Here is a 57,671-nt window from a genome sequence, read left to right on the forward strand (position 1 = left end):
ATGGAACTATTCGATGTGACAAAATACCAGTTACCAGCGGAATCCGCTGTCGAGTGGGAGACAACGAAAGAACGATTAGGAATATTTCTCTCACAGTATAAAAGTGTTCGAGAAAAATTAGGGATCTCTGCAGCTCCTAAAATTTATGAAACCTATTCTTTCTTGCACCACGAAGACATACCAAAACAACTTATGGGAGATCCTATCTATCAAGAGTTTGAATATCTTCATAGAATATTTATCTCGGGATATTTGGCTATCAATCACCCGTACAAACCTGAAATTACTGATAGAAGAAGGAAGATTTTTTTATTGAGATACCTATACGGACTTTCAATTTCTACTGTAAGTGATAGGATCCATTATCAGAAAAACATTATCCTGACAGATTCTAAGAAGGCACTTGTACAGTTTACCTCAGCTCTGAAACTTTTAGAAAGAAAAGAAACAATGTGATGGAGACTCTACTCAAAAAAGAACATTTATGAGGAAATCTCGTGTCCTTTACCAATCCGACCGCTGATTATAGTTGTCTTACAAGCTTGAATAACTGAAACACAGCTGTGGGAAAGAACTATGGATGAAGGGGAAAAAGTCATTAATTTTTATTGATTTGTTTGCTGGAGTAGGCGGATTTCGTATGGGAATGGAGAGAGCCGGCCATAAATGTGTTGGATTTTGTGAGATTGATAAACATGCTCGACAAAGCTATAAAGCTATTTTCGATACAAGAGAAGAGGTGGAAATGCATGACATTACAAAACTATCAGACGACTTTATTCAACGAATCGGACGTGTGGACGTTATCACAGGAGGATTTCCTTGCCAGGCTTTTAGCCTTGCAGGAAAAAGAAGAGGTTTCAGTGATACTAGAGGAACTCTCTTTTTTGAAATTGCACGCTTCGCAAAGATTTTGCAACCTAGCTATCTATTCCTTGAAAACGTCAAAGGACTCCTCAATCACGAAGGAGGGGCTACGTTTGAGACGATCCTCAGAACGCTGGATGAATTGGGGTATGACGTTTCGTGGCAAGTGTTTAACAGCAAAGATTTTGTCCCACAAAACCGAGAACGTATCTTTATTATCGGACATTTTAGAGGATCAGGTGCCAGACAGTTTCTACCTCTCACAGGAGAAAAAGAATCAGCTGATCAAGAACCAGCAAAAATCAACATAGCTGGAACGACAAATAAACGAAATAACTTAAACACGAATTTGAGAGAGCGGACCTATTATACGGATGGACTAATGGGGACCTTGACGGCTACTGATTATAAAACGCCGAAACAAATTGTCATTGGCAACGTGAATCCTAGCGGAAATGGTATGAATGGTCAGACTTTCAGTTCTAATGGTATAGCTCCTACACTCACTACGAATAAAGGAGAGGGTACTAAAGTAGCAATTCCGATCCTATCACCTGATAAAGACGTAGTTAGACAAAATGGACGCCGAATTAAAAGTAATGGAGAAGAAATGTTCACTCTGACTGTACAGGATCGACATGGGATTATTGTGGAAGGACAAATCGATGGCCGGTATCGATCAGCAGTTAGTGTGTATTCGCCTGAAGGTATCTGTCCTACTCTAAACACAATGCAAGGAGGCGGACAAGAACCGAAGATTGTTGTGAGAGAAGCTACGAAAAAAGGGGACAAGTCCGCTGCAGCTGGTGACAGTATCAATTTTGCTTATCCTAAATCGAACACTAAGCGTGGAAGAGTTGGGAAAAAAGAAGCTCATACGATTGTTACAAGCGATCAACAAGCAGTAGTGACCGATGATTTTCAAATTAGGAAACTGACCCCTTTGGAATGTTGGAGGCTTCAAGCTTTTCCTGATTGGGCCTTTTTGGCTGCTAAGTTTGGCAACCGAGAAATAGCTATGAAAATTATAGAAGAAAAACTAGATCACTACAGCTGTGATTATGAGGTGAAAGTATCCAATTCTCAGTTGTACAAACAAGCTGGAAATTCGGTTACAGTATCGGTGATCTATTTTATAGCGAAACACCTTTGTATCAACATGTGACAAGCTTTTTGTGACTGATCTTCAATCTCTAAGTGAACTACTTAGCCTGTAAAGTAATCTTATCAAGACTTGATAAAATTGATTCAGGCCTGAATCGTAGAGGAGTAGTCTATGATTCAAAATAATAGGATTTACTTAGAAGATTGTTCATCTGGAATGAAAAAAATTCCTGATGAATCGGTAGATGCAATCATTTGTGATCTGCCGTATGGGACAACTTCTTGTTCCTGGGACAATATAATTCCTTGGGAGCAGTTGTGGTCACAGTATTTACGGATAGCAAAGGAAAATAGTGCGATCGTTCTTTTCGGGGCTGAGCCATTTTCTACGCAATTACGAATGAGTAACTTAAAGCATTACAAATATGATTGGTACTGGGTAAAGAACACGGCTACAGGATTTACATTTGCTAAAAGACAGCCTATGCGATCGGTAGAGACGATTTCGGTTTTCTCTAAAGGAACAACTGCCTATTATCCTCAAGGCTTGCAGAACCTTTCTCAGCCGCAATTAAGAAGTAGAAAGGCAACCGAAGATTCAATTTATAAAACAGATTCTTTGAGCAAAAATGAGTATATACAAGAATTTACAGGGTTTCCTAACAATGTATTGAGATATAACAAAGAAACGACTAATATCTTTCACCCGACACAAAAACCGATCGCTCTTTTGGAATATCTCGTTAAGACATATTCTCAAAAAGGTGACTTGATCCTAGACAACTGCATGGGAAGTGGAACGACAGCGATTGCTTGCTTAAATACTGAACGACAGTTTATTGGTTTTGAAACAAATGAAATATATTATGATAAGGCTATTGAGCGTATAAAGACTAATGTAACACAACTTGATCTATTCGAATTTTAAAAAAAAATTGAAAAAAAGACTTGATAAAGTCGGTATACCGATATATAATAGATGTATAAAGTCGGTATACCGACTTATGTGTTAAATCAAATCTTATAAGAATAGGAGTGGTTTTATAGGCTTGATAATCTTTAGTAATAAAAAATGCACTTATTCTGCTGGCACAGAATAAGCGCACAGTAACAAAACCAAGCAGGCATGCTACTACTCAAAATATATCATAAAAGAGAGTAGTAGCAAATTTTTTCGCTACACTCCTTAACTGGAGGACACAAGCATGTACGCTGATAAAAAGAAAATCGAATGGTTATTATTCGAAAGTGGAATATCAAGAAAACAAATCAACGAAAAATCGGGAGTTAAATTAACTACAATTACAGATTTGAGGAAGAAACGCTCTTCGATTGACCTTATGAGATTTGATAATGCCGCAAGTTTGACGGCTTTTGTTGATGAAATAATGAAAGAAGAAAAGTGATCCTACTGTAGTTGTGACTCCTTAAAATTTAGGAGGAATTATGAAATACACTGCATACAGAAAATCTGATCCTTATACTTTATACGAAATCGAAGGAACCACTGAAAATTTGGCTGCCTTCATAGCTACTCGTAGTCCTTTTGACAATGACTTTATGATCTTTAAAGAGGGCCAACTTATTTTAACACTTGTTGGATTTTTCATTGATCAAGCGATAGATCGTGAATTTATGGCTTATGAGTTGTCACCTGTATTAATTCCGATGCAAAGAGGAGAGGTAAGCATTCCAAAAGTAATAATGACAAAGAAATCTGTTCACAAGCAACGTGAGGACGTATTGTCATGAGTATTGCGGAAGGGAAGAAATATCGACTAAGAAGCGATATTGTTTTTGCAGAACATGAACTAGCTGAAGGAACGTGGATAAGGATAGTAGAGATTTCTTATCCGGTCGCTTATTGCATTGCTTATACTAAGAATAGCGATGTAACTTTAGAAGTTAACATTCAACGCTTAAGTCCGCTATTGGATTTATCTAGTGAGGAAGACGATTTTGGGTTTTGTGATTTTTGTAATCGGAGCCTGACTTACCAACCCTATCGAGCATTGAATATTGGATACCTTTGCGATGAATGTGCAGAGAAATTAGGAACCAGAAAATGGAAATAGATTTTTAAATAATAGGAAGCTGTGGCTGCAGTACGGCCACAGCTTCTCGTCTAATAGAAGGAGAAATTTGATATGAAATATAGCCAGATGGATCATAAAAGAATGTGGGTAGAAAAGTTAGAAAGAGATTTGTCACAACTCGAATCACTAGGATATAGCAGAGATTCTGAAGTGTATAAGTCAGCTGTAAAACGAACTGACAAGGCCCGAAAAGAACTAAAAAATCTAGTTGCTGACAGACAGAGATAGCAGAAAGGCGAATTATGGAAACTTTGAAGGAAGCTTTGAAAATAAGAAAAGTTGAATACAGAGTTGAAACTCCCGATATGGTTTATTGCGGATCACCAAAAGATTTATTACTGGCCATACCAGAAAGCGAATTGAAGCTGGCAGTGATCAACAAGAAGCTTGAATCTTTGTTTGGTGATAAACGTTGGGACATTGAAGTCGGCTAATGGAAGAAATAACGGAATAGGAGCTAAAAATTGTGAAGAAGTATCTAGTGATCCCATGCAGTCAAGTTTCAAATAATGTTGAGATTTTAGCGATAGATGAGAAGGACGCAGTAGCTAAATTCTACTACAAATATTATCTAGATGATAAAGGTTACATTGTTGAAGAAGTAAAACAGGGTGCAGTCAATTAGTGATAGAGATAGCGGAATGGAGGGGAAGAAATGACAGTTGTTGAACTAATTGAGGAACTAAAAAACTATCCATCTGATGCAAAAGTTACCACGACAGTTGGTGGGGAAGTATGCGAAGAGCCTTGGTTGGAGTACAACGATAACAATAACATTGTTGATTTAGGCACTACATGATTAAGTCAACTATCCACCAAAATAGCAGAAAAACACGCTATCAACACATGCAATGTTAACACTTTGCCTTTTTCATAGAAAAATGTCAACAGATGGTCTAGAAGGGAAGTGAATGAATACATGAAAACTTTTGCAGTCGATTTCGCCTTCTATGATTTTGGCGATCTCGTGTTTGCTATGAAATGGATCCACGCAAAGACGGAGGGAAATGCTATTGATCAACTACTAAAAGAACATAGAAATATTCATGTTCAAGATATTAGAGAAATCCGTGATTATATCAAATAAGAGGAGATTGTTATGAAACATAAGTCAAAATTTATCCTTGCAGCGTTGATCAGTTTGCTTGGATTCACCGCTTCATTGGTGGATTTATCAGAAGTCGATGTTCAGTTGCCTGCTTTTTTCGATGAATGGACGTCCCAGGAACAAATCTCAGCTGAAGAGATTGAAAATCTGCCTGATTTTGACGGTCAGAACGTTGTCATACAAGTAAATAGAAACCGACCAAGTTTTACAGCTGAAGAGGCATCGATCGATGCAGGGTCTTGGCAAACCTTTTCGGATCTCGATTCCCTAAATCGTGTCGGTGTCGCAAATGCAATGCTACACCGATCGATGATGCCTACAGAAGAACGAGGAGACATATCAAATGTCTATCCCACCGGTTGGAATCAAAAAAAGCTTGAAAATAATGTTTGGCTCTATAATAGAAGTCATTTAGTCGGCTTTCAAATGACCGGTGAAAATGACAACTGGAAAAATTTGTTTACCGGCACTCAACAGCTGAACCAGATCCACATGGTCCAATATGAAAATGAAGTGGCCAACTATCTGAGAAAAACCAATAATCACGTGCGCTATCGGGTCACACCGATATTCAGAGAGCAAGAATTGTTGCCCAGAGCGATTCAAATGGAAGCTCAGAGTGTTGAGAATGACGAGTTAGGCTTTAACATTATAATTCATAACGTACAAGATGGCGTCTCGATTGATTATCGAACAGGGGTTGCAAGGGAACAATAAAATTGAACGTCCACATATAAACATGGGATAAAAAGGAATTGATAGTAAAAACTACTATAAATTATTATATATCTTTGTAACACGATGAAGTGTATAATTATTATATACACTTCATCGTGTCAAAGGAGGATATTAATTTGAGTGTTCATAAATATGATTTAATGAGTGATGAACTAATGACAGCTCCAGAGGCTTCAAGAAAATGGGGTTATGAGGAAAGCTATGTTCGCCAAATGATTAAGAAGTATCCGGAAAGAATTCCTGCAGGCGAGATACGTATGTTTGGAAAAACCCTGGTGATAACGTCAGAAGGTATGGAGAAATTGACTGGCCGATCTCTAAAGGAATATTGGTACTTTTACATTGAAAAGCAACAAATGATCTTCAAAGAAGTGAAATATGAATATTATGAAGACGCCTTAGAAAGACTCGTGAATGAAATGAAGGGGCAAGGAAGCTTAACGGATGTCCCTGAAGCAATTGATGATCATAGTGAGCGTATAGGAATTAAATTGGAAAATGGATCCATACTATTTATTACAAAGAAACGGCAGGAGATGAAATGATGAATGGCTGAAGAGAGAAAATGTTACGGTGGTCAATGGAAAATACCAATAACGCCATACAATCGGCGCTTATACTGGCCGCCTAAGTGGGTTGAATGTGATTGCGGTGAACTCGCACAACAAGTTTATGAAAGAAAGTTTGAGTTTATGTATCCTACTGAATACTATCAATGTAAAACTTGCCAACGCAGCTATAAACTGATCACTGGCACCAATCGATTTGTTTTAGTAGATGCTGATGAAAAGAAATTGTGAGGTGAATTTTCTTGGCTTCAAAGAGTGAGTTAAAAAGAATTTACTTCTACAATGACTGTGCACTTATTGTTGATAAATCAGCAAAAGAATATTGTTGTGTATCGGATCGATTGGGAATTTTGAAAGTAAAAGACATGATTGGTTTCTTCATATGCCACGAGGATCTTACTGAAAAAGAATCTCAATTGAAGAGTCAAGATTATAAAAAAGTCGATTCGATGATCGATCGGTATCCTAAATTATGAATGATAGGAGTATGATCTATGACAGATTATGAAACATAAGGAAGGCTTCTGAATGATAAATTTAGTGAGATTAATTTATCAAAGACCAGACTATTGTAAGATAATGTCTGCATTGGTTGATATAACTGAAGAATGGATTGAAAATGACTATTTATCCTGTAATTTAGAAATAATTGCAAGGATTACAAATAGAGTAGGCTGAATGCGGAGATCATTGTGGAAGATTTTTTAAAGACTTAGAGTTACAATAATGTAAGAAGATTATTTGCACAACCATGATACAATAACAGTGTATTAAAACACTATTATTATATCAGGAGTGATGAATCAATGGAAATAAATCTAAGTAAATACTTATTAACAATTGTTGCTGCAGGAACTTTTTTATTAGTTTCTACTTCTGTGGCAGTAGCTGCAGAAAGTCAAAATATTGTTGAAGAAGAAAGTTTATTCGCTACTGATGCTGGTATTCCAGATGATTTTGAGAATATGGAAAACATTGATCAAGTAATCTCGGAAATTGATTCCTTTTATATGCGAAACGAGAATCCATTTTTACGGGCAGCTGCGGGAACGAAGTGGGCTGAAGGACAAAAAGTATGGGATGGCGAAGTAGGTTATTGGGTTACTAGTTATTTTTGGGTTAAAGGAAGCGATATGTCTCCTTATTTTGTTGTTGGTCAAGCTCAAAGAAAAGCTGTGATTGCAAAATATGGAAGTGTTAACAACAAGACTTCCTACAAAATGAAAACGAAGCAGCATATTACACTAAAAGGTAAATGGAGCTACAAGACTGTTTCAGCTAGTGCCGTTTGTTACGGGCGATAAAGAAAGTAGGGAAAATCATGAAAGATATCATAGTAATTTTAGTTGCGCTTATTTCGATTGGTTTTGCAGCATGGGGAACAGTTGTTGAAGGCAATTGGATGAAAGATCAAATAAAAAAGAATAAAGATAATAAGCATTAAAGGCTGTCTTTCTTAAAAAAAGACACATTAATCTATGTCTTTTATTTTCTCTATTTCTTTTGACACTTCTAGAAATAGAATTAGTTTCTACCGGAAGTATTGTTTTAATCTTGAACAATTTTCTTAAAGAAGGTAGACTGAGTCTATCCTAACATTTAGAACCTTTCGTTCTAACTCTCTGAGCCCGATCGTTCATGATCGGGTATTTTTTTATGCTATAATCAACTTTAATAAATCTAGGAAAAACTTCTAGGAGAGACAATGATATGATTGAAGTTTATTATCTTTCTAATACTAGTTCGGGTCGTACGGCAATGAAATGGTTAGAGAACCATAGTCTACACTTTGTCGAGCGAAAGATTACTAAGAAGAAACCGATTGAATTACACGAACTTAAAAAAATTTTAGCACGTGCTGAAAATGGATTTGATGATTTGATCAATAAGCGGACAAAAAAATATCAGGGGCTAGAAATTGATGAAAATGAGTGTTCTACAAAATGTTTAATCGAAATACTTATCAAGAATCCTTCGATGATTAAGTTGCCTATTATAATCGATGAAAAAAAGATAGTCATTGGATTTAACGAAAGAGAAATAAGATGTTTTCTATCGAAGGAATATAGACGTACGCAATTATTGGATAGTGGTGAGTACTATTGGGAAGATTAATAACTTTTATTGTTTCCTATAGAATTCGTCTTAACACTAAGTAAGTATGGGCTTTTTTTCGATGTCCCTATAAATACGGCCTAAATTTCTTCTGCTAAAAATAGTCAGGGTAAAGAATGGAACTTTTTAACTTGTAATTTTCCGTTGAGAGTCATATTTGTTCGTCTTTAATAAAAAATATGATTTATCCGATTGAACAAAACTGTGTAGACTATATTTATCCTATACTCTAAAATATTTTTTTCTATCTTTCTAAGCCCGTTCACACTTGAACGGGTCTTTTTTAGTTTTATTAATAGACTTTGAAAGAATCATATAACTTTTGTTCTAAAAATATAAAACAAAAATATAAGTATATTAATTAATATTTTGAGAACCTTGTTTAAAAAAGATTGTGTAACATGTAATTTGTGATTGAAAAAAATTTTTTAAAAAGAGGTGGAAGAGTATGAGGTTGAAAAGATTAATTATTTTTGGAGTTTTTTTAGCTCCGGCTTTCTTGGGGAGTGATGCAGTGATTGCAGCAACCTATCCAAATGCAACAAATGCAACTACTGATGCCAATATTGAGTTTGAAAAGGATGACGATCCAGTAGGACCAGTAGATCCTACAGATCCGGAAAAACCGGTAGATCCTGAGGGACCGATTAATCCAAACGGTTCAGAATTAATGATCACTTACGTTTCTAAGTTAAATTTCGGCATGCAAGAAAAAGCTAGTACTACTTTTTCAGCATTAGGAGATAAAATGTCAGATGGATCTTATATTGTTCCAATTGTTTCTGTTAAGGACTCTCGTGGTAGTGATCGAGCGGGTTGGACACTGACTGCAAAAGTTGACGGCGATTTTACTGATTCAACTGGGCATGTTTTGCAAGGAGCTGAGGTAACTTATAGCAATTTGCATTCAGGGAACGGACAGTCCAATGCACCATACGTAATAGGAACAGCAATCACATTAAACAAGTCAGAACAGGCCATTGCCGGTGCTGACTCAACGAATGGTGTAAACATAAATTCGATTGGTTTAGGTGAACTTCAAAATGATAACACAACAAATGGTGTAACTTTAACTGTTCCAAAGTCTTCTGTAAAAAACACAGCGCAATATACGACAACTATTACGTATAATTTAACAGCTGATCCATTTAGCAGTGGTTCTACTAATTAAATTATTTTCGATTAGTAAGAAAGAAAGCAAGCTGTGACTGGTTTGTTTTCTTTTTTAGTATCAAGTGCCTATAGTGATACGATGCAGAGTTAAAAGAAAGGTTAGTAATTTATGATGAAAAGATTCAAACAACTCTTTTTCCTCTCCTTCTTTTTCTTATTAATGATACCTAAAGTATATGCGTCTGAAGACGGAAATTTTTCTGTTTCTCCGTTGAATCCTGAAACCGGAGAACCACAAAGCTCATATTACGATCTTAAAGTTGAGCCAGGGGACGAAATAGCATTAGAGGTAACTATAATGAATAGCTCAAGTAAAGAAATGAAGATAAAGGTGGAAGCAAATAATGCAACAACAAATAGTAATGGAATAACTTCGTATCTAAAATCAGAAGAAAGAGATTCAAGCTTAAAAGTTTCGTTTGAAGATATGGTAACAATTGAAAATGATGAGATAACAGTAGTTGCAAATAGCAATTCTAAGGCGGTCATTGTTGTTACAGTTCCAGATGAAAGTTTTCAAGGAGAAATACTCGGGGGATTAAGGTTTTCTGAAATCAAAGAAAAACAAGGTTCAGATAACGAAAGAGTAATAACAAATAATATCACTTATACCGTAGGGGTGTTGCTACGAGAATCAGAGAATCAAGTAGATCCAGAAATGGTTATGCATGATGTGATTACTGAGCAAAGAAATTATCGTAATTATATTAGTGTAAACATGCAGAACAGAGCGCCAAGAATGATTCAAAGTCTGAAGATAAAAGCGCAAGTTTTTGATAAGAAAACAAATGAATTACGCTATGAAGCATCAAATGATTCAATGAGAATGGCCCCAAACTCCAATTTTTATTTTGGAATTAGCTTAGAGGACAAAAAATTTGTTCCTGGAGAATATATGATGGCTGTAGAAGGGGAAGCAGATGGGAGTAACTTCTCATTTAATAAAACATTCACTATCAGTTCTGGTGATGTGAGAGAGTACAATAGGAACTCTGTTTTTTCGGAAGATAATAATAGCAATTTTTGGCTATATATCATACTCATAGGAATAGGAATACTGATTATTTTTCTTTTATCTTTTCTTTTCAAGAGAAGGAGACCACAAAATGAAAAATAATAAGTTTTTTAAAATCATATTATCTAGCATGTTGTTATTTTCAAACTCTTCACAAGTAATTGCACAAGTAATACAACAGGAAAGAAGTGGGTTTGAGCAAAACTATCAAGAGACAAACGATAGTGTACAAAAAACTGAAATTTCGCTTCCTTACGCTGAAAGTACTAGTTTGGAAGAAGATTCATATGAGAATACTAATGAGGATAATCAAGATGAACTAGAGGTTTCAAGTCAAGATAGAGAAGATCAGATTGAGAAAGACGATCCAACTCAAGAAGATATTCAACAACAGAACGATAAATATTTGACAATACCGAAAGAATCAAGTGTTTCTACAGATTCTCTGATTGAAGATGAAAATCTCATTGAATATGACAGTTCGTTTGCCTCAGGAACTTGGGGCTCGGCTACTTGGACTCTTACACAATCGGCAACAGGAAAGCCAGGGCTGTATATATATGGAGAGGTTGGATCGTGGGACAGTGCTCCGTGGCAAACAGGAGAAATATTTTCAAGTTCTGTTACTTGGATATCGGGACAGATGGTGCTACCAAGCGTATCAACGCGGTTATTTATGTCATTATCTAACTTAGAAAGTATAGAAGGTAGTATAGATACGAGCAATGTTACGCGAATGGATCATATGTTTTCAGGTGCACGCTCATTAAGAACCTTAGATGTAAGCAAATGGGACACGAGCAATGTTACGAATATGGCAGATCTGTTTTATGCGGCAAGCTCATTAGTAACCGTAGATGTAGGTGGCTGGGATACTAGTAACGTTACGAATATGGACTCTATGTTCGCCAATGCGAGCTCATTAACGACTCTAGATGTAAGTGGCTGGGATACAAGCAATGTTACGAATATGCAGTGGATGTTTGCTGCTACAAGATTAGTAACTTTAGATGTGAGTAAATGGGACACAAGCAATGTAACGAATCTTACTAGTATGTTTTCTAATGCAAGTTCGCTAACAACAGTAGACGTAAGTAGTTGGAATACGAGCAATGTAACGAACATTTCTCGTATGTTTATAAATGCAAGTTCATTATCATCATTAGATTTAAGCAAATGGGATACGAGCAACTTGCTGACTGTATCGAGAGCGTTCGCCAATGCAAGCTCATTAACAACCTTAAATCTAAGTAACTGGAAAACGAGTAAGTTCAGTGATATAGACTCTATGTTTGCCGACACAAATTCATTAGTATCTTTAGACGTGGGTAACTGGGACACGAGCAACGTTGCAAACATGTCGGGAGTATTTTCCAACGCGAGCTCATTAACAACCTTAGATCTAAGTAACTGGGACACCAGTAAAACTACTAGTATGAGTCAAATGTTTTCTGGAACCGTTAGCCTAAGCGCTATAACATTAGGCCCTAATTTTAGATTTGGGATAAGCCCTGGATTAGGGCTACCAGTCAGGGAAGATGGATCTACAGGAGAAGGATGGCAGCTAAAAGACAGAAGCTCGGAAGTTTATTCACCAACTGATTTCATGTCTAGGTATGGAACAGGTGATTTAGTACCTGGGACATATATTGCTAATTTAAAAACATGGGGAACTTCTCCATACGAATTTGATGATAGAACAGGTAAGTTAACAGTATACTCAGGTGTTCTTTCTGTAGTATCTGGATCCCCATGGACGTTAGGAGATGTTTCAGCTGATTCAGTGACTGAAATAGAGTTTGTAGGAGAAATAAGTGCACCGAGTAATTCAACAAATTTATTTAGGAACTTGACTCAACTAAAAAACATTGTGGGAAAACTAGACACGAGTAGCGTAACGAATATGAGTAATATGTTTGCTAATGTAAGCTCATTAACAACCTTAGATCTAAGTAACTGGGACACCAGTAAAACTATTATTATGAGTCAGATGTTTTCCGGAACTGTTAGCCTAAGCGCTATAACATTAGGCCCTAACTTTAGGTTTGGGCTAACCTCAGGATTAGGGCTACCAGTCAGGGAAGATGGATCTATAGGAGAAGGATGGCAGCTAAAAGACAGAAGCTCGGAAGTTTATTCACCAACTGATTTCATGTCTAGGTATGGAACAGGTGATTTAGTACCCGGGACATATGTTGCTAATTTAAAAAACACTTGGGGGACTTCTCCGTACGAATTTGATGATAGAATAGGTAAGTTAACAGTATACTCAGGTGTTCTTTCTGTAGTATCTGGATCCCCATGGGAGTTAGGGAATGTTACAGCTGATTCAGTGACTGAAATAGAGTTTGTAGGAGAAGTAAGTGCACCAGGCGATTCAACAAATTTATTTAGGAACTTGACTCGACTAAAAAGCATTGTGGGAAAGCTAGACACGAGCAGTGTAACGAACATGAGTTATATGTTTTCTGATGCAAGTTCGCTAACAACAGTAGACGTAAGTAGTTGGAACACGAGCAGTGTAACGAACATGAGTTATATGTTTTCTGATGCAAGTTCGCTAACAACAGTAGACGTAAGTAGTTGGAACACGAGCAGTGTAACGAGCATGCTTGGGATGTTTTCCAATGCAAGTTCATTAACAAGTTTAGATGCAGGGAACTGGAACACTGATAAAGCAAATAGTATGCGTGCGATGTTTTCAAACGCGAGCTCATTAATAACCTTAGATCTAAGTAATTGGAACACGAACTTTTCGGGTAACAGAGGTCAGATGTTTGCCGGCACAAGTAGTCTAAGATCAATAACATTGGGCCCTAACTTTAGGTTTGGTACAAACTTTGGATTAGGATTACCAGTCAGGTCAGATGGATCTATAGGAGAAGGATGGCAGCTAAATGATAGAAGTTCGGGAATTTATTCACCAGCTAATTTCATGGCTAGGTATGGAACAGGTGATTTAGTACCTGGAACATATGTTGCTAATTTAAAAACTTGGGGAACTTCTCCGTACGAATTTGATGATAGAACAGGTAAGTTAACAGTATACTCAGGAGTTCTTTCTGTAGTATCTGGATCCCCATGGGAGTTAGGGGATGTTACAGCTGATTCAGTGACTGAAATAGAGTTTGTAGGAGAAGTAAGTGCACCAAGCGATTCAACAAATTTATTTAGGAACTTGACTCGACTAAAAAGTATTGTGGGAAAACTAGACACGAGTAGTGTAACGAACATGAGTTATATGTTTTCTAATGCAAGTTCGCTAACAACCGTAGATGTAAGTAGTTGGGACACTAGCAAGGTAACACAAATGGCAGGACTATTCGAAAGCTGTGAAAGTCTAATTTCTGTTGATTTGAGTGATTGGTCATGGTCCGGAGTATTAAACATGGACCGAATGTTTTATGGTTGTAAAAATCTAAAGAACGTTAAGCTAGGTTACTTTATAGCTGCCATAAATTCAACGAATGATTCATTTTTTGAGAATGCGATAAAACTTGAGTATATTGAGATTGATAGGTATTTAAGTCTATTATTACCAGAAAATGACTTTGGGTGGATTGATCTTAAGAACGGACAATCAGCTAATGGAACCGTTATATCTAATGGTCAGCCATCAATTTTTGTATGGAATCGAATGAACAATTTAAGTGTTGAATCTAAAAAAAATAATAATGTGACTATTGGTGAAAAGGCACATATTCATTGGGAACTAAATGTTGAAGATGTTTTCGAAACTGGAGAGCCTATTGAAAATTTAAATATTCAGATAAGCACCAAAGAAAGCATAGATTTCTCAAAGACAATTGATCTAATTAAAACAAATAGTAAGAGTGAGGTAATTTCATCTGAAAACATTGAACTGAATGAAGTAAATAGTAATACTTATATGTTTGAAATACCAAAGCTTGAGCATGATTACAATTATATCGTAACTTTTAGTGGGGAAGCATGGAACAATTCTTTGAGTGATGCAGAAAATAATCTTTCGATTAATGTTGATTATGATGCTCATATTTTGATTGATAGTGATACAAGGGAAACAGCAAAAATATCTAGGCAATCAAGTTCATCTGGCACTCTAATTATAGATAATGGGAGTCTATTCTTTGGAAACACACTTGAAGTATTAAGTTTTAGTACAGCGAAATTAAGTCATAAATTGAATGGAAAATTAATACCAAAAGAAGATAATAAATGGGGAGTAATTATCAAAGATTTTAGAGGGACCAATCCATTATCATCTATAGATTATTCAGTTAGCCGACAAATGTGGGAGTTGGTGGCAACCACTGATGGTTTCAAAGACAGCGGAAATAGAGAATTACCAGATGGAACCATGGGTATCGTCTTTGTGGATGAAAGTAATGTTCAACATGATATTGGAACCTCAGAAACTATTCTAATAAAGAATGATGTAGATAATGAATCTCCAAAAGATGATAATACACGGCAAGTGACTTGGGATAAAGGCAAAGGGTTGCATGTCATCGTAAATAATCGAAATAATTTAAGAGAAGAAGAAACCTACACAGCCAATATTACATTCGATTTAAGAAGTGCGCCGTAATTAGTAGGAGACTATGATTATGAAAAAAAAATTAAAAATTATCGTATTGCTACTTTTTATTCTTACTTCATTATGGAGCACAACAGTATGTAGTTTTGCTGCAATGGAAATAGGAATAACTTTCAGTGATACAGTGGAGTCAGAGAATACTCAAAATCATACAAGCCATTCATCTGGAATTGACACTTCAGAGGAGAATGTCAAAGTGGGAGGAGATATTAACGGTCACATTCAAGAAAGACTGCCTAAAACCGGAGCGGGTAAAAAGGCTTCTTTTGTAGTTATCGGTTATGTCATCGTATTGTGTACATTAATATTGTTTAGGAAAAAAGTAAAAAAAGAAAAACATTAAAAGAATCTCCTGCAATTTTTTTGCAGGAGATTCTAGTGATAGTTTGTGTGATTTATAAATAAATAGAGATCAATCATGAAAGTGATAGAAGTTATAAAGAATATGCTTCGAAAAATTTCTGTTTTGTATATATATTTATCCATGGAAACTAAAATTAGAATTAGAAACGACTTTTTAGTAATAATACTGAAAATAACTTGACTATATAGTCACTCTAAGGTTTATGCTGATTTCAAATGAATCTTATAAAAAAAGACTCAAAATATATTTAATTTGTTACGTGTGTTTTTTTTAGTAGCAAAGGTAAAATGTTGCAATTTGGAATTAGAAATAGGGGAAACAAATGATAGAAATTCATAAACAAGAAATCTTAGAAATTAAAGTGTTGCAATTCTTGCACAAAAATCAAAATAAATGGCTGAAGTTAAAAAGAATGGCAGACTATTTTGATGTTAGTCCACCTAAAATGAGTAAGATATTAAAAGGTCTAAGTATTTTAGGTAGTGAGAATCAACATATAGCTATCGAGATAATTGCTAGTAAAGGGATTTATGTAACTTTTAGTCGAAACAAAGATTTTTTAGAATTATGTGAATATATCTACAAAAACTCTTTGCCTTATAAATTGATATATGCGTTATTGAATGAGAGTATACGGGATCTAGGAGAGTTTGCGGATAGTAATTATATCAGTGTCGCTTCAGTAAGAAGAGTGATAAGTCGAATAAACAATGTTCTCAAAGGGAAAAATATTACCATTGTAAAAAATAAAATTATAGGATCCGAAATAAATATACGAGCTTTCTTTTTCTGCTATTTCTGGGAAATACATAAAGGCTATGAGTGGCCTTTTGATAGTCAAATAAAAAAGGATACTATCATTAGAATTCATGAAAAGGCGTATGTAAAAAGCGGCGTATTACTAAATTTATCTAGCTATGAGCAGGTTTACTATTTATTAGCTATTAGTTTTATTAGAAGCAAACAAAAAATGTATGTAGAATCTGATGCAGAGTTTGAGAACCTTAGTGCTAATAATCCATTGTTTAATATTATGAGAGAAGTATGGTCGGAAACGTTTTGGAACCATCCGCAATATGAAACAGAGTTTCAATACATTTTTTTTGTAGGCTGTTCTTTCTCGTTGGATTATAAAAGAACAGATAAGGAAATTATTAAAAACTTGGTTGATATGTATTCAAAAAAGAAAACTTTTTTTAGCTCAGTTGCGTATTCTACCATAAAAAAAATAAAATTGGGTGAGTCACTGAGCGTACCATTTGAGATAGATAACATGCTTTTCTTAGAAGCAATTATTGGCTATCATAAAGCTTACTTACTAGGAGATATGGTATCAATTGTGGGTCTTGAATATTCCTATTTTAAAAATTGTTTGGCTAAATCTTATCCAGATTATTATTTAAAGTCCATTGACCTTCTTAATAATACAATACAAGAATTTGAAAAACGCGAAGTGAATGAAGCATTCATACATGAATTGCAAGCTTCTTGGTGGTTGAAATTAAAAGAACAAAATAAAAAACAGTTAAACTTAATGATTTCTTTATCCAACGGACCAATAGTAGAAAAATATGTATTAAAAAAATAAAGCGAAAGTTTGAAGAAAAAATTTTGATTAATGAGGTAGCAAGGATTGAAGATAGCGAAATTATCATTACAGATAGTAATATTCTCGATTATGACGAAGAAAGAGTTGTTCATATTGTAAACAACGAATTAACAGAAAAAGAGTACTGCGCTATGGCGACTATTATGGATAACATATAGAAGGTATCCGGTGAAAGACGTAATTTATAATAAGGAGAGGAAGTTTTAAAATGTTGCTTTTTACATCAAAACAAGAATATATCAGTTTTTTCTATAGTAATTTAGAATTTTCAGGTCGAAACTGTGAAGAGTTTCAAGAGTACTATGGATTGCTAATTGACCAGCTGGAAACATTGATTAATTTAATATCAAAAGGAAATTTTTGGGACATAATTCCGGAGATTATAGGAATTGATGCGAAGTTGAATCTCATGAATGAAATGATTAGGCAAGAGGACTTATCCATTGATGAAACTATAAAAATTGTTGAGAAGGATTATCGTACGTATCTAAAAGAACTTTGCGGGTATAATTTAAATGCACCAAACAAGCACTCATTAGTATTTAATGTCATTTAATCAGGACTAGTTTTCAAAAAACGTATTTATTTTAAACGATCATGTTTTGATTAAAACATGATCGTTTAAAATTAGATCCTTGAAATATATTTTGTATGGAAGTGCTACCGCTTTCCTTATAAGGTAGGTTGCTTTTCATTACACATAAGGTGTAATTATAAAAATACTGGTATGGAAAAATAAAAAAACTATGATTGGCTTACTGACTGATTTTTACTTCTATCTTTGTCACATATTCATTTTGGTTATTTGTCTCATGAAAGTCTAACATGTAAAATTCGTGAAATAACCCTAACGTATTGATAGAATGATCTTGAATGTATTGTTTTAGAATAGTGAGCGCATGATCTCGATTTGTATAATCACCATTGTAATAAATAGAGGCATAATGTCCAGCAGGTAGTAAAATCGCATTTTTTGAATCTTGATCTGAGTCAATACAGTAAAATACTTGATGAGCAAATCCTTCTGCAGTTTGTGTTAGAATTGTGCCAAAAATATTTTGATTGCTAGAGTGCAGCTCTAATTCAAACTGTTTATGTAATTTTTTTAACTCTAAGTAAAGATTTTTTCCAGGTATACTTTTATTTTTGCTAACAATAATTTTCCGATTTGGATAAAATTTATTTTTAACACAAAAAAGTTCTTTATTCTCTACATCGTTCAAAAGATTGATTCTTTCTTCTAATAAAAAAACTCGGTTTTCAAGTTCTCTAATCTTCTTTTTTGCTTCATTTACTTGGAAAACTAAAATTTCTTTTGTGATATCTTTATTCTTTTGGTCGATATATTTTTTAATCTCTGACAGTGGAATATCAAACGTTCTTAGATCTCTTATTATATTTAATCTTTGGATATCTTCATAGGAATAATCTCTATAGCCATTCTCAAGATATGAAGGAAAAAGTAAGCCTATTTTTTCATAATATCTTAGCGTATGTGTTGTAATGCTGTAATTACTACTTATTTGTTTTATGTTCATTTAAGGCTCCTTTTTTAAACGTTTTCGAAACATTGAGTATTATATCACAAATAATTTTTGTTTTAATCATACTTAAAATTTCTTAACCTTTTCTATCCATAAGAGATATTTTACGCACTGCTAAAAATAATACATAGTAATTTTGTAAAAGAGTCAGTAGAAAATGTTGGTTCATACATTATAAAAAAATCTAAACTCATAAGTCTGAAACTTTTTTATAAAATAATAAGGTATAAAGAAGATGCATATTGTCCTACTATAGATTATTTATATTTTTTCGAGGATAATAATTTAGTTTAAAGAGTGTTCAGAAAATGACCCGTTTCTGAACACTCTCTTTTTGTCCCGAAATTCTACAGAAAATATCGAATTTAGTGTTCAGAAACCCGTAACAAAATCTATGTTCAGTTATTCCCCCTATATTAAGTTATGGTACAATGGTTTTAATCGAGGAGTGATTTTTTTGAAAATTGGATATGCACGAGTTTCAACTGGATTACAAAATTTGGATTTACAAGAAGATAGTTTAAAAAAATTTGGCTGTGAAAAAATTTTTACTGATTATATGAGTGGAGCGAAAAATAATCGACCAGGATTAGAAACTGCGATTGATTTTGTACGATCTGGAGATACACTTGTTGTTTGGCGGTTGGATCGATTGGGGCGTAATATGGAGGACCTGATTTCAATCGTCAATCGATTGAATGAACGGGGCGTGAGTTTCCATAGCCTTCAGGAAAATATTACGATGGATAAATCCAGTTCAACTGGCCAGCTGATGTTTCATTTGTTTGCGGCGTTTGCAGAGTTTGAACGTAATCTGATATTAGAGCGATCGGCAGCTGGTAGAGAAGCTGCTCGAGCAAGAGGCCGATATGGTGGCCGGCCGGAAAAATTTACGGATCAGGATCTACAGCTGATGAAAACGTTAGTTGATAGTGGAACTCCAATCAAAACGATTGCCGAACGTTGGCAGGTCTCTCGGACGACAATTTATCGCTATTTAGAAAAGATGGAGAAAACAGAGTCTGAAGAGGAAGAAATTATACAATAGGAATACTGCGAGGGGAAAGTGATGAAAGAAAAGGAGATTCATTTAGCGATTGTAAAATTGACTGAGGATCCAGAGTGGATACATTGTGCTGAGATTGTGGCTCACGTGCAAGAATTAAGCAAAAAGTTCTCTACTACTCGTCAGTCGCCGATTAATTACAATGCTATAAATGGGATCAAAGTTGTATACTCAAATGGTTCACATAGGATCTATCCTTCCCTGAAGCAATGTGCTTTAGAAGAGAAACTGTATAATGGCACCATTCAAAGAGTCATACGAATGAAATCAAAGACAAGTGATGGCCGACAATTTATTGTGATTTAACTTTTTTGTCTTTTATTCTTTGGTATAATTAATATAGATCTGCTTAACATAGACTTGCGCTGCCCGTTATTGAAGTTTCAGGCAGCGCTCTTTTTGGGGGACTATATATGAAAGAAAAAACGATATTTGAGAAGCGCTGGCAATTAGCGTCTAGTGATCAACGTGCAAGGTTTGACAATCTTTTATCCTCCTACCCTACAATTGAATGGACGTACAAGGAGAAGAAATATTTGTTATGGCTATGCCAACTAGATATAGATACTTTTGAAACTTTCGAAATTATTCTAAAAAAAATACAGATGAAATAATATACGTTTGAAGCTTTGATCAGACTTAGTAGAGCTGCCTCAAAGAGATAGCCGTAAGAAGACATAAGCAATAATAAGATATTCGTTTAAATAAACAGACGGATAGTAGATTTTAAAAATGACTAAAGAAAGAGACAGAATATCATGATACCTTTTTTCATTATAATAATTGTTATACTTATCTTAGTATTCGTTGGGTTTTTAAATAAATATGATGAATTCAGAAAAACGCGATTCCAAAAAAAAGACAAAGAATCTGAGCTGTTAAATCATATTGATGTAAGCGATAGAGCGGCTTATTTAGCTGGATTATTAGAAAATAATTTGACGTTCTTCTTAAATGGGGAGTGGGGGACAGGAAAATCTGACTATTTGGAAGAGGTGGAGAAACATACCAAGAAAAAAAAATTTGTCTATTTAAATTTGTGGAACATAAAAGATGAACGATCTGTTATCAGTATAAGCTTTTCTTTGCTACACCCAATAATAAATTCATTATATAGACTTTTCCTTATCGGTTGTGTTGTAGTATCGATTCTTATTACTCCAGCAATTAATATAGGAATAGGAAGTTTTTTGGTAAATATTTTTGGAGAAGGGATTGTTACACAAGTTATATTTTTTGTTGGAACTATCATTGCTTTGTTTGTTGCAGTGTGGCAATTTTTTAAATATAAATCCGATGAAATCTATTATCGCTTCTTTCAAAAGGAATTTTCTACATTTTTGATGAAGAATAAGGTTCTTGTTATTGATGATTTTGATCGAGTAAGTCCCACTAATCAAGAAGAGGCATACAAACTGTTCAATTGCTTAGACAGGAGACTACCTGTAATTTTTGTTGGAGATTATTCAAAGTTCAAAGATAAAGATAAATACCTACAAAAAATTATAGATCAAAAAATTGAACTGCCTTATGACTTACATCCCAATAATATATGGGAACCATATTTCAGTCACTTGGAGTCAATGTTTGCCATTCAAATAAGTAAGTCCTTACCAGATATCTTTATTGCAGAAAAGAGAAATCTTAGAGAGCGGAAGATGTTCAATTACTACGTAAATCATGAGTTAGTTGAAAGAGCAAAAAAAGATTTTGTTCAAATCAATCAGCAGTTAGCTATCATTTACTTGTATCTGTTTTATGCTGATATTTATCAAGAGTTGGTAGCAGGAAAAAGTTTAGACAGCTTGTCAAAGGATACTAAGAGTAGTATCGGAGATTTGGTTTCATTACTATCAGAAACCGATGGGTATCCAAGGTCGTTTACTGCTAATAGGCAAGGATATATTTTATATGAAAAAGTATTAAGCTTACCAGAAGAAGAAGTTTTAGCATTATTAGATAATTCAAATATAGAGGAAACAATTATTTCGGATGATCCCAAAATGGCAGATGTTCAAGAATATATTAGACGTAATTATTCAAAGTTAGATGAAGACCTAAAGGAACGTTTGTTAAGTGCAAGTTTGTTAGGGATCAGTAATAATAAAAAGTCAGATCTCATATATGATTTTATTGTACTATATAGGGGCGATGTGATAAATCGAATCGATTCAAATAACACACAATTACAAATAGAAAATTGGGATAAAATTTTGAATGATTATACTTTTGATCTCTCTCAACGATTGTACTTCTATGTATACTATTTAAGAATTAGTTATTTTAAACTTAGTGAGTTCTTTCCTGATTTGAATTTAAAATCAGATGAATATATTGAAGGAAAGATGAAAAGGTATTATTTTTTAACTTATTTGACGATAAAAGACAGGTGGTTCAAGTTCCAGTGGCCCCAATATTACTGGGAGGCTCTTGACTTAATCTACAAAGATAATCATAAAGAGTATCTAAATGTTTTGAAGGTCCTGAATTTGATTAAAGTAGACTTCGAGAGTAAACATATTATTGCTTATGAAAGTATATATAATGATGTCTATAGTAACTACCTTGAGGGTATAGGTGAAGTCCTAGATAATATCAAGCCAAAACTAGCCGAATTAAAAGAATTGGGATACACAATTGAGTACCAGAATCAGCTAAATATAAGCCTTTCTTGAAATAAATTAATATAAAATTGGTAACAGCTGATAAATATTTGATATAATTGAAAAGGCAACTTGCCCCGATTGGGGGTGCTTCTCTTGATAGATAAAATCTTCACATTGGTTATCGCACCAGTCTTTGTCGGATTGGTTCTGGAAATGATTTCTCGTTGGTTAGACGAGAAAGACGATAACTAAAGCAAGTTGTCACTAACCCACACGTTCGGAGTCGCAACGAACGAAAAAAAAGCCAACCCTACTCGCAATAGGGTTGGCTTTTGTGTTTCTCTTGAACAAAATCTTCACATTTCGCAAAACTAGTATAGCATATAATTAAGAGAAAATCTACTTTAGAAGATGTATCCCTTTTAGTGAAGAATACTAATTACAAAGAAATATCAATAGCAGCAAACCAGAAAGTACTCCTATTTAGCGTCACTCAGGGCTAACTCCGGCATATCAGTTGATAGGTAGTTTCTCGCAAACTCTATATCTGAAAGCCAGTTATTGATGTCATTTTTCTTTATAATTAAAGGCATGCGATCGTGAATAGGTTCAACAGATTTACTAGGCATGGTCGTCATGATTACTGATTCTGTCTCAAAGCCGGCACCATTTTTATGAATCCGATAAAAACCACCAACATACAAGAGATCATTGTCTTCAGCTGAGAATAAAATTTTCTTCTTCTCCTGGTTCCATTCGTAAAAACCAGACATAGGAAATACACAACGTGTCTCTTTGAAATGCTTAGAAAACGTCTTTTTTTCTTCCACTGTTTCAGATCGTGCATTGATCATTAATTGCCCTTTTTTGAATCCTTCAAATCCCCAACGAGTGATCCCAGGTACTATTTTAGATTCCTGATTAAGGGCCAAGGTTACCACATGATTTGATGGAAAAATTTCATTATAACCGATTCGGACGTGCTTGTTAGTTGCATTCGGAGCGACTTGATCATAATAACTTTTCAGCTCATTTGATGATAGATCGAAAAAATAGCGACCACACATAATATACCCTCCATTTTCTATATTCTAATAAAAAGCGTGTGTCAGACGGCCATTCTAAGCCGTTTTAAATCGTTATAGATGGATAATCCTCTTTAATCGTCTTCTATAAACGGTTGGTAATACTCATTTCTTATTATTTCAATTTCAGGATCTCTCTTTTTCTTCCTCTCTTCTATTTTACCTGGAGAACCCTTGTTTCGAAAGTAATCGATATCGAACCATTTTTTTTCTTGTTTAATTTCAACGTGACGAACGTCTGTCCAAAATATTTGTCGATCGCTTATTACAAAATAGTCCTCATATGCTTCACCGATAAATAATCCTTCTATCGGATCTAAGAATCGCCCGAACTCGTCTTTTGTATTAAGTTGAATGGAAAGAGGCTTATGATATAGAAAGGATTGAGATAGAATAGCGTCTATCTTTTCGCGCGTCATAAGGTCAAGACCTGCAACTTCTTTGGTTGCCCAAGCTTCATTCTCTTTTACGCCCTTCATTAATTCGTCCATTGCGTAAGCAGTCCCCCACTTGAGGCCGAAAGGACGATCGCGATACTCATTATAGTCTTGGAACTTCTTCTTAGTTCGCTTTACCATGACTTGCACCTTCAAGTCCGGACAGGCCGCCTGCGTGACCACCAACTAAAGAGCTTCGAGCAATCGCACGTCCACCCTCCATTAAGCTATTAGCATGTACAATCGATTTAAAGCCATACTTCTTCCGGATAGTATCAACTACATAATCCACCTTCAAGTCCTTTACTTGCTCGTCTGGATCCTCAAAGAGATCCAGCTGTAGAGCATTAGAATAAACGAGTTTCGAGCAGTTTACTCCTATATTCCTGATATCCTGATACTTATAATGCTTATCAAATATTTGAAGCAGGTATCCAGAGATTTGTTTGCTGCTGTTTGTGGCCGGTACTTTCATTTGCTGGTGGAAACCACGTTTCAGCGATCGATCGACGTAGCCCATGGAAAACCCGATCCAAAGTGACACAACTTCAGCTTTTGCGCCTGCGCGACGTAACCTAGTTGCTACTTGATCAGCCATTTCCTTTATGACGATTTCAATCTCTTTTCTCTTGGTATAATCGCGGTTTAAAACCTGACTGTTACCGATAGATTTCGATTTGGGAGTATATTTCTGGCCTAAGAATGATCGATCAATGCCCCAGGCATTTGCGTACAGCTGCGTACCTAAAACGCCAAAATTCTGCTTCAGCAAATAATAATTTGCGTGTGCTAGATCATGCATAGTAAATATGCCCATTCGGTTCAATCTGATTGCTGTACGGCGGCCAATCCCCCACACATCTGTTATTTCTTTGACAGACCAAAGCTTCTCCTGGACGTCCTCGTATCGCCACTCAGCTTTCATATCAGTGTTCTTTTTGCTTTCAAGGTCTAACGCAAACTTTGCCAATAATGGATTATCACCAATCCCGATCGTAGTATAGATTCCTGTTTGTTTATATACGTCGATTTGGATCTTTTTAGCTAAGTCTCGAGCATTCTTTGCTCCAAACAGTCTTAACGAGTCAGTGACGTCTAAAAAGCTCTCGTCGATGCTGTAAACTGCGTGATTCTGCTCGTCTGCATACTTTTTGTAGATGTTGTTGATCTCCATGTTTTTACGCATATAAAGTGCCATACGTGGCGGTGCAATCACCAAGTCCTCCGGATACGGGAATGGAAGATCACGAGACCGACTGACGTTTGATATTCCGTATGCTTTTTTAGCAGCAGGACTTGATGCCAGGATCAAACCGCTCCCTCGTTCAGCTGGATTATCGGATGGATAAGACATGACTACCAACTTTGTTTTCAGCGGATTTAACCCTCTCTCAACGCATTCTACAGACGAGTAAAAGGACTTGCAATCGATACAAAGAATATCTCGGGAAGGTTCCTTAGTATAATCAAACCGTGGATTAGCACCAAATTGCATAACCATAGTAACGCCTCTTTTCTATAAAAAAGATACATTTTATATACACGTATTAGAACATACGTTCGCAAATAAAGTCAAGCGAACGAGTTATAAAAAAATTTCTTGGAACTGCCATTGGTATTTTTCAATTACAATTTAATTAGCGATTGTTAGCTTAACAGTCAGCTGGTTTTAGTTAGAAAAATAGCGATTAGTCATAGAAATATTCAAACACACATATGTTTATAAACATATATATAAACATAAACATATCCAAGCACATGTATATAAACACAGGCATATTCACGTATATGTGTTTGGATAAAAAAAGAAGCATAAGCAAAAGCTTACACTTCTTTTATGTATTACTCCGGAAATTGTCTAGAATACTCAGCGTTAATCAAATCACGAATTACCTCTGAAGCAGACTTGCGATTAAGTTTCTTTTTAAGGATTTGTAGTTTTTTCTTGTCTGAAGGATAAAGCGTTATTTGAGAAGGTTTTGTTTTTTCCACTTCTTCAGCTGGATTTAATGCACTATCAAATAAACCAGCATTCGATTTTTCTATTTTAGGAATAGATGGTACCTCTTCAAATGTATTTTTTGCTTTTTCAAATCTATTTGCCATTATCTATCACTTCCGTTGAGTTTTTTTAGTATAGTACCGAAAACTTCCCAAGTATGATCGAAGAAGTTTTTGTGCTTATTGTACAGTTCTTTGTTTTTAGAAAGTTCAGCTAAAGGCGTCATTTCTAAATTAGCTGTGTTAACTAGCTCTTTATCTGGTATATAACCTAAATAATTTGGTTCTTTAGAAATGATCTCCAAGAATTCCTTACTAGAATTAGTATTATGTTTGACTTTGTTACCAATAAAGTAATATTCGGCAACTAAGTAACTCTCTCCCGATCGAACCTCAACTAATTCTTTACGCAAAGTATCAATATCTCTACCTAGTTTTAGTAATGCTTTGAAACCGTCCATTGAGGGATCAGAAACGCCTAAAACAACATCTGATACTGCCCAAGCATTTTGGGTTATTAAACTTGTATCGTTGTGTGTATCGATGAAAATATAATCATATTTTTTTTGAAGTTCTTCGATATTATTTACATACCAGGAGAATAAAATTAAGCGATTATTCGGCTTGTCCCTTATAAGGTCTTCTATTTCTGCAAGCTCGGGGCCGCCAGCTAACAAATCTAGATTAGTGTGAATATGAATAGGTTCGACGTTATTTCCTCTATATAAATTTGAGATTTTGTTTTCATCCTTTAGCAAACCAAAATCATACTTTCCATATCTATCTGATATGTTTCCTGATTTGTCTTGGTCTATGAGCAATACAGAGGCCTTCTCTGCTGTCTTTTCTGCCAAATTATAAAGGGTACTCGTCTTTCCTGTTCCGCCTTTTTCAATGTTTGCAGTTAATGTGTACATTTTTTTCCTCCTTTAAATAAGTTATTTAGTCACTATATTATCCATAAACATAGACATAAACATGTTTATGTCTATGTTTATGGACGTGTTTTGGTCTAGTTAATAAGTTTTGAATCCTTTTTCTTGTGTCTCACCTTAATGCCAAGTGTTGTACGCCCCTCTTTAACAGATTCATAGTCGATATTCATAGTGGTTAGGTTATTTATATCTTCCTTAGCCTTCCTTAAATATTGAAGAACTCTGTACCATTCAAGATGCTCCTTTTGAAATAGCTCTTTAACTTCTTCTACTGAAAGATATATTTCATTATTGGGTTTACACGACTGAAGATATTCGTATAGCCTTTTTGCATGAATACTTTTCAAATTCACTACGTCTAGGAAAAATAGTCTAGTAGATTGCCCTTCAACTAAATTCAACAAATATGGAGCAAGATCAGAATCGAGTCTCAACTTGACTTTTCCATTCTTGATGTATGGTTTGTCAAGCCAACGACCGATTGTTTTAGCGCCATCTGGTAATTCTATCCAGAACCCTTTATTAGCTAAATTTAATAAGGCTTTTTCAGTATTTTGATGAGCAGCTCCACCTTGTCCAAATTTACATATTTCATTTAATTCAGCTATAGATGTTTCTACTGTAAAAAAGTCACCGTCGGTTTCTTTTATGTTTGTTACCATAAAATCGACTAAAGTCAGTTCTTTAGCGGATAAGGTGTGTTTTGCTTTTTGAATCAAGCTATTGGATTTCTGAAGAGTCTTATTCCTTTTGTTGTCTATTTCGTTCAGATCAAATAGCACAATATTTTCCATATAAACACCTCGTTACAATTTAATATGATTTTATATACCTATACTATAGCACACATGTTTATGTATATCAATATGTTTATGTATATAAATATATTGATTAGTACTTATGAAAAGAACTTCTTAGTGTGCTAATTATCAACTTGAATGGCTTACTACCCATAGTGTAAGTAGGTTTATGATTTTTAAGGAATACATATTGATGCATATGTTTGTGTTGGTATATATGAATAACGTGATAAACATATTGATACATATATTTATGGACATGTTTATGTACATATACTATTTGTGAGGAAAGATGAATATACTAAATAGTATATTACTTGAGAATAGGACAAAGATTTAAAATAGCATATGAATTTCCAATATCAATTAGTACTAATTAAAATTGGAAATTTACTATAAAGTACATTTAAATGATATATGGGGATGACACTACTAAAACATAGCATAAGAAATTCCATAGTGTTGATTGCTCCGAAAGTATCGTATTTAGGCTGAAGATCAGAATTGATAGCATAGATTTTTCCATTATGAACTTATTTATATACATAAACATGAACATATATATGTATATTAAAGTAGTTTAGTTAAGGAATATATTCTATGAAACGTGGAGGTTGAAGTCACAGTGAAAGAGATATCTGTGAGAATACGATTTTTAGTCGAAAAAATGATATGGAAAAAGATATGCTATATTCGAGGGAGGAAAAAGACTGTTCTTACGCTATTTATACATATAGCATAAAAAATTCCATTAAAAAGGGAGTTTACTTTTTTTGTATGGATAAGGTAAGATGAGAGAGAAGAAAATACATAAAAAAAAGAGACGGAAAAACTAATGGCTTGGACCCCATTAATTTTTCTGAATCACATACACAAACTATGTGTTCTCGCTCGTCTCCGGAATTGTGTAAGTGGCTGGAAACCACTTATGTAATTTGATAATTCTGTTCGGACTCGTAATCCGAACCTATGGAATTATTTTACCATTTTTTGACGGGCAACTCAATATATACATGCTTATTTGTCATGCTTTCTTTAAAGTTTTTTGACATATCTAGCCGTTGGGAGAACACAAATTATCGTTCAATTTGTGTTCTCTTTTTTGTTTAGAAAGGATTAGTAAGCATGGCAGCTTCTTTAGACGTCGTCTATTCAACGATCTTACAAAACGGTATTCGTAAATTCAAATACAAAAATAGCCGCCTTAAACCGGTCTCATTTAGCGATCAGACGGGGAGAGGGGCTATTTTCGCTTACCGTTCAAAAGAACATATGGTTGAGGGAATCGGCTTAGTAATCACTTCTGAAGAAGGAATTATTGAGAATAACAATTCGTTTAGCCATTGGACACCTAACGTTTTTCGCTATGGGACGTATGCTGATGAAGGGAGAATGTTCACGAAGGGACATTCTGAAGACAATTTGCGTCAGATTAATACGTTTTTTGTTGATTTTGATACGCTAGACCCCAATTTTGATTACGGAGAAATCATTCTGGCCAGTAATGAGCTTGGCTTTATGCCAACGATGGTATTACGGACAACTCATGGATACCAGGCATTTTATGTATTAGATAAACCTGCCTATGTAACAAAGAAATCCAACTTCAAAGTGATCAACGTGGCTAAAATGATCTCCAATAACTTGAGAAACAAATTAGCGAATGACTATGAATTTCCAGTTGATGTCAATGCAAACCATTTTGGAATCACTCGTATTCCTACAGAAGAGAGTGTCTTATTCTTTGAGCCAGAGTACCGTCATAGTTTCGAAGAGTGGATCAATTGGTCGATGAGAGTGGATGCTGACAAGAGTTCTGAGAGTAAGAATGTCTTTGTCTTGCCGTCAAACCAGGAGTTTCGTCAGGTCGATGAGCCGTGGTTCCAGCTGTTATTACGGAGTCAAAAAATTCAAGGAGAGAAGGGGATCTATGGCCGAAATAACGTCATATTTACCCTGTCTTTGGCCTACTTTTCTTCAGGATACGAAATCGAAGAGTGTGAGTTAGCTATGCTTGAGTTCAATGATCGATTAGTAAGTCCATTGACTGACCGAGAACTGACCAGGATTATTCGATCGGCTTATTCAGGAAAGTATCAAGCCGCACATAGAGAAAAAATTGTTGTATTGTGCCAGGAGTGGGTCGATGCTAGTCTCTCTGAAGAGCAGCTATTCAATAAAAAGCGTGGTTGGTGGAAATTCAAGAAAGAAAGAGCCGTACGAAAGTATTCTCATAGTCACGAGTGGGCAGCTGATTTGCTGGCTTATTTGAACGAACAGTCCTATACCTACAAACCTTATATCGTTTCTACAAAAAAAGAGTTGAGAGAAGAATTAAAGATTCCGGAACGATCCCTTGATAAAGTGCTGAAGCAACTGAAGAACGAAAATAAGATCTATTTCCGAGTTCGGGCCGGCCGCAATGGCGGAATTACATTAGCCTCTGTTCACGGATTGATGCGATCAATCATTCGAGTTAAAAAAGAGGTGCAAGAAGCGTATTTCCATGCGATTTCTGAGGCCTTTGGCTTGGGACGGACATTTATACAAGAGACGTTGAAACAGCTGATAGAGCCTAAGAAAACCGCCGTACAAATGGATTTATTGCAACTCGACTCTGGATAATATTAAAACCCGCAAACTGCCTTTTACATTATATCTATGATACTTTTGGCTTTTCTTTGGGTTATGAGCTGTCTTCTTGCCTAGTGTCTTGCTTGCCAGGTTTTACACAGAGATCTATTATTATCACATACGCGATAATACGCTTGAGGGGGTTTACCGTCTATGTCAGTGAATACTTTTGTTTATCCTTATCCTGTCTCTGTTTTTATTATTAAGCAGCTAGGGATGTCTGTAGAGGAATTTTGTGAGTTACATGATTATAAGCAAAGTACCGTGGCCACCTGGTGTTATAGGAATCGTCCTGTTGGATCATTGCCCTGTAACTTTGTTTATTGTTTAAGTCTGTCATCTGGGTGGTCAATGGATGATGTTTATCGTCATTTATTAGTGTTGGAGGAGAGATTTTTAAAAAGTATTGTTCCGAAAAAGAAGAAAGAGCAAGTGGATTGATAGGTCAAGCTAAGCTATCTGTTTTTTAGGTAGTGTTGTCTATTAATTTAAAAAGTGCGCTAGATTAGTATCTAAAACTAAAATGAATGATATTGAGGAAGATAAATGCTGAATATTCTTGATGTTCTAAAAACAATGAATTCAAATCAAAAAGTAAATTACGATAAAATTCTAAAAAAAATGATCGATCGGTGGCAAGTCGAATCAAAGCGACCCAAAATTCTATTGCATAGCTGTTGTGCTCCATGTAGTACTTATACATTGGAATATTTGAACGATTTTGCCGATATCACTATTTATTTTGCTAATTCTAATATTCATCCACGTTCAGAATATGAGCGACGAAAAATAGTGCAGCAGCAATTTGTTGCTGCTTTTAATGATAAAACTGATAGTAATGTTCAATTTCTAGCAGCACCTTACGAGCCCAATGAGTTTATTCGGTTAGTGAAAAAAAATCATTTAGAGATGGAACCGGAAGGAGGCAAACGGTGTGCTAGTTGTTTTCAGATGCGTTTAGACATTGTTGCTCGAAAGGCCAGCGAATTAAATTATGATTATTTTGGAAGTGCATTGACTCTGTCTCCAAAAAAAGATAGCCAGTTAATAAATGAAATTGGAATTGAGATTCAACAGTTCTTTGACACTAATTATCTTCCTAGCGATTTCAAAAAAAATAATGGTTATAAGCGATCTGTTGAAATGTGTAGGGATTACAATATTTATCGACAATGTTATTGCGGTTGTTTATTTGCTGCTTCTCAACAGGGGATTGATTTAAAGCAGATTCAAAAAGAGGCTAATGATTTTCTAAAAAATAAGAGTTAGTGAGATTAGGTAAAAAAAGATTTAATATTATTCTTAATTTTTATCTGATATCTTGAGGTATTTGATTTTATAAGGTGAAGATAGTTGATCAAGTATAATTTAGATGGAATTCTAATAAAAACACCCTATTATTTTTAAAATTATTTTTCTGTCGTCTTAACACCTTATGTTATAATCAAAGTAAAATATCATAAAATCATTAATATTTAAAAATAATGTTGGTTTTATGAAAAATGTGAGGAGTTAATGATGAAAAAGCTTTGTTTGTTTTTAGGGACTGTTGTCAGTGTTTTTCTGTTTTCGGGATGTGGGCAAGGGAATATTGAGATGTTGGATTTTGTTGATGTCAATTTTAGAGGTTTAGATACCAGAGGAACTGCTAGTTATTCAGTGGATTATGAAAGACTCCACAATTATTTGATTGAGAATGATAAAGAGTTAGAATTTGAAAGTCAAAACGTCTATTATGATGATCAACAACTTGAAGAAATGTTAGGTATAAGCTTGGATAAAAGCTCCGATTTATCGAATGGGGATAGTGTTACATTGACTCTTGATATTGATTCTTCGAAAGTTAAAAATTTAGCTGGTGGCGATAAAGAGTTTGTGGTTGAAGGTCTTGATGAAGCTAAGAAGTTAACCACAGAAGAGCTTGAAAAGCATTTGGTTGTCAACTTTAACGGTGTAAGTGGGCTTGGGTCTGCAACAATTGATAATACTCTCCCTGGTGAGTTAGGTTATCTTGGATTTACTCTAGTCGATGATGGGAAATTTAAGAACGGTGATTTAGCGAAAATTGAAATAACAGAAGATTTAGAGAATCGGTTAGCAGATAACGGCTATCTTTTGGATGATGATTTTGATCCTAGTTTTGAAGTTAAGGGATTAGATGAAGTCGCCGAAAAGGCTACTGATATTGCAAATTTAGATGACATTAAACGTATGATTGATGAAGAAGTAAATCGATCATATAAAGATTGGAATCCAGAAGAATCTTATGGATCTCGTTATGAGATAAAAGAGGAAGGGCTATTTTATCGTCAATTTGTTAGGGATAGCAATGATTCACAGTTCAGTTTTAATTCTGCAACGAACAACGGAAATCTAGTGAAAATTTTGAGTGTCAAGAGGTATTATGGTGGAACCGAGAATAAGCTGAATACGGAATTCACTGCTATAATCGGTTTTTCAGATTTGTTCCTTGATGAAGAAAATAAGGTGAATGTTGCGGATCTTATAACTATCAAAGACACTAAGGATTCAACTTATTCGGTTGAATCTGTTGTCCAGCTGTATGAGGGATATGGATATAACCGAGTGGAAGAATAATTTTGTAGTCTGCCGAAAGAGAATCGGTAGACTTTTTTAATTTGCTAGAATAAGATGTTATAGAGGATTTAGTTCTAAAAATAAAGATACTCAGAGGTTTACTCTGAGCTAGATGTACTAGATAATCAGTTGATTATGTAATTGATCACTTCAGATGGGCCATTTCCTGATAAAAGATTTTCAATCGACTTAATACATTCCTCAGCATAAACATGACGAATTGGAGATTTGGATTTTAAGTAATAAAGCTCTTCTAGAAATTCCCGTAGGTTCAGTATTGCTTGCTGTTTTAACTTGTTATTTTCAGTTTTATAATAGTCTAGCCGATACTTGGAAAACCTGTATAGCAATACGTGATCAGACGAATATTTAAGTCTTTGGTAACTGATGAGAGTTTCTAGAATCTCGCTAGCGTTATTGATCAGGTCTTGTTTTAACTGGTTTGTTGTTTTGGTTGCTCGATCAATGGATCTGTCAGCTAAGTTGAATAATGCGTCTGGCAATTGATGAGCATACCTAGAATTCAAAGAGGATATTTGACGAAAGTCATAATCTTTGAAAATTGTTGAGATATCAAGGATTTGTTCGTCAGAAAAATGCGCTGTGAAATCAATAATGAATTGCAGATAAATAGCGGTAATATTTTTTCTTGCTTTGATTTCTTTATATACATGATCAGTATCCTTTTTGGATAATTCAGGAATTAGGTTACTAACGTGATTGAAATGTTGACGAACGTAGTAATGATAACGTAAATAGGTCATTGACCGATCTTTTAGGTCGTCTATATATCTATACAATGCTTCGATATCTTGTGTATCAAGATTGCCAGCAAAGGCTTCCTTGCATTGTTGTGTAATAAAAAGTAGAACCTGGTTTTTTTCATTTTGTATATCGATAATATCTGAAAGCTGCATGCCTAAACGATTTGCAAGTTTTTCTATATCGCTGATAGAGAGCACTCTTTCACCATTTTCAAAGCGGGAATAAGAGGTTCTTGAAACGATGTCTTTGCTTATTTCGTCTTGTGTCATATTGACTTTTTTTCGAATATATTTTATTGCTTGATGAAACTGCATAATATCCCTCCATTTATATTAATTTATTTAAATGTGCCGAATTAGCACATTTTTGATATTATATTGCGTTTTTTTGACGAAATTGTCATACTATGGTTAGATATCAAAATCGATTGTGCACAACCATAAGGGGGTAGAGGAATGTTTCCATTTAGTCCATACGATATACAGATTACTCGTCCGTAACCAATAAATTATAATTATTTTTTTGCTGACACCATAATAATAATTTATTCAAAATAAAAAAGCATGCAGTTCTGTATTTTCGAAAATCACTTGCGAAAAGAACAGAACAATGCTATGCTTTTTGTGAAAATGATGTTTTTAGCAAAATAAAAAACAATTAATGTTTAAATATAGTTTTTTTGGTTGCTCAGGCTGAGATATATTTCAGGCAATCAAAAAAGGGGATGCGACACGACCGGAAGACTGGTAATCTTTCGAACGTGCGTACATGAATATTAGAATGCGAGTCTAATACCATGTTGCATACCCCCTCTGTTGGGCTACGCCCAACGAGGTTTAGTTTAGCATAGAATAGCTTCTTCGTCACGCCCTAAAAGGGGAAGACTGTAGACTTTTCTGGTTAAATATCTCGTTGGGAATAGTTGAACAGTCAGGGGTGTCACGTGATTTAGGTCGCGTGGCACCCCTTTTTTGTTTGTCTGAAAGTATATTAGCAAATTTTCACAAAATATGGGAGGGAGAAAGACTGAATTAAGCATAATTACAATAATTTCTTAATAATAGCGGTAAGCAACTTTGATTTAATTGCTCGAGCAGCAGTGAAAGCAAGATCGATGACTAAAACTTATACAAGTGAATTGGTTAGAAAGGATTGATTGGGATGGTAGTCAAAAGTAAAAAAAGGCGTCAAGCTAGGGAATTAACTTCTGTCTGTTCTCTTTCGGAAATTGAAAGTCGTGCTCAATCTATTCGGTTATTTGACCGATCAATATGGATCAATATCGGTGATGGTCAAATTCTCAATATAGAGACAAAAGCTATGGAATCATTGACACAAAAATATGACGAGATCCGCACGGCTACACTGCCAGGGAAAATCGTTTTTGCCAAAAGAACGAAACCAGTTGATTCTTTGCGCTTAGTGAAATATCCCTATAAAGTTCGCTCATAACAAAAAATTGATAAAAGAATATTTCTACTTGCAAGTGAAAGCTTGCTTGTCCTTTGAAAACTGAATAGCAAGAATAGCAAAAAAAGACGTGGGAGTCTGACTGTCTATATCACGTTGCTATTCACACTAAAGGACAGGGCTTGGAGTGACTGTTGGATCACTCTAGGCATTGAAGTTCATATTTTATTCTTTCAGACGGCTTTCAGATGGATGTCTGGGCTTGGCAATACTGGCAGCAATATGAGGTATGAGAGGTTGCACGGGATCCTAAACCGGCCGGTTCTCACTCACCCTAAAAGTGATTCCAATATCATTTGTAAGTAAAAATATTTTTTTATCTATCAAAATACTTAGTTTCAGCTATTAAAGAACAGCACAGAAAGCTTTTTCTTCTCTTTTATTTTTGCAATAGAGGTGGTCCAAAGGAAAAAGCTCTTTATCATGTTTAATAAAAATGATTGAAAGTAAGTGTTTAACTTGAAGGAGGAGTTGGTTTGAAGAGTGAAAGTGAATTGCTTGAAGGGATCAGGCAGTGTCAGCAGAACATGTTTGATAAAAAGATTAAACATGAAACAATGAAGCTGGAAAAGATGTTGAATTTGTTGGAAAAAAGTTATTTTAAGAGGGTCTGTCTAGTTTTTAGATCCGGTTCCGAACATGGCCTAAAGCTTTTGAGCATTGCTGTGATGTTCATAATAGGATATTTTCTCAGTTCTTATTTTAGTACCATTTTTAGTATACCTATCGATTCAATAGGGAATGTAATCTTTACAATTCTCGGGACGATTGTCGGAACGAGCTTTTTCACAAGCATATTTCATTCTATGACGACAGTATATCTATTATCTCAGATCGAGGATCAATATGAGAAATTAAGTTTGTTGTATAAGCAATCGGATGAAATCTAATTGCTTATGAATATGAAAGACGGGTGGTCTACTATGTCAGAGGTTGATAAACTACTAGCCTTCATGAAGACTGGAAGAAGAAAAGCTATTACTTTAGCAGAATATATTTGTTATCAAGAGAAAAAAGGAATTTGGAACAAAAAAAGAGCTATTAATTTACGTAGGGAACTAAGTTTTTCTAAATGTTTGGATATTACTTATATTCGTAAACAAATGGAAGAAGATATTATGAAAACAGAAACCCTAATCAAAATTAGATAATTTAAAACAAGAAATGAAAGTACTAAAAGCGCATAGGATCATTCTATGTGCTTTTTATTTTTATGATCAGAAAGGAACGAGTATAGGATATGGAACAAAATGAATCTTACTACAAGGTTAGAAAAAAACATTGCCAAATTGAAATGGCAGGGCACACGAACGAGTATATTGATAAAGGAGATCTATTTATTGCAATTGAATATCGATTCTTTAATAGCGGTGCGATAGATATCCATGCACTGAGGGCTGCGAGAGGAATTGAATTACACGGAAGCGGAAAACGGTACAATATTTCAAAAATTTATAAATCCAGGAAACATGTTTTTCTGTTTCTTGAAAAGCCTGAGTTATTGTTGGAATTCTAGTCGGATTAGACGAAAAAAAGGAGGAGTTGCCATGAAGCAAATAGAAGATTACGTCAAAGATGGGTGGCACCTGCAGTTAACAGTAACTCCTAGTAGAAAAGGGGTATCATATCATGCCTGGGCTTATGAACATAAGGAGGACAAGGCCGCTGCATTGGTTGGAGAAGGTGAGACAATGGAAAGTATGCTTCGGGATCTTCAGGAATGCGAAAAAGAACTTTATCCTCATTTGATACGAAAACCTAAGCATAGGGAATTGAAATGGCAAAGAATATTTTGAATTATTTACCCAGAATTTGTTTTGCATTAGGATCAGCAGCTGTAGCAATGTATGGCTTTTATACTCTAAGAATTGTTCCATTAAAAAACAATCATAAATTACTCTTCGAGGATCCTAAGAATCTTTATGATTTTTACATTCAATACAGAGATCAACTGGCAAATCTATATCTTTGCTTACTCATTAACTACCTACTAATGATTGCGATAGGGTTTATTTCAGGATTTCTAATATTTGCTGCGTCTTGGGAGGATAATTAAGTGAAAATATCTGAAGCAATTGAAATTGAAAAAAAATAAAAAGAATACAGAAAATGAAAAGCTGTTTATTATCAGTTCATATAGTTATTTCAATTTTGAGTTGTTTTGTCTTATTGTTTTTATTCGGCTCAAATCGATTAAAGGATATCCATTGCTACATGAAGTGGTTTCTTACAATATCTGCTTTGCTTTGGCTTGTATCAGGCTTTCTACAAATAAAAATTATCTTTCAGAAACAGAAATTGTGAAGTTTCCAAGAATGAAATTTCGAAAAATAGTCCAATTGATAGAAAGGGTGCCTTAATGGAGGATAAGTTAGCAGTTTTAATGGATTTTAACGAGAGACAGCAACAATTACTAGAAGATTTAAAACACGTATACACCTGGCAACATAGTCACGCTTGGGACTTGTTCTATTACTTAGTCGATAAAAATACCCAAATGTTTGACGAAGAAACAATATACAATTTTATCACTATGTCTGAAGAGGAATCTCTTGCAGTCCAAATTGTATTCAGTCAGTGGGTTTTGTTACGGGAAGACAAATGATTCCACTATCAACCAAAACAAACTAATTGATGATGATTTAATAAGGGGATAGTAAAAGATGGGGAATGTGATGAATAACGGAAAAGAAATAAAAACAGTAGAAAATGGTGCAAAAATAATAGTTGATTCAAAAGGTTATTTAACAAACAGTGCAGACTTGGAAGATAAAGGTTACACAGTTAAAACAGTTTCCTTAGAAAAGGATAAATTCAGTCGTTTTGATCCATACAAAGCTTTGATAGAACTGGCTGAAGAAGATCCGGTTAAATTTAAAAGGGTCTCAAATGAGCTAGAAGACATTATCAAAACGGAAGAAGGAATTATGAACGAAGATGGATTTGTCAGCAATAGACAGATTATACGGAATAGGGGGAAATGAAATTGAAATTAAAAGAATTATTGAAAATTTTACCAGAGAAAGCTGATGCAACGTTTGAAATTGTAGAAGAAACTTACCCAACAGGAATTTTAGTAAAAGATATTTTAGCGACTTATCCACGAGCGGCAGAATATGAGGTGACATTACTAGACGCAGGAATTACAACACATGGGGGAAGAGATATTATTACCTTGTGCATTGAAGTCAGTAATTCACCAAAATAGTTGAGTAGCAACAGCAAACTGAGCTAGGAGAGTTAATTTATGAATTGAAATTGAAGAAGGAGAGTGAGACAAATTATGGTATCGAATGTAAATGAGCGGACACTGAAATGTGACAGGCGTCTTGAGGTATTGGCAAATTGGTTTTGGAGAATCTTTATCGGTGGTTTTCTTGCTGTGGTTCTAGGATCAGTTGTTTATTGGAATCATTATTTTTCCGGAATGTTGTGGTTTCCGTTATTTCTATTGCTTTTATGGTACTTTGTTGTACTTAGTTTTTTATTGATTTCAATGAAATTGATACGATAGTGTAAAAAATCTACTGTAGCATTAAATTTCAACTTTTGGTACTCTATAAGTATAAAACGAGTTATTTTAGTCATATAATAACAAAATATCACCGTTTTTTGAAAATAAATAAAAAGTAGTCCTCGGCTAAGATTTACTAGGGTCAGGGGCATGCGAACCTTGGCAAATCTTAGCTGAGAACTTTAGTCAGTTTCTAAAGGATAGTAGTAATAATTGGTTTGGCCGTCAGTAGCAAGACCAAACGTGTCACCAATAAAGAAAGAATCAGGGCTTGAAATCAGTTTTTCCAGTTTGAATTCATTTGTTTCTCGATCAATCAGAGCAATCGGAAAAATTATCTCGTCATTATCTGTGACAATTGTTGCTTCGTTGACGTCTTCAAAGTGAACATATTGGATAAATCCTTCACCCAAGTCGGTAAGATTCTTATTCAGTGCTTTTTGAAGTTGTTCGAACGCAGAGAGTTCAGCCGAACTAGAAGCGTCATTCTCCAATCGATGTTCATTTCTGACCGAACGTGTTTGATATAAAAGGAAAATGCTGATCGATAAGAAGAGTATTGGAAGGATGATATATAATTTTTTTTTCATATGTTGTCTCCAGTTTTTAATTTTTGAAATCAAGCTCTTTAAGTTGTATCGGTTCGAATTACTGTTGAATTTCGTATAATCCCATTTTTATCAGTATCAAGACTGCGTTTGTACGATTATCTATGCGATTTGCATGCTGAAATTCTTTGATTTGTTCCAACATTTCATTTGGAAGTGTCAGAAGTACTTTCTCATAATCTTTAGTAGCAAGAATTTGGAAGTCTTCAACTGGTAGATTACTAGTTAATCCTAATCTAATTAATTCTCGAATCTTTGCGGATCTATTAGTGGTATTTCTTTTATTACTAGTATCTAAATTCAGTTCTTCAATTTGCTGAAAAACGTCTGTATTGATTCTTTGCAACACCTGTTTTGATTTAGTTTTATCAATAGCCATAGCAATATTCCTTTCTTAAAACCTATAACTTAAGAATAGTGCTTAAAAAAAGTGTTTGCAAGCAAAAGTTATATATGATATATTGATTTTAAGGAAGTTATATATAATATACAACCATAGGGAGGAAAAATATGAAATCAATCAAAGGGAAAATCTCGGTAGCGTTGGCGTTACTCGCAACTCTTTACGTTGCAGGTACAACAGGGGTGAAGGAAGCAGCGGCAGCTGAGCAAGAGGCGACTCCAATCAGTGCAACTGTATGGATTGCTCGTACTGTAGACCAGGTAAAAGTAGATTTAGATAAAATGGTAGATAACACTTATACAATTGTTAGAGGTGACACGCTCTCTGTTTTAGGACAAGCAACAGGTATTCCGTTTGAGGACATTGCAAAAAGAAATGGCATTGCGGATCCTGATTGGATTTATGAAGGCAACAAGCTGATTTTTGATCGTGATCGTAAATCTGTAACGATTCAAGATGAATCTGGAGAAACAGTTGCGCAAATTGCTGCTCCAAAACCCAAAGAAGACAGTGCTGATTCTACGAAGCCAGCTGGCGGTGGATCAACTGGCGAAAACGGATCTGGAGATTCAAGTAAACCAACAACACCACCGACAACAGATGATGGTTCAGGCAGTGGTGACAATGGAACAACTACACCGCCAACGGGTGGAGACAATGGGCAATCAACAGATCGCGAAGTGTCAGTAACAGTTGTAGGCGAGAATGCTATGTTCACACGTTTCCGTGTTGGCCCATTCAATAATACTGATGAGGCTTCTGCATGGGTCAAAGAGAATTATCCAAACGGAATCAAAGGATACGAAGTACACCCTGATGGTGACTACATTTACATTGAGTTCGAGATTGCGAAAGATGATCAAGTAACTCCTCCAGGAGGCGGCGATAATGGCTCTGGTGGCGAAGACAACGGCTCAGGAGGCGACGATAACGGTTCTGGTGGTGGTGAAACAACTCCTCCAGGAGGCGGCGATAATGGTTCAGGCGGAGGAGAAACCAATCCTGATCAGCCCACTAATTTAGGAAACAGCGGAATTTTTGTTGCAACACAAGAAGCTGCTTTCGCTGAAGCTTACGCATTATGGGCAGAAGGTAAATTCCTTGAATTTACAGATTTTGTCGCTTATCCAGCGTTGAATGCGGCTGGTGATATTATCGGCTGGACTGTAAATTTCTACTAGAATAATTAATTGAATAAGAATATTGAAAAAGAGGAAAGCATGAAAATGCTCTCCTCTTTTTTGTTTTTGAGGTGAGATATGGATAGAAAATGTCGTAGTCCTTCTTTTAAACAAGCCAATCAATGCACCATGGTTATCCATTGGTCTTTTAATCAAGAGGAGGATTTTTATGAGATTTAAAAAGCTACGGAAGATTATGAGCATTCTAATGCTCTCACTTGTAATTACTACAAGTTTTCCGATCGAGTCATTTGCGATTACTCTTGCAAATGGAATCGAAAATACAGTAGAAAATGAAAGTGAAGAAACTGATCAAAATAAACAGGCGGATGGATCGTCTGAAAATGAAGGGGTCAGCGAGGCTGATAATAAAGATTTTATTGGTCCAATACAAACTGGAGAAAGCCAAAATGCAAACGATGGACCGACCGTTGAAACACGGGAAGTACCTGAAGAATTAAAACAATTCTTTATCGGTGAAGAAGATCTTCATGCTATGTCTTCTTATTTTGAACAACAAGAATTGGCAGATCAATCAGACGAATGGCAGCAACTAAAAAAAGAAAGCATGTTAAGAAGCACCACGTATCGTTTAAGCGAGAATGGACGAACGAATGCAAATGTGGCCCGTTATACGCCGTCTGGTCTGCATTACACGCATGATATTATTATTCGCTGGCAAATCGATGGCGAAGATGTATTTTGTATCCAAGAAGGTGTATTTACTGAAGCAGGTATTCAGTATACGCAAAAGTTGGATCTGTCTTCGGTTCTTACAGCTGAAAGAGCTGCTAGATTGAGTTTGATCGGATATTTTGGTTATTACCAATCACCTACGATGCAAAATTACGCACTAACACAGATGATGGTTTGGGCGGAAATGGGCGGAAGTTTTATTAACTATGGTGTGTTTGGTAAATCAACTTATGATGATTTTGTATCAAAAGTTAATGCAAGTATTGCTGATCACCGTTTAACGCCTTCATGGCATAATACAACCGTCACTGTTAAAGTTGGCGAAGAAGTTCGAGTGAGAGATACACACAATCGCTTTGCTTCTTGGAATGGCTCTGTTATCGCCAATACAGCTGGTGTTAACGTTCGGAAAGACGGTAACGACTTGGTGATTACCGCAACTGCGGCTTCCAATGATTCCGGAAGAATCACATTGGCGAAACTTAATCCTAATGGAGCCGGTATTGGTACCACTTATGCATATACTAACGGAATTTCTCAAGATCTATCAAGAATGCATTTACCCGATCCTGGACAAGGATTTTTAAATGTCAATGTATTGAAACAAGGTCATGCACGCGTCCGGAAAGTTGATGAAACAACGGGAGAACCTCTAGCCGGTGCTGTATTCCGTTTTACAACTGATGATGGGGAAAAGAAAGAGATCACTACAAACGCTGAGGGAATAGCAGAATGGCGCGATCTGATTCATGATACTAAGGTAACGATCGAAGAGATCACAGCACCAAACGGATATGTCATTAATCGGACACCGCAAACAATTACTATTCGTGCAAATGAAACCACTACGGCAACCTTTGATAACCGTGTACAACTAGGGACGATCACGATCGATAAGCTAGGGGAAATGTACGGCAAAGATATGCCTAATGATCATTACACGCTAGAGGGAAATATCTTTGAAGTCTTTGAAGGTTCAGATACCAATGGAGATTTGGTTGATACCATTACAACCAATGCTTCAGGAACCGCCAAAACAAGAAATCTTCCTTTAGGAATCTATACGATTCGAGAAAGACAAGCGTCAAGAGGTTATGTATTAAATACAAATACTTGGACGATTGAAATAAAATATGCTGGCCAAAACGTTGAAATCACAAACGTTAGCCAAGAAATAAAAAATAAAGAGCAGCTAGGTACGATTACGATCGATAAATCTGCTGTAGAATTTGGTAAAGATATGCCAAATGCTAACTATACTTTGGAAGGAAACATTTTTGAAGTATACGAGGGATCAGATACTTCTGGTAAGCTAGTCGATACGATTACAACCAATGCTTCAGGTATTGCTAAATCGAAAAGTTTACCTTTGGGTACCTATACGTTAAAAGAAATCCAAGCTTCTGAAGGATTCTTACTGAACACGAATACGTGGACCGTAATTATCAAATATGCAGGTCAAAATATTGATGTTACTAATATCATGCAAGAAGTGGAAAATCAGGAACAACGAGGCAATGTGGTTCTTAAAAAGCGTGACATTGAGACAGACGGTGTTCCACAAGGTGAAGCAACTTTTGAAGGAGCCAAGTTTGATTTATATAGAGCTTCTAACAAAGAAAAACTAGGAACCTACACAACTGATTCTAAAGGTGAACTAACTGTTCGAAACCTTTTGCTTGATGATTATTATTTTGTAGAGGTAGAAGCGCCGAAAGGTTACGTCCTTGATGATACACCAGTACCATTTACGATTGCCTATGCTGGCCAAACAGCTGCGGTAGGAGTACAAGCAAATGTGACCAAACAAAACCAGGTAATTACAGGTGGGTTTGATTTGATTAAGATCGGAAACTACAGCTGGTGGAACAACGCCTGGCATTGGATCACTGGTCAAGATCAATCAAATGAAGTAACTGTATTAGAAGGTGTTGAGTTTACCGTATACCGAGATCACGGCAATCGCGAGGAAGTCGCTAGAAAGACTACAGATGCTTCTGGCCATGTAAGTTTTTCCGGACTTCAGTATGGAACCTACCGTGTGTCGGAAACGAAAGTTCCTACAGGTTATGATGGTAGCGAAGACTTCTATGTAACGATTAGTGAACATGGACAAACGTTCCATTATGTCATTGAAAACAAGGTGAAAGAAGCAAAGGTTCGCTTTGTAAAAGTTGACGAAGAAACTGGCAAAGAGATTGTCAGATCTAAAGCAGGTTTTGAAATTTATTCAGAAACGACTGGCGAACAACTGAAAATGAAAGACTTAGACGGTGTAGAGCATTCTGTTTTCTACACTAATGAAGAAGGTATTCTTCAACTGCCAACACAATTTGCGTTTGGAGAATATAAAGCAGTTGAAGTAGAAGCGCCCGAGGGATACGTCCTAGCTGACGAGCCAGCATACTTTGAAGTCACTGGTGAAGAAGAAGACGGGATCGTCTTAGTTGTGATCACCAATAAGAACCAAATGGGGCAATTAGAAGTCAACAAAACGGTTGAAACGAATGTTTCTGTTGTGAATCATGAGTCTGAATATGGTGAGTACAGTGAACTAGAATTCGAACAGCATGCAGGTGCAGGTTTTGAGTTTAAAATTCGTCCAACTGAAGATATTGTGACTGGTGATAACACTGTTCGCTTCCCAGCTGGAGAATTTTTACAGCAAGATGGGGAAGATCTTGTTTGGACAACGGATGAAGAGGGCCGCTTCCTAACTGATCCAATTCTCTATATCGGAAAATATGAGTTAATTGAAGTGGGTGCGCCAAAAGGGGTCGTCTTATTGGAAGATCCAATTCCTTTTGAAATCGAATATGCCGGACAAGCACTAGAGATCACTTCTAGTACCCTAGATGTAGAAAACTTTTTACAAGAGATCAATATCTATGGGCAAAAAGAGCAGGAAGTAGTTATTGGTTGGGAAGACGATCAAGCTGTAATTGATTTGGAAGCCGCAAACAACGGACAAGTTTTTGCTTTACGTTTAGCCGAAGAATTGACGATTGGGGAGTCCGTTCTTGAAGCAGATACAACATTGCGCTACACAACGGTAGAAGATGGAATCATTGCTTTTGAAGGACTGAAGTTACCGAATCAGACGATTCGTATGTACTTGCAAGAAGTAGATGCTGGTACAGATCATGTCTTGAATGAAGCGAAATACTTCTTCACCTACGAACCAGAAACGAATGATCAAAAACACGATATTCATGTTTCAGCAAAACAAACTGAAAACGAGCCAGAAACCGATGAAGAAGCTCCAATCGAAGAAGGCGAAAACGAAGACGAACCAAATGACTTAGAGGCTGAAGGGGAAGCAGAGAAACAGGAAACTCCCGAAACAGAAGAAAATGAAGCAGACGCTGGTGCTTCTGAAGAGTCAGAGGAACAAGAAGAAGATTCAGTTGTAACGGAAGAAGATCCTGAAGAAGGATCCGATGCTATTTTGAATCGTCTTGCACGTGCAAACGTAAAAGTAATCAAAACAGATGGAATGGATCAAAAGGCGTTACCTGGTGTCGAATTTGATTTGATTCGAATTGGGGAGTTCAAACAAACCGAACCAGAAACGGATAATGATACAACAGATAAGGAAAATCCGTCTGATCCTGACGAGAAGGAAACGGAAGAAGGCACTCCTGAAGACGAAGCAGAAACAACGCCAGAAACTCGTTCAGAGGCTGCTGAGGAAGAAGAGGAGCTTCCTGAAGATAATGTCGTTGAAGAAGACAACGGAAGCTCAGAAAGCGACTCACGCACTGTTATCGGTACCTATGTAACAGATGAGAATGGAGAGATTCTAGTTGAAGATCTACCAACCGGTCAATATGTGTTTGTTGAAACGAAACCACTTGATTGGTACCACGAAAATAACGAAGAATATCCGTTTGAAATCTCAGCTGAGAATCATGAAGAAACGATCATAATCGAAGTTGAAAACGATCGATTGGATCTTGAAGTTGAGACTGTGTTTGCAGAAACTGAAACGGGTGCAAAAGTAGTAGATCCAACAGTTGATAACAAGTTGACGGACTATGCATGGGTACGAGGTGGAAAAGAAGGACACGAGTATTTTGTTGTTACAAAATATATTAATGTAGCTACTCAAGAGGTTGTCGATATCGAGATTTCTTCCTTCGTTTCAAAAGGAGAAGAAGAACAGGAACTTCTCTTTGATTTGTTATTGCCTGCAAATACTATGCAAGACGGAGACGAATTAGTCGCAACTCATATGGTTTATAGTGATGAGGATCTAACAGACCTTGTTAGTGATCACTTTGATCTAGATAACAAAGAACAGACTGTTGGATTTGCGGTTAATAAAACACCAGAAATTCCTCAAGCAGGAAGCTACAGTACTTGGGATAATTGGAAACTCAAAGTAACAAGCTTTTTTGCAAATTTATTTGAATAGCAGCAAAAGAAGAGACGAAGTGAAGTTCACTTTGTCTCTTTTGTATTTGTGGAAGGAGAAATAGCGTGAGAGGACTATTAATCAAAACCAGGAGATTGAAGCTCTTGTTTAGGCAGACGTCCAAACGGAAAAAAATTGCTGTTTATACAACTACAGTGATTTTGATTGTCGGTTTGGTAGTACTTGGCGTATTTATCAAGCATTTCCAGTTTTCTAAACAAGTGAATGCATTGCAACAAGAAGCATTGGTGGAAATGCAACAAAAATCAACTGATCAAAGAGTGATAGGAAATTACAGTGGGGAAGATATAGAACCGTTACGATCGTCACATTTGCCTGTGGATCCGGTTGAACTGATCGATCAGTATGGCGTTGGATTTATACGTATTCCAGCTGTAGGAATGGATCTACCTATCTTAGAAGGGATCACGCAAGCCAATATCAGCATTGGGGCAGGAACAGTTAAGGCAAATCAGCAAATCGGTAAAGGAAATTTTGCTCTGTTAGGCCATTACATGACTTCACAAGGGCTGTTGTTCGGTTCTCTACAGTATGTATCAGTCGGAGACGAGGTAGAAATTACCTTTTACGGGGAAGAAGCTACCTATGTCGTACAAGAGACACGAGTTATTCACCAAAGTGAAGGGCAATATATGTTAGATGATCCAGACGATAGTCATTGGTTGACTTTATTAACTTGTAATAGTGATCGAGTTGGATCAGATTATCGAATCATGGTTAGAGCAACGATGAAAGAAGAGTGAAGAAAGGAGTGGTCAATACATGCACATATCCGGACAAGATAATATAAACAAGGATGGTTGTAGTTATCGAATCTCCATTGCGCAATCAGTAATCGAAGTTTCCTTACGTTGGGAAGATGGCTTTTATTCTTACAATGAGGAAGAAGTGATCCAAACGATCAATGACGACAATCGAATCACTGATCAACTTAAATTATCTATTTATCAGTGCATAGATCATATGAATCAATTGTTTTACTCTTCTCACGCAATACTCAGTGAGGGATTGGCTAGTGAGACAGGAGGAAGATAGTTGATGAGAGCTGCGCTTGGTGAAAATAAATCAGAATACACAGTGCTTATTGGGCAAAGTGGATGTGGGAAAACAAACTTGATCAGGAATATGATTTCTCATGCATTAAATACATTTAAAAACGATAAGATCATTCTTGTTTCTCAGGAAAATGAATATGAGAGTTTTTTGAAGCATATGGATAGTAATAGTCGTTTTACTTTTGTAGATTTTGATAAAAATATTGGAGTTGGGGTGAAAGCTTATCCTGGTATGCCAATCGATAAGCATAATATAGATTCATTATTTCGCTCGATAAGCCAAATGATCAAACAAAATACGAAAGATGGGAGAAAAACGTGGGTTTACTTTGATGATCTTGAATATTTCATTCCCAATATAGATGAGGATACTCAGGTTATCGACTTATTGGAAGAAACTAACGGCCTGAATGCAGCATATTTGTTTACCGCCCATCGTGTTAACGATCTTACTTGGAGACAGCTGTATTTGTTAAAGCATGCAAGTTTTGTATTAGCTATGCAAATGCCGACTACGTCTGCAGAAATTTTAGCGAATGTAAATGTGATACCGAAAAGCTATATCAAGCCTATTACTAAACTGAAAATAGGGGAAGGTTATCTCTTTTCTGAGGATGAACAAATATTCAAGTTAGCAAATGAGAAATATGATTGTTCAATCCGTTCTGAAGTTACATTAACTCCCTCGAAACAATTTATACATGCTGAGCAACAGTTGAACAGACTTTTAGGAATTTCATTTGGAGGTGGTATGAATGGTTTTTGATTTAACAAAGAACCAATCGAAAGAAGAAAACAAGGACATTTCTTTTGAAAAAACAGAAGAAATCGGAATTCTTGCAAGAAATAAGTGGGGAACTACTGAGCTTAATAAGGTTTCTTATAATGGCCGAGATCCAGTGTATGATCTTCGAAACTGGTCGCCAGAAGGAAAGATGAAAAAAGGAATTACGCTTACTGATCAGACGTTGGAAAATCTTTTAATTGTATTAAAAGCACACTTAGAAGGAGTTATTCCGACCGAAGAAAAGGAAGACACTGAAGAATCAGATATTTCAGCACATCTTCCTGAAGACTTTTGAACTAGGAGGCTAGATTATGAGTCAATCGCAACAAGAGGCTTATCAAGTTATTTGTAAAGGAACACCTCAAAAGCTCTATCAATTGTTTCGCCTCTTTTCGATGCTGAAACAGGCCGCAAAGTCTAAGGAAATGAAACAACAGGCAGAACAACTTGCAACGGATAATTGGAAAAAGTTTAAAAATCTTAGAGAACAACTTGGACTCCCAGATCGACCCGAATTAGAATTCAAGTTTAAACAATTGCCTAGAGAGAAACAAATGGAATTAATCCGTGACTGCGAGAAAAAGCTTCTCGTAAAGGCTGGTGAAAAAGACTACGAGTTTCTATTGGCCAGTAATAAAATGCTGGCTGAACCACAGCTGTTAAATAAAGAAGTGAACCTAGATCAGCTGAAGACGATGTTAACTGAGTATGGTCTTCAATTCCATGTCAAAGAACTTCCTGACCAAACAATGGAGTTACACTTTTACGCAAAAGATGCGAACGTTGCTACACGAGCACTTCAACGGACGATCGATGAAATCGTCAAAGATCCGGAATGTGTCACGAAGCCCACATTTGAAGCGTTGATCAAAAAAGCAAAAGAACAATCAACAGAAAAAGCAAAATCGGTAGAGAAAGAAAAAGAAGCCAGCGTTCAAGTTGGATCAGAAGGAACCAAATTAGTTGGAGATAGTGCGAAAGAGGCAAAAGAAACCTTGGACGCACTATCTCTTTTTGAAAACGCTGGTGGGGGAATTGAGTTATGACAAAAAAGCAATCATTTCTTCCGTATGCTTTTTTTGGTGGAGCCGGTGCTTTTGTAGCGAATCGAGCTGCAGAACTAGCCATGCATGCACCAGAAGGTGAGAAGCTGGCTGCAGCCGTGCAAGTAAGTAAGGAGATCTTCTATAATCCGCTTCATTTTTCTACAGAAAGAACGTCGCTCCTTGTATGTGGTGCAGCATTGACCGTCGCTTCTTTGGCCTACCTTGTAAGAGATACCAGGGAATATGATCCAGGAAAGGAATACGGTAGCGGCCGGTGGGGAACCAAAAAGGAAATGAAGCAGTTTAGGAACAAGAAGAGCTTTTCAGACAATCTCATTTTTGGCCAAGGCTGCTACAAAAACTTGTACGAGGGAAAAAATCCGAGGTTGAACAGAAATAACAATGTAATGGTTATTGGAGGATCAGGATCTTGGAAGACCACCTCGTACATTATGAGTAATATTGCTCAAATGAACTCAAGTTTTGTTGTAACTGATCCGAAAGGAAAAACCGTGAACCGTGTCGGAAAAATGCTAGAAAGAAATGGCTACAAAATCAAAGTGGTTGATTTTGATACGCTGAAAAATACCGATCACTTCAATCCATTTGCTTATGTCAAGGATGAGGTAACGTTGAAAAAAGTGATAAACGCTTTGATAGATTCTACAAATGCCGATCATGAGAAAAAAGGTGAGCCGTTTTGGGATAAAGCTGAGGAACTGCTTATTACAGCTCTGTTTGCTTATCTTTATTATCGTTATCGTGGTACAGAAAAAATCAAAGGTGACGGTATTATGCCTAGCCTGGATCAAATAGGTACCTTAGTTCGATTACTGAAGCGTGAGAATAAGGATGTCGAAAGTCCTCTAGAATTCATGTTCAAGAATTTTGCGGAAGAGTTTGGTGAAGACAACTATGCCTATCTTCAATGGCAAAACTTTATACGGAATTTTGAAGGTAAAACAAAAGACAGTGTACTCGCAATTACAATCACTCGTTTTTCACTATTTGATCTCGAACAGGTCAAAGAATTCATTAAAGATGACAACTTGGAAATTGAGAAATGGGTTGAGGAAAAAACTGCGGTTTTCTTGAAGATTCCAGATATGGACGACACATTCAATTTCCTTCCGCTTCTTATTTTCTTACTTTCATTTAGAACACTGGAACACATAATTGACAATGAAATGGGCGGAGAAGCTAATGTTCCAATCCAATTTTTAATGGATGAGTTTGCCAATTTAGGTAAGGTACCTAATATCAAACAAGCTTTGTCTGTATTCAGAAGCCGTTTGATGAGTATCACGATTTTACTACAGAGTGTCAATCAAATCGTAGCCATGTACAAGGACGATTGGAAGTCATTTTTTGGTAATTGTGACGCGTGGATCTATCTTTCAGGATCTACCGAACCAGATACTCAGAAATTCTTCTCTGAGACTGCTGGGAAGAAGACAATTTACATGAAAAAACGCGATAGAGGATCCGTTCGTAGTGAACCAGTTGGAAAAGAAGTTATTTCTCAAAGTGAAGTTGGGGAGCTGGACAGGTTGAATGCACTGGTAAAAATTGCTTCAGTACCAATGTTCAAAGTTCCTAAGTTTAATTATAAAAAACACCCGAATGCTAAGGAGTTCGGCCATAAAGAAGGCGATCCGAATTGGTATGAGGTGAAACGATATAGAAATAGCCTAGAAAAATTTGAAGCCAACGTTTCAAAGGAAACAAGTAGTGAACCGTTGGTCTTGGATATTGATTGGGCAGCATAAAAAATTATAAAAGTGAATGGAGACAGAAAATAATGAATAGAATTTTATCAAATGTAGCGACAGGATTGAATCAATTAGTAGTAGGAAATGCTAGCAGCACTGGTGCAACAATCGCTGAAGGGATTATGTGGATGATTGGTGGCGGCGGTGTTCTTTTAGCCGTGTGGGGTGTTGTTCAAATCACCCAAGCAGGTCGACAAGGGGATTCTCAAGGGAAAATGGAAGGTTCTTGGTTAGTTATCGGTGGAATGCTTTTGATCGCTATCGGCGGAGGATCGTTAATTAGTGGAATTTTCTCGAACCCTCCAGGCATGTAACAAACACTTCAGAGGAGGATTCGTATGGATTTAGTTGAAACGCTCACTCAGAATATGGGGGATTTCTCTCCGGAAACATTGAGTTGGATCAATAATATTATTGCCAATTCAACACGTGCTGTTGGTGCGTATCTAGTAGGAATACTCATAGTTTTAGAAATCGCGAAAATGTTTGAAAAAGCAAATTCGTCAAATGCCGGTATTGTGACCTTGAAAATGTTTCAAGGTCTCTCTTTTCGTCTTGCTCTTGGTGGATTGGCCGTTGCTTTTTCAAGTATGACGTTAAATTTTATTTTGGATATTGGGATTGGGCTTGGGAATTTAATTTCAAGACATGCAGGAAATGCTTTTGATGTTTTTCTCTTACCAAGTGTAGAAGTTCCGACAGATACCTTATCAATAATTGGTGAATTAATTGGTGCGCTATTGAATCCTACTGAAGCACTACGAAGAGGGATCATGGTGCTGTTATTGGTGATTATTGGCGCGCTTGTAACATTGGCTGCCTACGTCATGGTATGGGTAATCGTTTTGCTACGGTTCTTCCAGTTATATGTCATGCTGGCACTCATGCCTATTCCGATGTCTTCCTTTGCGTCTGAAGAACATGATCATATTGGGAAAAACTATATTAAAAGAATTTTAGCTTATGCTTTTCAACCAGCAGTAATAATGGTCGTTTTTGGTGTGTACCATTTCTTATCTAGTATCACACTGGATCTAACGGGGTTAGGTAATCCATTGAACATTGATATGGAAGTTCAGTTCTTCCAAAATCTAATACTGGCGGTTGTTTTCATTATCGTTCTGTGGCAAACACACAAAAAATCTTCAGAAATGTTTGGGGTGTAAACAGTGGAAATCAAAGTTTTTAGAGATGTTTCAAAAAGGGATAAAACAATGGCCGGATTGACGGGATCTCAATGGCTTTTGATCTTAGGCCTTTTACTTACGTTCGGATTGGATGTCGTCAATGCCATCTATGGATTTATTCCAGTAGGCTTGCTTAGAGGATTGTGCTTTCCCTTATTAGGTTTAATTGCTTTTAACGCAATGTTCAGACCACATGGTTATAAGTTTTCTACTTGGGTAAAGCTAAATTTGAAGTATCAAACAACGGTTCAAATCAGAACATATCAAACCAAAGAAGGGATTGAAAAATATAGTGCGAAAGACTTCCAAAAAAACAAAAAAATTAAAGAAACAACAAAAAATAAAAGCTGCTAGTACGCAAAACTCTTTGTATTATACAGCCTTGTTTGAAGACGGGCTGATGCATGTCGTCGAGGATATCTTTTCTATGACTTATACGTTAGGAGCAATCAACTACACAACTGCACACGTTGAGAAACAAAAACAAGTACTCTCTCAATACAACAAAGCAATCAATCAATTGTCTGAAAAAGAACATTTTCAACTATCGTTATTAGTTACCAAAAATCCAAAAGGACAGTACATGCAAGAAACTGCGTATCCTTTACAAAATGAAGCAGGTGACGAACTTAGAAATGAATTGAACCAAATCATTGAGACGAGCTACGATGCTGGACGGAATAACTGGAAAGTAGAACGTTTTATTACGCTGTCTACTCATGCAGAAAACATTAGAAATGCACAAAAACGATTGCTAAATATTAGTGATGCATTTGCAGATGAATTGATGGCTGTCAAAGCCCCTATGGAGGCACAGGATGGCATGCAAAGGTTAAAGACGATGAACAAGATCTTGCGCCCTGGCAAGCCGCTGTATGGCGACTATCAAGACATTGAGAGAAGCAAACGAACAACGAAGGACTTAATTGCACCAAATTATCTCGACTTTAAAAAAGTCGGAAAAATCGACTTTCAAATGGATGATCATTTTGGTCAAGTATTATATTTGCGCGATTTTCCACGTAACTTATCTGACAACATGTGCAAAGAGCTGACAGAAGCGGAAGCGGAAATGGTGATCACAATTCATGCAACCCCTTATTCGATCGCAAAAACAGCGAAAAAGCTTAGAGAAGAAGCGACAAATCTTGAGTCTGATGTAATCAAGCGAGAAATGAAAGCTAGTGAGCGCGGATATTCGACTAGGCACATAGCACGAACGATCCGAGAACACCAGGAAGATTTGAATGAACAAATTGAGTTTGTAGAAGAAACAGGGGATAAGCAGCAAGCTTCTACATTCCTCATTTACGTTTGGGACGAGTCAAAAGAAGCCTTGTATCACCAGATAGACAAAGTGAAGGCTGTTGGTGAAAAGTTTGGGGCTGTATTTGAACCATTATATCTGACACAAGAAGAAGCGCTGAATTCTAGTCTACCGATCGGAAAAAACTATTTAGATTATGAACGAACGTTTATGCGCGATTTGATCACACCGAATATTTCGATTAATTCTCCATTTACCAGCCAAGATGTTCAACATAAAGGCGGAACCTATTACGGGACAAACCAATTATCAAAAAATAATATTTTGATTAATCGAATGGGTAGTGAAATGAAGAACGCAAATGGCGGAATCATGGCTGTATCCGGTGGTGGGAAATCTTTTGCGGCCAAGAATGAAATAATTGCTACGCGTCTTAGAAACCCTGAAGCTGAAATCATTATTTTGGATATGGAGAGAGAATACATTCCTCTTGCTGATGCTTTAGATGGTGAGGTTGTCACTGTTGCCCCAGGAAGTGATACGTCGATTAATATTTTGGAGTTAGCTGATGCCAAATATATGGAGGCAGGAGACAGTCCGGTCGCTATCAAATCAAACTTTTTGATTAGTCTGATCTCTAACTTGGTTGGACATATTACTGCTGGCCAACGAACCAAAATTGATTCGGTTACACAACAAACGTTCAGGGAGTATGATACACCTACCTTGCAAGAGTGGTATGAAGTCTTGAAAAGAGACACCTCTGAAGATGCAAAAGAGTTGATCGATGCGTTAGGACTATATATCACTGGATCTTTAAATATGTTTGCAAAAGAAACCAATGTGAATGTGTCAAAGAATTTAACTATCTATGATATGTATTTGCTAAAAAATGAAATGACCACTTTTGGCTATTTATCGATCTTGGATCGAATTTGGAACAAAGTAGTAGAAAATCGTGCAAGGGGAATTGAGACACGGGTTTATATTGATGAATTTCAAGTTATAATCAATCCTTCTCAACCTGAAATCTTACGTGTACAGGCTTCAGAGATTTATTCGCGTATCCGGAAATACTTAGGGTGTCCAACGTTCATGACACAATCGGCAGAAACTATGTTATCGACTATGGAAGGTCGATCGATTCTCTTCAATTCAGATTTTCTAATTCTCTTAGAACAAAAGGGAGAGGTATTGGATGCATTAGTAGATCGCTTCAAACTAACAGAAAAAGAAGCTATGTACCTTCAGAACAACAGAGTCGGAACTGGATTGATTATTGCAGGTGGTCAAATTATTCCCTTCTCTAATTTGATTCCGAAAGAAACGAAACTATTCGAATTAATGAATACGAGCAGAAAAAATGAAAATCAACTCACGGCCTAAAGACAAATTTAAGTTACCAAGGGAGGCTCGCTTTAAGGGAGAGCAGCGCTCTTTGAAAATTCGTTCCGGTACGATCGCTAAATTTAATCAAAGAGCGGTCTATGGCTATACAAGCAGTAAGAAGCAAATTGATGCTACAAAGCAACATACGAAACAAAAGAATGAGCTGAATGCGGGGATATCTTCAGGAACAAGCCACTCAGAAAATACAGGATCTACAGTTGGCACTCAACAGTTCAAAGAAGATAGTTCAACATTTATTACTCAATCTGATAAGAAGAAAGCTAACTCCCTTACAAAACATGTTAAGGGAGAGGCTTCTTCGTTTGATCAAGGACCGGATAGAGAATCAGCTTTCTCTCATAAACCAAAAAAAGAAACCATTGCAAGCAAAAATAAAAAACAAGCCAAAGAAGCTGCTAAAAAAGCCGAAAATCTAAACGAAGACAAGATAGTTAACAAGTCAAAGAAAACAAAAGAAACAAAGTCGAAACCAAGAATCGGTAATGAGCAAGCTGCACCTTCTGAATCAATCTTTTCGGCTTCAGCGAAAAAAATAGGAGCAACACAACTTCTTGATCAAAGTTTCAGCATACTTGATCAAGAAGAAGATACAGAAGGCTTGCAAGAATTCAAAACAAATGCGAAAAATACCGATCACCTTTTCAAGGGAGCAAAAAAAGTAGATCGGTTCTTAACCAAAAACCAAAAATTCTCCCAATCTGTAACTACTGGAAAACTTGAAACTTTGCGTTTCGCTTCAGACAAGCAGGCAAGCAAAGTGGCGAGTGTGGCCATGAAATCTGTAAAGAGCAAGTCAACACAGCAAGTCACCACTTCTCAAGTTGCTATTAAGATTCAACAAGCAGTTGCACATGCAACGAGTAAAGTAGTCAGCAGTTTCACGGCCAGTAATCCGATCGGATGGATTGTGGCCGGTATAACCTTTGTGCTATTGATCTTTTTTGGCTTGTTGTTCATGTTCAATAGTCAAAGCAACGCTTCTTCTAATGATGGCGTTTTTTATGTCAAACATTGGGACGGAGACAATGCATACAATTCTTCACTACTAGCCCAACGATACGGGATTACAGCTGAGCAAATAGATACGTTCATTGCAAACGAGGGATATACAGTAGACTCTCGTGCCACAGGGGAAGAGTTTTTGCGGCTTCAAACCATTTCAGGGATAGATGTCCGAATGCTTGTAGCTTTCGCTCAATGGGAAAGCTCGTATGGTACAGCTGGAGTAGCCCTCCAATTCCCTAAAGCGAATATCTTTGGATATGGTGCATTTGATAATGATCCTAACCAAGGTGCTTCTTGGGACAATACAAGAGCTGTACAAGACTTCAGAAGTACACAAATAGATTCTTACGGGAATCGAACATTGGCGATTATGGACGCACGTGCTAGGGCCTATCATAACAATACATTGCAACCAGGCGAGTTTGTTTATTGGACCAAGTTGGACGCGGGGAAGTCGAGAGCTGAAACAGCTGAAAAATTAGATCGATGGATCGATGCGAATGGCGGTACTCCGGATCCGCCTGGAGGCTATGGACCTGTTGGCGGCGGCGGTGCTGGATTAGCAGTATTGGATCAACGCTTAGGTACAGTTATTAGTGGAGAATTCGGTGGTCTGACTGGTGAATGTTATGCGGTGTCTGCTTTTTACGCAAATTCGATCAATCCGTCAATCATTTTGAGAGGTGGGATCAAAGCGAGTGACATTGGAACAGATTATCCGTGGGCCAGCTGGGGCTGGTCGGTCATTCGAAACCCTAGCTATCAAGAAATTCGTGCTGGTGACATTATTAATTACAATACAGGCGGTAATATGGGCTCTTGGTATGCCCATTCTTTATATGGACATACTGGTGTTGTAGGTCAAGTCTTAGGAAACAACCAATACGTATTATACGACCAGAACCCTGGGCCTTTGAAAACGTGGACAGTCACCTTTTATCCTGGAAGCGTGTCTTCTGTTGTTCGGCCGCCAAACTAATAAGGAGAGGAACCAATGCAAGATAAAAGAAAAATCAGAATCATTATGGGTGCGAGTATATTTTTATTAGTTGCGATCGTTGTAGGGCTTGTATATATGACAATAGCTTTCATGAATACAGACAGTCAGTCTGTGCAGCCGCCAACGCAAACCCAAGAAACTAGCGATCGGCATGATACTTTAGAAACTACTGAAGGCATGTTGACGGAAGAAACAGCTTCTAGTGAAATGCTTCAGACACAAGAGTCTACCGAGTCTAGTATTGAAAAAACCGAGTCCGTTGACTTGTTGCGAAACTTCTTCAGTGTTTATTTCACGTGGGATCTTGATGAAAAATCAGTATCAGATCGCGCGGATTTGCTAAAAGATCTTATGAGTGAGGAGTTATACGAGCAAAAACGTATCGAGGCTGATAGTGAAATAATCAAGGAGTTGATCAATACCTATCAAGAAACAAAAGAAATCAATACGTCAAATTCAACGCAACTGGTGTCAAGTCGATACCTATCCTCTCAAATTTACCAGGATACAGCTGATAATAATTTGTATAAAGTAACGGTAAGAATAGAACAAAAGGCACCTTACCAAGACTCGCCTTTTATGACTGAAGAGTCTTTTCTTGTTCGTTATTTAGGTGACCAAATTACAGAAATGAATGAAGTAAACGATCAAGCAAGGAGTGATTCAAGTGAGCCAGAGTAAGTTAGAGAAGCTTCGGTCTAAAATGGAAGACTCAATCAAAAAGAGGGACCAGTTGGATAAAAGTATAAAGAAACTACAAACTCAAATTGCTGAAGAGGAAAGCAAAGGGTTTCGGTCAGTAATCGAGGAAGTAGGGATCTCTTATGAGGAAGCGATTAAATTATTGAAAGACCGATCAATTTCGAATCCTTTCGTTGGCCATGACGTTGTTCAACAAGAGGAATCAGATCTTTCCATGAAGGAGAATAGCTATGAAACTATTTAAGAGGAAGCCTAAATTTATCTATGAAATATCCGAGAGTGAAAATTTGCCGGATTCACAACTATATGATGCTTATGATCT

Annotated in this window: 63 protein-coding genes (1 of these 63 running past the window's edge); 53 read left to right on the top strand and 10 right to left on the bottom strand. The window is 36.3% G+C overall.

Translation table 11 applies throughout. The annotated features are described in order from the left end of the window. From CXM95_RS18365 to CXM95_RS18455, 21 genes are all read left to right on the top strand, one after another. On the top strand, window positions 1-456 hold the full coding sequence (locus tag CXM95_RS18365) for a hypothetical protein (RefSeq protein ID WP_074934940.1): 456 nt from the start codon (window positions 1-3) through the stop codon (window positions 454-456). A 124-nt stretch (window positions 457-580) separates the two neighbouring features. Beyond that, on the top strand, window positions 581-2,032 hold the full coding sequence (gene dcm, locus CXM95_RS18370; RefSeq protein ID WP_101699614.1) for a DNA (cytosine-5-)-methyltransferase: 1,452 nt from the start codon (window positions 581-583) through the stop codon (window positions 2,030-2,032). A 111-nt stretch (window positions 2,033-2,143) separates the two neighbouring features. Further along, a complete protein-coding gene (locus CXM95_RS18375; protein ID WP_101699615.1) occupies window positions 2,144-2,899 on the top strand; it encodes a DNA-methyltransferase in 756 nt (251 codons plus the stop codon). Window positions 2,900-3,176: 277 nt separating this feature from the next. Continuing rightward, the gene (locus CXM95_RS18380; RefSeq protein WP_074934935.1) at window positions 3,177-3,377 is read left to right on the top strand and encodes a hypothetical protein; all 201 of its coding nucleotides are present in this window, start codon (window positions 3,177-3,179) and stop codon (window positions 3,375-3,377) included. 40 nt (window positions 3,378-3,417) lie between these two features. Then, window positions 3,418-3,723 carry a hypothetical protein gene (locus tag CXM95_RS18385; RefSeq protein ID WP_101699616.1) on the top strand — a complete coding sequence of 102 codons (306 nt, stop codon included), beginning with the start codon at window positions 3,418-3,420 and terminating at the stop codon, window positions 3,721-3,723. Beyond that, window positions 3,720-4,046: a hypothetical protein gene (locus CXM95_RS18390; RefSeq protein WP_101699617.1), complete on the top strand. Its 327-nt coding sequence runs from the start codon at window positions 3,720-3,722 to the stop codon at window positions 4,044-4,046. The genes CXM95_RS18385 and CXM95_RS18390 overlap by 4 nt, the downstream gene beginning before the upstream one ends. Before the next feature lie 263 nt (window positions 4,047-4,309). Then, window positions 4,310-4,501, top strand: coding sequence for a hypothetical protein (locus tag CXM95_RS18395; protein ID WP_101699618.1), 192 nt, complete (start codon window positions 4,310-4,312; stop codon window positions 4,499-4,501). 32 nt (window positions 4,502-4,533) lie between these two features. Then, window positions 4,534-4,692, top strand: coding sequence for a hypothetical protein (locus tag CXM95_RS18760; RefSeq protein ID WP_158297442.1), 159 nt, complete (start codon window positions 4,534-4,536; stop codon window positions 4,690-4,692). A 30-nt stretch (window positions 4,693-4,722) separates the two neighbouring features. Continuing rightward, complete coding sequence (locus tag CXM95_RS18765; protein ID WP_158297443.1) at window positions 4,723-4,866, top strand: hypothetical protein; 144 nt, start codon at window positions 4,723-4,725, stop codon at window positions 4,864-4,866. Window positions 4,867-5,166: 300 nt separating this feature from the next. Then, window positions 5,167-5,892, top strand: a complete 726-nt coding sequence (locus tag CXM95_RS18400) for a DNA/RNA non-specific endonuclease (RefSeq protein WP_101699619.1) — start codon at window positions 5,167-5,169, stop codon at window positions 5,890-5,892. A 137-nt stretch (window positions 5,893-6,029) separates the two neighbouring features. After that, window positions 6,030-6,458 carry a helix-turn-helix domain-containing protein gene (locus CXM95_RS18405; protein ID WP_101699620.1) on the top strand — a complete coding sequence of 143 codons (429 nt, stop codon included), beginning with the start codon at window positions 6,030-6,032 and terminating at the stop codon, window positions 6,456-6,458. A gap of 3 nt (window positions 6,459-6,461) precedes the next feature. After that, on the top strand, window positions 6,462-6,713 hold the full coding sequence (locus tag CXM95_RS18410) for a hypothetical protein (protein WP_101699621.1): 252 nt from the start codon (window positions 6,462-6,464) through the stop codon (window positions 6,711-6,713). A gap of 575 nt (window positions 6,714-7,288) precedes the next feature. Further along, a complete protein-coding gene (locus tag CXM95_RS18420) occupies window positions 7,289-7,786 on the top strand; it encodes a hypothetical protein (RefSeq protein ID WP_101699623.1) in 498 nt (165 codons plus the stop codon). 17 nt (window positions 7,787-7,803) lie between these two features. Then, window positions 7,804-7,926 carry a hypothetical protein gene (locus CXM95_RS19135; protein WP_265589942.1) on the top strand — a complete coding sequence of 41 codons (123 nt, stop codon included), beginning with the start codon at window positions 7,804-7,806 and terminating at the stop codon, window positions 7,924-7,926. A 266-nt stretch (window positions 7,927-8,192) separates the two neighbouring features. After that, window positions 8,193-8,597 (top strand): Spx/MgsR family RNA polymerase-binding regulatory protein, encoded by a 405-nt coding sequence (locus CXM95_RS18425; RefSeq protein WP_101699624.1) that lies wholly within the window; start codon window positions 8,193-8,195, stop codon window positions 8,595-8,597. Window positions 8,598-9,051: 454 nt separating this feature from the next. Next, window positions 9,052-9,768, top strand: a complete 717-nt coding sequence (locus CXM95_RS18430) for a WxL domain-containing protein (protein WP_158297444.1) — start codon at window positions 9,052-9,054, stop codon at window positions 9,766-9,768. A gap of 111 nt (window positions 9,769-9,879) precedes the next feature. Then, window positions 9,880-10,887 carry a DUF916 and DUF3324 domain-containing protein gene (locus tag CXM95_RS18435; RefSeq protein WP_101699626.1) on the top strand — a complete coding sequence of 336 codons (1,008 nt, stop codon included), beginning with the start codon at window positions 9,880-9,882 and terminating at the stop codon, window positions 10,885-10,887. Then, window positions 10,877-15,355, top strand: coding sequence for a BspA family leucine-rich repeat surface protein (locus CXM95_RS18440; RefSeq protein ID WP_101699627.1), 4,479 nt, complete (start codon window positions 10,877-10,879; stop codon window positions 15,353-15,355). The genes CXM95_RS18435 and CXM95_RS18440 overlap by 11 nt, the downstream gene beginning before the upstream one ends. Window positions 15,356-15,374: 19 nt before the next feature. Then, the gene (locus CXM95_RS18445) at window positions 15,375-15,707 is read left to right on the top strand and encodes an LPXTG cell wall anchor domain-containing protein (RefSeq protein WP_101699628.1); all 333 of its coding nucleotides are present in this window, start codon (window positions 15,375-15,377) and stop codon (window positions 15,705-15,707) included. Between the two features lie 343 nt (window positions 15,708-16,050). Then, complete coding sequence (locus tag CXM95_RS18450; RefSeq protein ID WP_101699629.1) at window positions 16,051-17,316, top strand: helix-turn-helix domain-containing protein; 1,266 nt, start codon at window positions 16,051-16,053, stop codon at window positions 17,314-17,316. 229 nt (window positions 17,317-17,545) lie between these two features. Beyond that, complete coding sequence (locus tag CXM95_RS18455; RefSeq protein ID WP_101699630.1) at window positions 17,546-17,893, top strand: DUF7006 family protein; 348 nt, start codon at window positions 17,546-17,548, stop codon at window positions 17,891-17,893. Between the two features lie 199 nt (window positions 17,894-18,092). On the opposite strand, the gene CXM95_RS18460 is transcribed toward CXM95_RS18455, so the two are convergent. Then, window positions 18,093-18,875 (bottom strand): MerR family transcriptional regulator, encoded by a 783-nt coding sequence (locus tag CXM95_RS18460; RefSeq protein ID WP_101699631.1) that lies wholly within the window; start codon window positions 18,873-18,875, stop codon window positions 18,093-18,095. A gap of 454 nt (window positions 18,876-19,329) precedes the next feature. Between CXM95_RS18460 and CXM95_RS18465 the strand changes: the two genes are divergently transcribed. From CXM95_RS18465 to CXM95_RS18770, 5 genes are all read left to right on the top strand, one after another. Further along, on the top strand, window positions 19,330-19,929 hold the full coding sequence (locus CXM95_RS18465) for a recombinase family protein (RefSeq protein WP_101699677.1): 600 nt from the start codon (window positions 19,330-19,332) through the stop codon (window positions 19,927-19,929). 21 nt (window positions 19,930-19,950) lie between these two features. Further along, on the top strand, window positions 19,951-20,253 hold the full coding sequence (locus CXM95_RS18470; RefSeq protein ID WP_074934969.1) for a hypothetical protein: 303 nt from the start codon (window positions 19,951-19,953) through the stop codon (window positions 20,251-20,253). Between the two features lie 107 nt (window positions 20,254-20,360). Further along, complete coding sequence (locus CXM95_RS18475) at window positions 20,361-20,561, top strand: hypothetical protein (RefSeq protein WP_101699632.1); 201 nt, start codon at window positions 20,361-20,363, stop codon at window positions 20,559-20,561. A 144-nt stretch (window positions 20,562-20,705) separates the two neighbouring features. After that, a complete protein-coding gene (locus tag CXM95_RS18480) occupies window positions 20,706-22,622 on the top strand; it encodes a P-loop NTPase fold protein (protein ID WP_101699633.1) in 1,917 nt (638 codons plus the stop codon). A gap of 84 nt (window positions 22,623-22,706) precedes the next feature. Beyond that, on the top strand, window positions 22,707-22,805 hold the full coding sequence (locus CXM95_RS18770) for a type I toxin-antitoxin system Fst family toxin (RefSeq protein ID WP_138372344.1): 99 nt from the start codon (window positions 22,707-22,709) through the stop codon (window positions 22,803-22,805). Between the two features lie 227 nt (window positions 22,806-23,032). Here the strand turns inward: CXM95_RS18770 and CXM95_RS18485 are convergent, their stop codons facing one another. From CXM95_RS18485 to CXM95_RS18510, 6 genes are all read right to left on the bottom strand, one after another. After that, complete coding sequence (locus tag CXM95_RS18485) at window positions 23,033-23,620, bottom strand: SOS response-associated peptidase (protein WP_101699634.1); 588 nt, start codon at window positions 23,618-23,620, stop codon at window positions 23,033-23,035. Between the two features lie 92 nt (window positions 23,621-23,712). Beyond that, window positions 23,713-24,216, bottom strand: a complete 504-nt coding sequence (locus CXM95_RS18490) for a hypothetical protein (RefSeq protein ID WP_101699635.1) — start codon at window positions 24,214-24,216, stop codon at window positions 23,713-23,715. After that, the gene (locus CXM95_RS18495; protein ID WP_101699636.1) at window positions 24,200-25,576 is read right to left on the bottom strand and encodes a Y-family DNA polymerase; all 1,377 of its coding nucleotides are present in this window, start codon (window positions 25,574-25,576) and stop codon (window positions 24,200-24,202) included. The genes CXM95_RS18490 and CXM95_RS18495 overlap by 17 nt, the downstream gene beginning before the upstream one ends. A 341-nt stretch (window positions 25,577-25,917) precedes the next feature. After that, window positions 25,918-26,181, bottom strand: coding sequence for a hypothetical protein (locus tag CXM95_RS18500; protein WP_074934961.1), 264 nt, complete (start codon window positions 26,179-26,181; stop codon window positions 25,918-25,920). Continuing rightward, window positions 26,181-26,993: a ParA family protein gene (locus CXM95_RS18505; RefSeq protein WP_101699637.1), complete on the bottom strand. Its 813-nt coding sequence runs from the start codon at window positions 26,991-26,993 to the stop codon at window positions 26,181-26,183. The genes CXM95_RS18500 and CXM95_RS18505 overlap by 1 nt, the downstream gene beginning before the upstream one ends. A 95-nt stretch (window positions 26,994-27,088) precedes the next feature. Continuing rightward, entirely contained in the window at window positions 27,089-27,805 is a 717-nt protein-coding gene (locus CXM95_RS18510) for a replication initiation protein (RefSeq protein WP_101699638.1), read from the bottom strand. A 1,131-nt stretch (window positions 27,806-28,936) separates the two neighbouring features. On the opposite strand from CXM95_RS18510, the gene CXM95_RS18515 reads away from it, so the two are divergent. From CXM95_RS18515 to CXM95_RS18530, 4 genes are all read left to right on the top strand, one after another. Further along, a complete protein-coding gene (locus CXM95_RS18515; protein ID WP_101699639.1) occupies window positions 28,937-30,436 on the top strand; it encodes a primase C-terminal domain-containing protein in 1,500 nt (499 codons plus the stop codon). A gap of 162 nt (window positions 30,437-30,598) precedes the next feature. Beyond that, on the top strand, window positions 30,599-30,886 hold the full coding sequence (locus tag CXM95_RS18520) for a type III secretion system protein PrgN (protein WP_101699640.1): 288 nt from the start codon (window positions 30,599-30,601) through the stop codon (window positions 30,884-30,886). Between the two features lie 105 nt (window positions 30,887-30,991). Continuing rightward, window positions 30,992-31,714, top strand: a complete 723-nt coding sequence (locus CXM95_RS18525; RefSeq protein ID WP_101699641.1) for an epoxyqueuosine reductase QueH — start codon at window positions 30,992-30,994, stop codon at window positions 31,712-31,714. 249 nt (window positions 31,715-31,963) lie between these two features. Continuing rightward, entirely contained in the window at window positions 31,964-33,043 is a 1,080-nt protein-coding gene (locus CXM95_RS18530) for a hypothetical protein (RefSeq protein ID WP_101699642.1), read from the top strand. A gap of 125 nt (window positions 33,044-33,168) precedes the next feature. On the opposite strand, the gene CXM95_RS18535 is transcribed toward CXM95_RS18530, so the two are convergent. Further along, on the bottom strand, window positions 33,169-34,122 hold the full coding sequence (locus CXM95_RS18535; protein WP_101699643.1) for a helix-turn-helix domain-containing protein: 954 nt from the start codon (window positions 34,120-34,122) through the stop codon (window positions 33,169-33,171). Window positions 34,123-34,969: 847 nt separating this feature from the next. Here CXM95_RS18535 and CXM95_RS18540 point away from each other — a divergent pair. The 7 genes from CXM95_RS18540 (at window position 34,970) to CXM95_RS18585 (ending at window position 38,486) form a co-directional block, all read left to right on the top strand. After that, the gene (locus CXM95_RS18540) at window positions 34,970-35,260 is read left to right on the top strand and encodes a hypothetical protein (RefSeq protein ID WP_101699644.1); all 291 of its coding nucleotides are present in this window, start codon (window positions 34,970-34,972) and stop codon (window positions 35,258-35,260) included. Window positions 35,261-36,201: 941 nt separating this feature from the next. Next, window positions 36,202-36,429 carry a hypothetical protein gene (locus CXM95_RS18550; protein WP_153884113.1) on the top strand — a complete coding sequence of 76 codons (228 nt, stop codon included), beginning with the start codon at window positions 36,202-36,204 and terminating at the stop codon, window positions 36,427-36,429. A gap of 89 nt (window positions 36,430-36,518) precedes the next feature. Further along, entirely contained in the window at window positions 36,519-36,794 is a 276-nt protein-coding gene (locus CXM95_RS18555) for a hypothetical protein (protein WP_101699647.1), read from the top strand. Between the two features lie 31 nt (window positions 36,795-36,825). Further along, a complete protein-coding gene (locus CXM95_RS18560; RefSeq protein ID WP_101699648.1) occupies window positions 36,826-37,074 on the top strand; it encodes a hypothetical protein in 249 nt (82 codons plus the stop codon). A 563-nt stretch (window positions 37,075-37,637) separates the two neighbouring features. Then, window positions 37,638-37,883 carry a hypothetical protein gene (locus CXM95_RS18575; RefSeq protein WP_101699651.1) on the top strand — a complete coding sequence of 82 codons (246 nt, stop codon included), beginning with the start codon at window positions 37,638-37,640 and terminating at the stop codon, window positions 37,881-37,883. A 58-nt stretch (window positions 37,884-37,941) separates the two neighbouring features. Further along, window positions 37,942-38,262 carry a hypothetical protein gene (locus CXM95_RS18580; protein WP_101699652.1) on the top strand — a complete coding sequence of 107 codons (321 nt, stop codon included), beginning with the start codon at window positions 37,942-37,944 and terminating at the stop codon, window positions 38,260-38,262. 2 nt (window positions 38,263-38,264) lie between these two features. Beyond that, window positions 38,265-38,486: a hypothetical protein gene (locus CXM95_RS18585; RefSeq protein WP_158297445.1), complete on the top strand. Its 222-nt coding sequence runs from the start codon at window positions 38,265-38,267 to the stop codon at window positions 38,484-38,486. Window positions 38,487-38,974: 488 nt separating this feature from the next. On the opposite strand, the gene CXM95_RS18595 is transcribed toward CXM95_RS18585, so the two are convergent. Further along, window positions 38,975-39,382, bottom strand: a complete 408-nt coding sequence (locus tag CXM95_RS18595; RefSeq protein WP_101699655.1) for a hypothetical protein — start codon at window positions 39,380-39,382, stop codon at window positions 38,975-38,977. 58 nt (window positions 39,383-39,440) lie between these two features. Continuing rightward, complete coding sequence (locus CXM95_RS18600) at window positions 39,441-39,779, bottom strand: hypothetical protein (protein ID WP_101699656.1); 339 nt, start codon at window positions 39,777-39,779, stop codon at window positions 39,441-39,443. A gap of 131 nt (window positions 39,780-39,910) precedes the next feature. On the opposite strand from CXM95_RS18600, the gene CXM95_RS18605 reads away from it, so the two are divergent. From CXM95_RS18605 to CXM95_RS18680, 16 genes are all read left to right on the top strand, one after another. Beyond that, on the top strand, window positions 39,911-40,984 hold the full coding sequence (locus tag CXM95_RS18605) for a LysM peptidoglycan-binding domain-containing protein (protein ID WP_101699657.1): 1,074 nt from the start codon (window positions 39,911-39,913) through the stop codon (window positions 40,982-40,984). Between the two features lie 169 nt (window positions 40,985-41,153). Then, a complete protein-coding gene (locus tag CXM95_RS18610; protein WP_101699658.1) occupies window positions 41,154-46,097 on the top strand; it encodes a SpaA isopeptide-forming pilin-related protein in 4,944 nt (1,647 codons plus the stop codon). A 65-nt stretch (window positions 46,098-46,162) separates the two neighbouring features. After that, window positions 46,163-46,861, top strand: coding sequence for a class A sortase (locus tag CXM95_RS18615; RefSeq protein WP_158297446.1), 699 nt, complete (start codon window positions 46,163-46,165; stop codon window positions 46,859-46,861). Between the two features lie 19 nt (window positions 46,862-46,880). Next, the gene (locus tag CXM95_RS18620; RefSeq protein WP_101699660.1) at window positions 46,881-47,153 is read left to right on the top strand and encodes a hypothetical protein; all 273 of its coding nucleotides are present in this window, start codon (window positions 46,881-46,883) and stop codon (window positions 47,151-47,153) included. A 3-nt stretch (window positions 47,154-47,156) separates the two neighbouring features. Then, entirely contained in the window at window positions 47,157-47,939 is a 783-nt protein-coding gene (locus CXM95_RS18625; RefSeq protein WP_233499136.1) for a hypothetical protein, read from the top strand. Next, window positions 47,929-48,255: a PC4/YdbC family ssDNA-binding protein gene (locus tag CXM95_RS18630; protein ID WP_101699662.1), complete on the top strand. Its 327-nt coding sequence runs from the start codon at window positions 47,929-47,931 to the stop codon at window positions 48,253-48,255. Before CXM95_RS18625 ends, CXM95_RS18630 begins: the two co-directional genes overlap by 11 nt. Window positions 48,256-48,271: 16 nt before the next feature. Further along, window positions 48,272-49,006, top strand: coding sequence for a DUF3801 domain-containing protein (locus CXM95_RS18635; RefSeq protein WP_101699663.1), 735 nt, complete (start codon window positions 48,272-48,274; stop codon window positions 49,004-49,006). Next, window positions 49,003-50,775, top strand: a complete 1,773-nt coding sequence (locus tag CXM95_RS18640; RefSeq protein ID WP_101699664.1) for a VirD4-like conjugal transfer protein, CD1115 family — start codon at window positions 49,003-49,005, stop codon at window positions 50,773-50,775. Before CXM95_RS18635 ends, CXM95_RS18640 begins: the two co-directional genes overlap by 4 nt. Window positions 50,776-50,807: 32 nt before the next feature. After that, window positions 50,808-51,092 (top strand): hypothetical protein, encoded by a 285-nt coding sequence (locus CXM95_RS18645; protein WP_101699665.1) that lies wholly within the window; start codon window positions 50,808-50,810, stop codon window positions 51,090-51,092. 24 nt (window positions 51,093-51,116) lie between these two features. Beyond that, window positions 51,117-51,944, top strand: coding sequence for a type IV secretion system protein (locus tag CXM95_RS18650; RefSeq protein WP_101699666.1), 828 nt, complete (start codon window positions 51,117-51,119; stop codon window positions 51,942-51,944). A gap of 3 nt (window positions 51,945-51,947) precedes the next feature. Further along, entirely contained in the window at window positions 51,948-52,319 is a 372-nt protein-coding gene (locus CXM95_RS18655) for a PrgI family mobile element protein (protein ID WP_101699667.1), read from the top strand. Continuing rightward, window positions 52,258-54,618, top strand: a complete 2,361-nt coding sequence (locus tag CXM95_RS18660; RefSeq protein WP_442778494.1) for a VirB4-like conjugal transfer ATPase, CD1110 family — start codon at window positions 52,258-52,260, stop codon at window positions 54,616-54,618. The genes CXM95_RS18655 and CXM95_RS18660 overlap by 62 nt, the downstream gene beginning before the upstream one ends. After that, window positions 54,596-56,626 (top strand): CHAP domain-containing protein, encoded by a 2,031-nt coding sequence (locus CXM95_RS18665; protein ID WP_101699668.1) that lies wholly within the window; start codon window positions 54,596-54,598, stop codon window positions 56,624-56,626. Before CXM95_RS18660 ends, CXM95_RS18665 begins: the two co-directional genes overlap by 23 nt. Window positions 56,627-56,641: 15 nt before the next feature. After that, the gene (locus tag CXM95_RS18670; protein WP_101699669.1) at window positions 56,642-57,328 is read left to right on the top strand and encodes a hypothetical protein; all 687 of its coding nucleotides are present in this window, start codon (window positions 56,642-56,644) and stop codon (window positions 57,326-57,328) included. A 52-nt stretch (window positions 57,329-57,380) separates the two neighbouring features. Then, window positions 57,381-57,593 (top strand): hypothetical protein, encoded by a 213-nt coding sequence (locus CXM95_RS18675; protein WP_158297447.1) that lies wholly within the window; start codon window positions 57,381-57,383, stop codon window positions 57,591-57,593. Beyond that, window positions 57,580-57,671, top strand: partial view of a hypothetical protein gene (locus CXM95_RS18680; RefSeq protein WP_101699671.1) — the 5' portion only. It continues 1,216 nt past the right edge of the window; the window shows 92 of its 1,308 coding nt (coding positions 1-92); it begins with the start codon at window positions 57,580-57,582; the stop codon falls past the right edge of the window. The genes CXM95_RS18675 and CXM95_RS18680 overlap by 14 nt, the downstream gene beginning before the upstream one ends.

This window comes from Enterococcus sp. CR-Ec1, assembly GCF_002850555.1.
GTDB lineage: Bacteria > Bacillota > Bacilli > Lactobacillales > Enterococcaceae > Enterococcus_D > Enterococcus_D entomosocium.

Coding starts and splice junctions, on each gene's coding strand:
- CXM95_RS18580 (WP_101699652.1), top strand. CDS start 37,942: ATGGGGAATGTGATGAATAACGGAAAAGAAATAAAAACAGTAGAAAAT.
- CXM95_RS18365 (WP_074934940.1), top strand. CDS start 1: ATGGAACTATTCGATGTGACAAAATACCAGTTACCAGCGGAATCCGCT.
- CXM95_RS18640 (WP_101699664.1), top strand. CDS start 49,003: ATGACAAAAAAGCAATCATTTCTTCCGTATGCTTTTTTTGGTGGAGCC.
- CXM95_RS18400 (WP_101699619.1), top strand. CDS start 5,167: ATGAAACATAAGTCAAAATTTATCCTTGCAGCGTTGATCAGTTTGCTT.
- CXM95_RS18485 (WP_101699634.1), bottom strand. CDS start 23,620: ATGTGTGGTCGCTATTTTTTCGATCTATCATCAAATGAGCTGAAAAGT.
- CXM95_RS18460 (WP_101699631.1), bottom strand. CDS start 18,875: ATGAACATAAAACAAATAAGTAGTAATTACAGCATTACAACACATACG.
- CXM95_RS18650 (WP_101699666.1), top strand. CDS start 51,117: ATGGATTTAGTTGAAACGCTCACTCAGAATATGGGGGATTTCTCTCCG.
- CXM95_RS18645 (WP_101699665.1), top strand. CDS start 50,808: ATGAATAGAATTTTATCAAATGTAGCGACAGGATTGAATCAATTAGTA.
- CXM95_RS18380 (WP_074934935.1), top strand. CDS start 3,177: ATGTACGCTGATAAAAAGAAAATCGAATGGTTATTATTCGAAAGTGGA.
- CXM95_RS18665 (WP_101699668.1), top strand. CDS start 54,596: ATGAAAATCAACTCACGGCCTAAAGACAAATTTAAGTTACCAAGGGAG.
- CXM95_RS18395 (WP_101699618.1), top strand. CDS start 4,310: ATGGAAACTTTGAAGGAAGCTTTGAAAATAAGAAAAGTTGAATACAGA.
- CXM95_RS18575 (WP_101699651.1), top strand. CDS start 37,638: ATGGAGGATAAGTTAGCAGTTTTAATGGATTTTAACGAGAGACAGCAA.
- CXM95_RS18510 (WP_101699638.1), bottom strand. CDS start 27,805: ATGGAAAATATTGTGCTATTTGATCTGAACGAAATAGACAACAAAAGG.
- CXM95_RS18505 (WP_101699637.1), bottom strand. CDS start 26,993: ATGTACACATTAACTGCAAACATTGAAAAAGGCGGAACAGGAAAGACG.
- CXM95_RS18385 (WP_101699616.1), top strand. CDS start 3,418: ATGAAATACACTGCATACAGAAAATCTGATCCTTATACTTTATACGAA.
- CXM95_RS18455 (WP_101699630.1), top strand. CDS start 17,546: ATGTTGCTTTTTACATCAAAACAAGAATATATCAGTTTTTTCTATAGT.
- CXM95_RS18595 (WP_101699655.1), bottom strand. CDS start 39,382: ATGAAAAAAAAATTATATATCATCCTTCCAATACTCTTCTTATCGATC.
- CXM95_RS18610 (WP_101699658.1), top strand. CDS start 41,154: ATGAGATTTAAAAAGCTACGGAAGATTATGAGCATTCTAATGCTCTCA.
- CXM95_RS18470 (WP_074934969.1), top strand. CDS start 19,951: ATGAAAGAAAAGGAGATTCATTTAGCGATTGTAAAATTGACTGAGGAT.
- CXM95_RS18530 (WP_101699642.1), top strand. CDS start 31,964: ATGAAAAAGCTTTGTTTGTTTTTAGGGACTGTTGTCAGTGTTTTTCTG.
- CXM95_RS18525 (WP_101699641.1), top strand. CDS start 30,992: ATGCTGAATATTCTTGATGTTCTAAAAACAATGAATTCAAATCAAAAA.
- CXM95_RS18425 (WP_101699624.1), top strand. CDS start 8,193: ATGATTGAAGTTTATTATCTTTCTAATACTAGTTCGGGTCGTACGGCA.
- CXM95_RS18540 (WP_101699644.1), top strand. CDS start 34,970: ATGGTAGTCAAAAGTAAAAAAAGGCGTCAAGCTAGGGAATTAACTTCT.
- CXM95_RS18605 (WP_101699657.1), top strand. CDS start 39,911: ATGAAATCAATCAAAGGGAAAATCTCGGTAGCGTTGGCGTTACTCGCA.
- CXM95_RS18390 (WP_101699617.1), top strand. CDS start 3,720: ATGAGTATTGCGGAAGGGAAGAAATATCGACTAAGAAGCGATATTGTT.
- CXM95_RS18550 (WP_153884113.1), top strand. CDS start 36,202: ATGTCAGAGGTTGATAAACTACTAGCCTTCATGAAGACTGGAAGAAGA.
- CXM95_RS18630 (WP_101699662.1), top strand. CDS start 47,929: ATGGTTTTTGATTTAACAAAGAACCAATCGAAAGAAGAAAACAAGGAC.
- CXM95_RS18555 (WP_101699647.1), top strand. CDS start 36,519: ATGGAACAAAATGAATCTTACTACAAGGTTAGAAAAAAACATTGCCAA.
- CXM95_RS18560 (WP_101699648.1), top strand. CDS start 36,826: ATGAAGCAAATAGAAGATTACGTCAAAGATGGGTGGCACCTGCAGTTA.
- CXM95_RS18490 (WP_101699635.1), bottom strand. CDS start 24,216: ATGGTAAAGCGAACTAAGAAGAAGTTCCAAGACTATAATGAGTATCGC.
- CXM95_RS18450 (WP_101699629.1), top strand. CDS start 16,051: ATGATAGAAATTCATAAACAAGAAATCTTAGAAATTAAAGTGTTGCAA.
- CXM95_RS18620 (WP_101699660.1), top strand. CDS start 46,881: ATGCACATATCCGGACAAGATAATATAAACAAGGATGGTTGTAGTTAT.
- CXM95_RS18625 (WP_233499136.1), top strand. CDS start 47,157: ATGAGAGCTGCGCTTGGTGAAAATAAATCAGAATACACAGTGCTTATT.
- CXM95_RS18500 (WP_074934961.1), bottom strand. CDS start 26,181: ATGGCAAATAGATTTGAAAAAGCAAAAAATACATTTGAAGAGGTACCA.
- CXM95_RS18440 (WP_101699627.1), top strand. CDS start 10,877: ATGAAAAATAATAAGTTTTTTAAAATCATATTATCTAGCATGTTGTTA.
- CXM95_RS18635 (WP_101699663.1), top strand. CDS start 48,272: ATGAGTCAATCGCAACAAGAGGCTTATCAAGTTATTTGTAAAGGAACA.
- CXM95_RS18765 (WP_158297443.1), top strand. CDS start 4,723: ATGACAGTTGTTGAACTAATTGAGGAACTAAAAAACTATCCATCTGAT.
- CXM95_RS18410 (WP_101699621.1), top strand. CDS start 6,462: ATGGCTGAAGAGAGAAAATGTTACGGTGGTCAATGGAAAATACCAATA.
- CXM95_RS18480 (WP_101699633.1), top strand. CDS start 20,706: ATGATACCTTTTTTCATTATAATAATTGTTATACTTATCTTAGTATTC.
- dcm (WP_101699614.1), top strand. CDS start 581: ATGAAGGGGAAAAAGTCATTAATTTTTATTGATTTGTTTGCTGGAGTA.
- CXM95_RS18375 (WP_101699615.1), top strand. CDS start 2,144: ATGATTCAAAATAATAGGATTTACTTAGAAGATTGTTCATCTGGAATG.
- CXM95_RS18420 (WP_101699623.1), top strand. CDS start 7,289: ATGGAAATAAATCTAAGTAAATACTTATTAACAATTGTTGCTGCAGGA.
- CXM95_RS18535 (WP_101699643.1), bottom strand. CDS start 34,122: ATGCAGTTTCATCAAGCAATAAAATATATTCGAAAAAAAGTCAATATG.
- CXM95_RS18445 (WP_101699628.1), top strand. CDS start 15,375: ATGAAAAAAAAATTAAAAATTATCGTATTGCTACTTTTTATTCTTACT.
- CXM95_RS18515 (WP_101699639.1), top strand. CDS start 28,937: ATGGCAGCTTCTTTAGACGTCGTCTATTCAACGATCTTACAAAACGGT.
- CXM95_RS18670 (WP_101699669.1), top strand. CDS start 56,642: ATGCAAGATAAAAGAAAAATCAGAATCATTATGGGTGCGAGTATATTT.
- CXM95_RS18475 (WP_101699632.1), top strand. CDS start 20,361: ATGAAAGAAAAAACGATATTTGAGAAGCGCTGGCAATTAGCGTCTAGT.
- CXM95_RS19135 (WP_265589942.1), top strand. CDS start 7,804: ATGAAAGATATCATAGTAATTTTAGTTGCGCTTATTTCGATTGGTTTT.
- CXM95_RS18600 (WP_101699656.1), bottom strand. CDS start 39,779: ATGGCTATTGATAAAACTAAATCAAAACAGGTGTTGCAAAGAATCAAT.
- CXM95_RS18435 (WP_101699626.1), top strand. CDS start 9,880: ATGATGAAAAGATTCAAACAACTCTTTTTCCTCTCCTTCTTTTTCTTA.
- CXM95_RS18520 (WP_101699640.1), top strand. CDS start 30,599: ATGTCAGTGAATACTTTTGTTTATCCTTATCCTGTCTCTGTTTTTATT.
- CXM95_RS18495 (WP_101699636.1), bottom strand. CDS start 25,576: ATGGTTATGCAATTTGGTGCTAATCCACGGTTTGATTATACTAAGGAA.